Here is a 57,671-nt window from a genome sequence, read left to right as displayed (position 1 = left end):
AAGAGTGTTGAAGCAAACGGCGATAAATTCACCACCGCCGGCAAAATGGTCACCAATGGTGCCTTTATGCTGGAAAGCTTCCAGCCGAACGACAAAATCGTCATGAAAAAGAATCCGAATTATTATGGTGCGGATGAGGTGAAGATTGATGTCGTTAACTGGATTCCTTTTGAAGACCGCGCATCTTGCATGCGTCGTTTCGAGGCCAAAGAAGTGCAGATCTGCTCGGACGTTCCGGCAGAACAGATTGACTATGTAAAGAAAAATCTGGCTAACGAATTCCGTATCGCACCTTATCTCGGCTCCTATTACCTGCCGATCAAGGGCAAAACCGCTGATAGCAAGCTGAAAGATCCGCGTGTGCGTGAGGCCATTTCCATGGCAATCGACCGTGAGTTCTTGTCTGAACAAGTCTGGCAAAACACCATGCTGCCGGGTTACTCGGTCGTACCTCCTGGCATCAACAACTATGTTGAAGGCGGTGTGCAGCTTGAATTTGCCAAGGAAGACATGCTTGAGCGAGAAGACAAGGCAAAAGAACTGCTGAAAGAAGCAGGCATTGAGCCGGGCTCACTTTCCATCGAGCTTCTCTACAACACCTCAGAAAATAACAAAAACACCATGGCTGCCATTGCCGACATGCTCAGCAATATCGGCATCAAAGCTTCGCTCAACGAAACTGAAGGTGCTACCTATTTTAACTTCCTGCGTGAAGATGGTCCATTTGACATCGCCCGTGCAGGCTGGATTGGTGACTATAACGACCCGCAGAACTTCCTGTTCCTGTCCGGTACCGGCATCAGCTTCAACTATTCGAAATGGTCGAACAAAGACTATGATGCGCTGATTGCCAAGGCAGCAGCCACCACGGATATGAAAGCACGTGCAGAAGTGCTGGCAGATGCCGAGCGTCTGATGCTCAAAGAAACCGCGGTTATTCCGATCCTTTATTACTCATCCCGCGCGCTCGTTGCAGACCGCGTTGAAGGCTATGAGGATAATCTGATGGATGCGCACAACTCACGTTGGCTGTCCCTGAAGAATTAATCACGCTTCACGGCTGCGAAGAGACCATCTTCGCAGCCGTGAGTTCTTATTTTCAAACAGAAATTATTAGCCAGCGCCTGAATATTTTAAAACAAGCGCAGCATAATGGCCGTTGATCACAGGCTTCAAGGCAATAACCGCCTTTATTATCATCGCCTGACCAGCTCTACGCATCCCATCTCCGGTGTTTGTAATGCTGATAAAAGAGGCGTTGATGGCTGGCATGATAATTTCAACGAGCACAAGACGAATAATCGTTGCCGTTCGGTGACGAACAAAAAATGAAGGGTGCGTTCATGCAAGGAATAAATCGATGTTAAGCTACACACTCCGACGACTTGCTGGCGCAATACCCACCGTCTTAATTATTGTCACCATCACATTTTTCATGATCCGGCTGGCGCCGGGCGGGCCATTTGATCTTGAGCGGCCAATTGATCCGCTGATCATGGCCAATTTGCGCAAAGCCTATAATATGGATGCGCCTTTATGGCAGCAATATCTGATTTATCTCGGCAATCTCTTGCAAGGCGATCTGGGGCCAAGCTTCGCCCGTCGTGACTTTAGCGTCAACGACTTGTTTGCGGCCGGCCTGCCTGTTTCTATCATGCTTGGTGCGCTCGGCCTGTCATTGGCCGCCGTTCTCGGCACCATTCTCGGCTGTATTGCAGCGTTGAAACAAAATTCAAAATTCGATTATGCCATAGTTGCAATCGCAACCTTTGGCATCACCACGCCAAACTTTGTTGTCGCCCCTATTCTCAGTTTGTTTTTCGGTGTGATTTTAGGCTGGGTTCCGGCAGGTGGTTGGTCATCGGCAGATGTTTCCTATTGGATCTTGCCGGTTCTGACCCTCGCTCTGCCGCAAATCGGTGTCATTGCGCGTCTGGTGCGCGGTGCAACCATTGAAGCACTGCGCGCCAACCATGTGCGCACAGCCCGAGCCTATGGCCTGCCAACCCGCATTGTGGTGGGTGTGCATGCCTTGCGTGCCGCCATGCTGCCGGCGGTCTCCTATCTGGGGCCAACCGCTGCTTCGCTCCTCACCGGCTCTGTAGTGATTGAAACCATCTACGGTATTCCAGGCATCGGCCGCTATTTCGTGCAAGGTGCATTGGGACGCGATTACACATTGGTGATGGGTACCGTTGTGGTGATTGCGGTTTTCGTGGTGCTTTTCAACCTCATTGTCGACCTCATTTATGCATGGCTTGACCCACGGGTGCGTTATGACTGATTTATCTGTAAACTCCGCTCAAGCACCAGTAATTGCCGGACGCTCCCTCTGGCAGGATGCCTGGATTCGCCTGCGTAAAAACAAAGCAGCTGTCACCAGTGCGATTGTGCTCGCCGTACTTACTTTGGCGAGCATCTTCGGGCCCATGCTGAGCCCGCACCCTTATGATAAAATCTATCCTCAATTCGTGAGGGTGGCACCAAGCCTTGAAGCCTATCCGCGTGCCGACACCGTTTTGCCCGGTCTTGAAAAAGAACTGGCGCGTGCACGTCTGAAAGCATCCTCTGAACCGGAATTATCCGGCAGCAATATTACCGTGCCTTTCACAGCACAGCGTGAAACTGATGAACGTGTACTTCGTTATTTTGAGCGCTCCGATCTCTTCAGCAAGCCGAAGATCGAACTGGCGCCTGATGGTTTAAGCGGGACGCTCACTCTCAATGTAGCGCGTAATTACTTTCTGCTCGGCACCGACAATCTGGGACGTGACATGCTATCACGCACGATGATCGGTGTGCGTATTTCGCTGGCAATCGGCCTTCTTGCCTCCATCATGTCTTTGGTGCTGGGCGTTGGCTACGGTGCGATTTCCGGATATTTAGGCGGGCGCATCGACAATGTGATGATGCGTGTTGTCGATATTCTTTATTCGCTTCCCTTCATCTTCTTCGTCATTTTGATGCTGGTGTTTTTCGGAAGGTCGATTTTCATCATCTTCATTGCCATTGGTGCCACCGAATGGCTTGATATGGCACGTATTGTACGCGGCCAGACCTTGAGCCTCAAACGACAGGAATTTGTGCAAGCCGCAGAAGCGCTTGGTGCTACACGTCGCGGTATCATCACCCGTCATATCATTCCTAATGCTTTGGGGCCGGTGATTGTGTTTGTGACCCTCTTGGTACCAAAAGCCATTTTGCTTGAAAGCCTGCTTTCCTTCCTCGGGCTTGGTGTTCAAGACCCGATGACCTCGCTTGGGCTACTAATTTCAGAAGGCGCGCAAAACATGCGCGGTGCTTCATGGCAGCTGATCTGGCCAGCATTGACACTCACAACCATTCTCTTCGCCCTGAACTTCCTTGGCGACGGATTGCGCGACAGCCTGGACCCGAAGGATCGTTGATATGACACAAGAAAGCATTCTGACTGTCCGCGACCTTCGCGTTACATTTTCCACCAATGACGGGCCGGTGCAAGCGGTGCGCGGCATTGATCTGGATGTGAAGGCCGGAGAAACTATTGCCATTGTCGGTGAGTCCGGCTCCGGTAAAAGCCAAACCACCATGGCCATCATGGGACTGCTCTCCCAAAATGGCGAAGCCAGCGGCCAAGCCCTTTATCGTGGCAAAGATATGATCGGTATGAGCGATCAGGAATTAAACAAAATCCGTGGTGCGAAAATCACCATGATTTTTCAAGAACCAATGACCTCGCTTGATCCGCTCTACCGCATTGGCGAACAGTTGGCCGAGCCTTTGCGTTTCCATGGCGGTTACACCAAAAGAACCGCCCGCCCGCGCATTATCGAATTGTTGAAACTGGTCGGCATTCCCGAACCCGAACGCCGCATCGACAGTTACCCTTATGAGCTTTCCGGCGGACAGCGCCAGCGCGTCATGATCGCAATGGCACTTGCCAATAATCCGGATATCCTCATTGCCGATGAACCAACAACGGCGCTGGATGTGACCATTCAGGCGCAGATCATGGAACTGCTGGCAGATTTACAAAAACGCCTCGGTATGGCGATTGTGTTCATCACCCATGATTTAGGCATCGTCAAACGCTTTGCCGACAAGGTCTATGTGATGCGCTACGGCGAAGTGGTTGAAGCTGCCGAAACGCAGAAAATCTTCCACCATCCTGAGCACGACTATACCAAAATGCTGCTCAATGCTGAACCGGAAGGCACCAAAAACCCGCCACCGGCAGATGCACCGGTTTTGATGCAAGCCGATAATGTCACGGTGAGCTTTGACCTCAAAAAAGGCTGGTTCTCGGAAAACACCGTCCTGAAAGCCGTCAATGATATTTCGCTGACTTTGAGAGAAGGTCAGACGATTGGTATTGTTGGTGAATCAGGTTCCGGTAAATCCACCCTTGGCCGTGCCGTTTTACGTCTTCTCAAAGCGGACGGTAAAATTGCATATTTGGGCAAAGAACTGCCGCTTGATCCGCAAGAGATGCGTGCCTATCGCCGCGAATTGCAATTGGTGTTCCAAGATCCGTTCGGCTCGCTTTCACCACGCATGACCATCGGGCGCATCATCACTGAAGGGTTGCTGATCCATGAACCAACACTGAGTGCCAAACAACGCGACCAGCGCGCCAGTGAGGCACTGCTGGAAGTGGGGCTCGACCCGTCGATGCGCAACCGTTACCCGCATGAATTTTCCGGCGGTCAGCGTCAGCGTATTGCGATTGCCCGTACGATGATCTTGAAACCACGTGTTATTGTGCTGGACGAGCCAACCAGTGCGCTTGACCGTTCGGTGCAAAAACAAGTGGTAACATTGCTGCGCGATTTGCAGGCACAACATGGCTTGTCTTATCTGTTCATCAGTCATGATATGGCTGTGGTACGAGCTGTTTCTGATTACGTGATCGTGATGCAGAACGGCAAAATCGTCGAACAGGGCGACACAGTGCAAGTGTTTGACCATCCGCGTGAGGCATATACCAAAACACTGATGCAGGCAGCACTGAGTGAAAAGCGCTTCGGCACTTAAAATTTACGACACTATTACCATCAAAAAGGGCGGTTTCACCTGAAACTGCCCTTTTTGATTATGGCAGAATGTCAAAGACTTTTTCCAGCGGACGACAGAGCACCGCGCCTTTATCACTGACCACTATGGGGCGATTAATCAACAGCGGATGCGCCATCATCGCATCCAGCAATGCATCATCGGAAAGGCTTGCATCACCAAGGCCAAGTGCCTCATAGGGTGTGCCGCGCTCACGCAGAAAATGGCGCACAGGCTCGCCCGATTTGGCAATCACGGCTTTCAATTCATCGCGGCTTGGCGGTATTTTCAAATATTCAATAATCTGTGGCTCAATGCCTTTTTCGCGGATAGCAGCCAAGGCATTACGTGATGTACTGCAAGCCGGATTATGATAAATGGTAACAGACATTTTATTCTCCGTTTCACAAAGGCGCTTTATGATTGCGGTTGACGTGAACCGCGATAGTCCCCATGTCTGTAAAGACTATATTTGACCTTTGATTATCACAAACAAATCCAGAACGGTACAGGAGCCAAAATCCATGCAAAATTCCAAGAAATTCTACATTGATGGTGCATGGGTTGATCCGGTCGTCCCTGCCACGATTGATGTGGTTGATCCTTCAACAGAGCAGGTTTTTGCAACTATTTCTGCCGGTACCAAAGCTGATGCAGACAAAGCTGTTGCAGCCGCAAAAGCTGCTTTTAAAAGCTTTTCCCAGACGACCAAACAAGAACGGCTTGATATCCTGAAGCGCATCCTCACCGCCTATAATGCCCTCATTGAAGAATTTGGCAAAATCATCTCAAAAGAAATGGGTGCACCGCTGGATATGTCAATCAGCGATCAAGCAGGCACCGGTACCGGCCATTTGGCACAAATGATCAAAACACTCGAAGAGTTTGATTTCGATTATATGCAAGGGCAAACCAAGATCACCCATGAGCCGGTTGGCGTTGTGGCGATGATTACCCCTTGGAACTGGCCGATCAACCAGATCGCTTCTAAAGTGGCACCTGCCATTGCAGCCGGTTGCACCATGGTGCTGAAACCGTCTGAAATTGCACCGCTTAACGCCATTCTGTTTGCCGAAATCATGCATGAAGCAGGCGTGCCGAAAGGCGTATTTAATCTCGTCAATGGTGATGGCCCAAGCGTTGGTCAGGTGCTGGCAGAGCACAAAGATGTCGATATGGTTTCTTTCACCGGTTCTACCCGTGCTGGTGTAATTGTGGCGCAAAGTGCGGCACCAACCGTCAAGCGCGTACATCAGGAACTGGGCGGAAAATCGCCAAATATCGTGCTGCGCAGTGCTGATCTTAAGGCTGCTATTCCGGCGGGTGTTTTCCATTGCTTCAACAATAGCGGCCAGTCCTGCAATGCACCGACCCGCATGTATGTGCCTGCCGAGAAAATGGATGAAGTGATCGCACTTGCCAAAGTGGCAGCGGAAAAAGTGCGCGTTGGTGCACCTTCCGATGCAAACACCACCATGGGACCTGTGGTCAGCGAAGTTCAGTACAACAAAATTCAAGAGCTGATCCAATCCGGCATTGATGAAGGTGCGGAACTGGTAACAGGCGGCACCGGCAGACCGGCAGAGCTAAACAGCGGCTATTATGTGCGCCCGACCGTCTTTGCCCGCGTGCAACAAGACATGCGCATTGCACGTGAAGAAATCTTCGGCCCTGTACTTTCTATTCTCGAATATGACACGGTTGAAAATGCCATCGAACTGGCCAATGACACCGATTATGGCCTTGCGTCTTATATTCAGGGTGATCTGGAAGAAGCCCGTGCTATTGCACCAAAGCTTCGCACCGGCACCGTGCGCATCAACCGCCCGGATTGGGATAGTGCGGCACCATTTGGTGGCTATAAGCAATCCGGCAATGGCCGCGAATATGGCTTGTTCGGCCTGATGGAGTTTTTGGAAATCAAAGGCATTCTCGGCTACGAGGAAGCTTGAATAACAACCAGCGCTCATGACATTTGATTTATTTGCAGATCAGACACCACCCCTTCCGCCTGTGGAACACATGGCGGAAGGAGCCGTTTTGTTGCGCCAATTTGCAAACCCTCATCAAGAGGCACTGCTACTTGCTTTGCGGCAAGTGGTGGATATATCGCCTTTTCGCCATTTGGTGACACCGGGCGGCTATCAAATGTCAGTTGCGATGACCAATTGCGGCAAAGCAGGCTGGGTATCGGATAAACAGGGCTATCGTTATGATGCGATTGATCCGATGACGCAAAAACCATGGCCTGCCATGCCACAAGCCTTTTTAGCGCTGGCACAACAAGCAGCAGCACAAGCTGGTTACGCTGATTTTACGCCCGATGTCTGCCTGATGAACCGTTATCTGCCCACCACCAAACTATCACTGCATCAGGATAAAGACGAAAAAGATTTGCATCACCCGATTGTGTCGGTCTCGCTGGGACTGCCTGCTATTTTTCAGTTTGGTGGATTAAGCCGTCAGGATAAAATTACCAAATATCCGCTTCACCACGGCGATGTGGTGGTATGGGGTGGCGCATCACGGCTTTATTATCACGGTATTTTACCGCTTAAAGAAGGTGAGCACCCGATTTTCAGGCGCTCGCGCATCAATTTGACATTTCGTAAAGCGCTCTGACTTTAGAGCGTGTCACACTTAATCATATCCACTGCGCTCGCTCTAATGTTTTTTTACACATGTCTCCCCAAACCGGTGACCACTTTGGGGAGACATGTTCTAAGTCAGCGCTTGCTGCTTTGTTTCCACATCAATGAAGAAGGCTATAATGGCTGCCAGCAACAAAAGCGCTGCAAACATCCCAACCGCCATGATGAAACTCTGGCTGATCACCCATGCCAGCACCGAGGGCGCCAGCAAACCGCCAAGACGCGCCATCGCACCTGCTGCTCCCATACCACTTCCACGCAATGCAGTCGGATATAGTTCCGGCGTGAAGGCATAAAGCGCGCCCCATGTGCCAAGAAGCGCAAAGCTCATCACCAGAATGGACATGCCTACAAGGAACGAACTGCCGGCAATAGTGAAGAGGAAACAAGCTGCCGCACTGATAAACAAGAAAGTAATCAGCGTATTGCGGCGCCCCCATGTTTCAACGCCGTATGCGGCTAAAGCATAACCCGGTAATTGTGCCAATGCTACAATAACCAAGAAACCATAACCGCGCACGAAACCGAAACCATCACTGGCAAGCTTGGCCGGTATCCATGTGAAAATGCCATAATAAGAAACCGACACCAAAAACCAGATTGCCAGAGTGGTAAGCGTACGTTGACGTAAAGCCGGTGAAAACAGGCTCTCATTGCTCACCAATTGCGGTGCAATCAGCTGGGTGTTTGCATCAAGCTCCGGCTTGCCATTGGTGCGCAGAACGCGATTCATCACGCTCTTGGCTTGTTCATGTTCGCCATTTTTCATCAGGTGCATTGGTGATTCCGGCACCCAGATGCGCAGCCAGATGCCAATAACGGCAGGTGCGGCAGTCACGATGAAAATATAACGCCATGCGTCTTCAACACCGGCAAGACTTGCGCCCCATGCAGCCAGTGCAATTACCACCGTACCAACAGCCCAAAAACCTTCCAGCATCACCAGCCAGCGACCACGGGTTTTGCTTGGCAGAAACTCGGCCATCATCGCATAATCAACCGGCAATGTGCCGCCAACCGCCATACCCGTGAGAAAACGAAGCCCTAAAAGAATGCCGAAACTTGGCGAAAAGGCCGACAACAAACCAAACACCGCATCACAAGCAACCGTGATGAGCAGCACACGGCGGCGGCCATATTTATCCGCCAGACGGCCAAAGACGGCCGCACCAATCAGCATACCCAAGAAGAACAAAGTGCCTGTTTGTAATGCCTGCGGCAATGTTAGACCGAAGGTCAGTGCGATGGAAGCGCTGGTAAAACCAACCGCCAGCACCTGCATAGCATCTGCCGCCCAGACTAGGCCGAATACGCCGAGCAAATGGCGCTGAAAACGCCCCGTGCCCGCCTGATCCAATGTTTGTTCGATTGTTTGTTTAACTTGGGTCACGATTGATGGCTCCTCGCCTGCCTTGTGCACCGATAATCATTTTCGATAATTCACTTGATAAGATTTTGCCAGAGGGTTTCTGCCCGTGCCGACAATGTTTTCAAATGGCGATAGATGCGGATTTCCGAAATGATCTGCCATTGTTCATCATTGCTTGCCAGCACCAGTTGCCCACTCGCCTGTTCCGCTGTGATCAGGCTTTCCGGCAGCCATGCCACCCCCCAGCCAGCCAATGCCATTGCTTTCAAACCGACCGAAATCGTATTTTCATGCACAACGCGGCGCTTGAAATCCGGCACTTGCGTAAACTGCTTTTCCAAAGCTGTGCCAAAAAACGATGTGTCGCCATAACTTAAAAACGGCAGTTCCGTACCTTCTGCCAAAGCTTTATCAAGCAAACATCCATCCGGATGGGGTGCCGAAACCGGCAGCAAACGTTCCTCACCCAGAACATGATAAGCATAATGATTAGTATCGAGATGAAACGGTACATTTTCATGCGCGTAGGTAAGAAGAAAATCGGCTTCACCATCGGATAGTGTTTCGACATTTTCTTCAATACCGCCGCGATCAGGACAAAGACGCGACTGGATCGGCCCCATCTGCTCTTGCAGCTTTTTCAGCCATAGCGGAAAAAAAGTAACGGTTAAGGTTTGCAGACCGGAAAAGCTGACAATTTTCAGCTCATCACCATTGGGTTGCAAAGCAGCACGGGTGCGATAAAAATTGCGCAATGTTTCCTGCGCCACCGGCAAAAAGGCTTTGCCCTCTTTTGTCAGCTCGGCCGGAAAGGTTGCACGGTTGACCAATGTCACACCAAGCCAGATTTCCAATTGTTTAATGCGCCGGCTAAATGCCGATTGCGTTACATGGCGCAACTCTGAAGCGCGCGTAAAACTGGAAGTCGAAGCAAGAACGGTGAAGTCCTCCAGCCATTTCAATTCCATATTAAAAGCCCGCCCCTCAATTTATAAAATTTGATCCCGATATTCTTATGCATTTCTTGCATAAGAATTGCAAAACAAAGCAATAGCCGCCACTGCAATAATTGCTTAAGTTGCCTCATTGCTATTTTATACCCCACCGGAGTGTTCCTTGTGACAAGAACTATTTATATCAACGACCAGTTCGTGAGCGAACAGGACGCCAAAATTTCTATCTTTGACCGCGGCTTTCTTTTTGCCGATGCGATTTATGAAGTCAGCGCCGTTGTAGAAGGCCGCTTGGTTGATAATGATCTGCATTTGACCCGTCTGGAACGCTCTCTTGGCGAAATCGGTATTCCGATGCCGATGCCTAAAGAAGACATCATCAATTTACAGGCTGAATTGATCCGCCGCAATAACCTGCATGAAGGTGTCGTTTATATTCAAATCACCCGCGGTACCGCCGAACGCGATTTTGGTTATGCCGCCGATTTGAAGCCTAACTTCATCATGCTGACACAGGTGAAAAACATCACCAATAGCGCTGGTGCAAAAAACGGTGTCGCTATTGATTTGGCACCGGACAACCGCTGGACACGCCGCGATATCAAAACAACCATGCTGTTGGCACAGGTTTTGGCCAAAAAGGCAGCGCATGATGCCGGTTATCAGGATGTCTGGCTGGTTGAAGACAACTACATCACCGAAGGTGGCTCCTCCAGCGCGTTCATCATCACCAAAGATAATGTGCTGATCACCCGTCCAAACTCCAACAAGATCCTGCCGGGCTGCACCCGCAAGGCTGTGTTGAAGATTGCGGAAGAGCAAAACCTGACTGTTGAAGAGCGTCTTTTCAGCACTGAAGAAGCCTTCAATGCCAAGGAAGCTTTCCTCACCAGCGCATCAAGCTTTGTTACACCTGTCATCCGTATTCAGGAACATGTGATTGCTGACGGCAAGCCGGGGCCTTTGACCCTGCGCTTACAGGAAATCTACATGGAACTGGCCCGCACCGGTTCAGAACCGATCATCTGATAAAAGGATTAAAGACGATGAATGCACGCATCCGTGATTTTAATATTCACTGTGGCGCCATGCCGACAGGGACAATAAATGCAATCACGGATGTGCCGGGCGTTCTCGTTGGACATCACACGATACAAGACGGTGACATCAATACCGGTGTCACCGCCATTTTGCCCCATAGCGGCAATCTTTATCGCCGCAAGGTGTTGGCTGCCAGCGAAGTCATCAATGGCTTTGGCAAAAGCACCGGCCTTGTTCAGATCAATGAACTGGGATCGTTGGAAACCCCCATTCTGCTCACCAATACATTCGGGGTTGGCACCTGCGCCAATGCGCTGATCCGCGATGCCATTGCCAAAAACCCTGATATCGGCCGCACCACGGCGACGGTTAATCCGGTTGTCTGTGAATGCAATGACGGCCCGCTCAATGATATTCAAGCCCTTGCTGTGACTGAAAACCATGCGCGCCTTGCACTCGATAATGCAGGCACTCATGTTGCAGAGGGCAATGTGGGCGCTGGCACCGGCATGAGCTGTTTTGGCTTTAAAGGCGGTATTGGCACCGCTTCACGCCAGATTAAACTGGATGGCAAAACCTATCATCTTGGCGTACTGGCATTGACCAATTTTGGACGCGCCGGTGATCTGACCCTGCCAGATGGCCGTCGTCCTGATTCGCGCGTTAAAGCCGAAGCTGAAAAAGGCTCGGTCATTCTTGTTCTGGCCACCGACATTCCGCTTGAACATCGCCAGCTAAAGCGTGTCACCAAGCGATGCGGAGCCGGTCTTGCCCGTCTTGGTGCTTTCTGGGGGCATGGCAGCGGCGACATTGCCGTTGGCTTCAGCACAGCCGTGACCTTTGATCATGATGAAAAAAACGACCTGATTTCCATTCAGACTTTGAACGAGAATCGCATCGATCAGCTTTTCCGCGCCGCCACCGAAGCGACTCAAGAATCAGTGTTAAATTCGATGTGCGCCGCCAATGCAATGGTTGGGCGCGCCGGAAACAGCCGTCTTTCTTTGCGCAACTGGCTGGAAGCTTAACACTTCATTTATCTTCGGCGCTCAGCAGAATCGTAAAGGCTGCATTTATTTTTCGTCTTATATGAGAGAGATGCGCCGTTAAAATAATTTTTTACCACGTCAAAGCCCGCATTTGCGGGCTTTATGCTTGATTGAGGGTTAAATACTTATCAGCTTGGAAGGAGGTTGTTAACCTTCATTTTCTATTACTAAGCCACGTTCTAAGGCTTAAGTACGAGTTGGTTCAGGTGTCATGCGTAATCTCAGAAGTAATTTTTCCCCAATGACCACAGACAGCGCGGACAGCGCATCTGCGTCACATCAGTCGCGCGATAACACGCAGCAGGATATCCGCGGCACCAGCGGTCCGGCAACGGCAAATGCCCATATTGATCCGGCGTGGAAAGCTCATTTTTCACTCGGCCAGAATGTGCGCTTTACCCGCACACCCGAAGCAGAACTTGCGCGCCGCCGTGGCGAAACATTGCCGGATATCAATTCCCGTTATTCAACATCGGCTGTACAGGCTGTTGACACCAGTGTCAGCTCTGAAAAAACGGTCGACCAGCCGATGGTTGTCGCAAGCTTGCAGGAAAGTGTTTCACAAGGATTGGCCGCGACACCGGCTGCACCTGTAACAACACCAACCATTGCAACGACCCAGCCAGCACCATCCACCCATGTGCAGACACCACATCTGGATGCCGCTGTAAAAAGCCACGAAACTGCTCATGATGAACAGATTATGGCTGCCGAGCCGGTGCAGGTAACGGCACCTGTTGCAGAAGAGCCTGTCATTGCGCCTGTCACCGCCACTGTGATTGCGGCTCCGGCCGCTATCACCAGTGAGCCTGAAGAAGCACCGGTTCGCAAAGATGTAACGCAGCTTCTATCCGATTTTGCTTTTTTTGAAGGTTTCGACTTCTCAAGCCTCATTGATGCGCCATCAGCACCTGCTGCGGTCGAAGCTGCACCGGTTGCAATTGTTGCCGAGCCAATTGCAGAGGTGAAAACTGAAGAAGTTGCAGAAGAACCAGTTGTTGATATTCTGGCACAGTTCCGTGTGGTTGAATGGAACAAGCCACGTAACACACAGGCAGAAGTGACATCCACACCGGCAGCAGAAGAAACTGCCGCGGAAACTGTTGCCGAGGCAGTCGCAGAAGCATCGGTTGCAGAAGCGCCTGTGATGGAAGCAGTACCGGTTATTGACGAAGTTGCCCCTGCGATTGAAGAAGCGAAAGAAACCGAACAGCCGCAGATGGCTGCGGTCGAAGCAATTGCTGACAGTGAAGCAGTTGACGCCATTGACGATCTGGAAATGGTTGAAGATGCAGAGATGGAAGAGGTTGATGCCCCCTCCCCTGCAGCGCATTCTCAAACCGCACCGGCATTCGCACGGATTGCAACACCAGCCGCTCCTTATCAGCCAGCTCCGCTGCCGCAAACTGCGGTTGAATATGTCGCTGGTGAATATGAATTCCCGCCGCGCTCGCTCTTGCAGGAACCACCTGCAATGGACGGCACGGTCATTACGCAGGAAATGCTGGAACGCAGCGCCGGTTTGCTTGAAAGCGTGCTGGAAGATTTCGGTGTACGCGGTGAAATCATCCATGTTCGTCCAGGCCCTGTGGTTACACTTTATGAATTTGAACCGGCACCGGGTGTTAAGTCCTCCCGCGTGATCGGTCTGGCGGATGATATTGCCCGTTCAATGTCTGCGCTTTCTGCCCGCGTTGCCGTGGTACCAGGCCGCAATGTCATCGGCATTGAATTGCCGAATACCAATCGTGAAACGGTTTATTTCCGTGAAATGATTGAATCCAAGGCATTTCAGGATTCCGAATATCACCTGCCATTGGGCTTGGGCAAAGCAATAGGCGGCGAGCCGATCATCGCTGAACTGGCAAAAATGCCTCACCTTCTCGTTGCCGGTACCACCGGTTCGGGTAAATCGGTTGCCATCAACACAATGATCCTGTCGCTGCTCTACCGCTTCAAACCGGAAGAATGCCGCCTGATCATGGTGGATCCGAAAATGCTGGAACTGTCGATCTATGACGGCATTCCGCATCTGCTCACCCCTGTAGTGACCGACCCTAAAAAGGCTGTTGTGGCGCTGAAATGGGCTGTGCGCGAAATGGAAGAGCGCTATCGCAAGATGGCACGTCTGGGTGTGCGCAACATTGAAGGCTTCAATGCCCGTGCAGCAAGTGCCAAAGGCAAGGGTGAGACCGTCATGTGCACAGTTCAGTCCGGCTTTGACAAAGAAACCGGTGAACCTGTTTATGTACAGGAAGAGCTGGATCTGACCCCGATGCCTTATATCGTCGTTATCATCGACGAAATGGCCGACCTGATGATGGTAGCGGGTAAGGAAATTGAAGGTGCGGTGCAGCGTCTGGCACAAATGGCGCGTGCGGCCGGTATCCATCTGATCATGGCCACCCAGCGCCCGAGCGTTGATGTGATCACAGGTACAATCAAGGCCAACTTCCCGACCCGTATTTCGTTCCAGGTCACTTCAAAAATCGACAGCCGTACGATTTTGGGTGAAATGGGCGCAGAACAACTGCTTGGTCAGGGCGATATGCTGCATATGGCCGGTGGCGGACGCATCGTGCGTGTTCATGGCCCATTTGTCTCCGATGAAGAAGTCGAAAAAGTCGTCACCCATCTGAAAGAACAGGGCCGTCCGGATTATCTGGCGACCGTCACCGCAGAAGATGATGATGAAGAAACGGTAGAAGAAGACAGCGCAGTTTTTGACCAGTCAAATGCTGGCGCAGAAGATGGCGACGAATACTACCAGCAGGCAGTCAAAGTTGTGATGCGTGATAAAAAATGCTCCACCTCTTACATCCAGCGTCGTCTCGGCATCGGCTATAACCGTGCGGCCTCCCTTGTGGAGCGTATGGAAAAAGAAGGGCTCGTGGGTGCTGCCAATCATGTCGGCAAACGCGAAATCCTTGTCGGCAATCGCGACAACGTTTAAAACCGAAGCTGAAAACAGCTATATTTATAAACGACATCAAGCGGCTCTGATCATCAGAGCCGCTTTTTGCATTTTAAACCCACCTAAAATACTCTATCACTCCAGCTTGATTGTTCATTTCATCGATCAATGTCTGATTTATAGACAAAGGATATTGCGATGCCCGCACATATGCCCACAACACCACAAGCACCCATTAAGAAACGTAAGCTTGCGCTGGTTTTCATCAGCCTCATTGGATGTTGTCTGTTCTTGTTGTTTTTGAGCCTCGGCATTTGGCAGGTGGAACGTCTAAGCTGGAAAAATGACCTTATTGCCCGGGTGGACGCACGCATTAGTGCAGAAGCTGTGCCGGTACCTGCCCCACAGGAATGGCCGATAATCACCGCTGAAAAAGACGAATACCGCCATGTTTCGGTTGAGGGTAGCTTTTTACAAGGCAAAGAAATAGCGGTCAAAGCACTTACCGTTTTAGGCTCCGGCTATTGGCAAATGGTACCACTCAACACAAAAGACGGAGAAGTGATTTATATCAATCGCGGCTTTGTCAGCGATGAGGATTATAAAGCGGGCATGTTGAACAAAAATATTCCTGCCGGTGATATCACTGTTTCAGGGTTATTGCGAATGAGTGAGCCGAACGGCTTTTTCCTGCGCCCGAATGAGCCGGAAAAAAACCTCTGGAACTCACGTGATGTTGAAGCTTTCGCACGAAAACAAAGCCTCAACCAGGTCGCACCTTATTTTATCGACGCTGATAAAAGCGATAATTCTGCTGCATTATCCAGCAAACAACCCATTGGCGGTCTGACGGTGGTGAATTTTCCCAACAACCATTTATCCTATGCAGTCACTTGGTTTGCACTCGCATTAATGGTGTTAGGAGGCACACTATTTACATGGTTGTACAAAGATAAACCCAAAACATGACTTTTTAGCTTTGCTCATCTGCCAAACATGACTATACAATACAACATTCCTGAATTTGAAGATTGACCCTGATTGACAGTGAGAAAGCATATGACCATCGGTACCCGCCTCTCCACCCTCTTTGGTGCAGCAATTGTTGCCATGTCGCTTGGTGCAGCAGCTCAGGCTGAAGAGATCACCATCAAGCATGTGCAAGGTGAAACCTCAGTTCCGGTAAAGCCTGCCAAGACCATCACTTTTGATCTTGCCACTCTGGACAATCTTGATCGTTTGGGCGTTGACATTGTCGGTCTGCCGACCGCCAATCTGCCAAAATATCTCTCCAAATATTCCGCTGATAGTTACGCAAAAGTCGGAACTTTGTTTGAGCCGGATTATGAGGCGGTCAATGCCGCTGCACCAGATTTGATCATTGTTTCTGGTCGCTCTGCACCGAAACAGCCGGAACTGGCAAAAATCGCACCGACCATTGATCTTACCGTTAATGCGACCAATTTCATTGCCGACGTCAAAAACAATGTTGAAACATTGGGTCGCATCTACGGCAAAGAAGATGCAGCAAAAGACGAAATCGCCAAGCTTGATGCTTCTATCGCAGTTTTAAAAGAAAAAGTTGCCGGTAAAGGTAAAGGCCTGCTGGTTATGACCTCCGGCGGTAAGATGAGCGCTTATGGCCCAGGTTCACGCTTCGGCATGCTGCATAGCGAATTTGGTGTAGAACCGGCAGATCCTGAATTGAGTGTCGGCAGCCACGGCCAGCCGATTTCCGCAGAATATATTCTGGAAAAAAACCCTGACTGGCTGCTCGTCATCGACCGTGATGCGGCTGTTGGCGCCAAAGAAGGCAATGCCGCCAGCAAAGTTCTGGACAATGATCTTGTCAACCAGACCACCGCTTGGAAAAACGATCAGGTGATCTATCTTGATCCGATGAACTGGTATCTGGTCGGTGGCGGTCTTTCCGGCCTGCATGAAACCATCGACCAGCTTTCAGCAGCTTTTGACAAAGCAAAGTAAGCGTCAGCAATCGATAAAACCCAACAAGTCGGGCCTTCCGTTCATCACGGCAGGCCCTCACTTTTAAAACACAAAGGTTGCCGCGTGAAAGGTCTTTTTGCAGCAGTTTTCGTCGTCTTTATTCTGGCTGTCATCAGCCTGTTTATTGGCGTGAGCGATGTTTCGTTGCAAACCTTGTTCGGCGACAGCCAGACTGATCGTGCCACACAAGTCTTGCTGGTCAGCCGCATTCCCCGCACGATCGCCATCATTCTTTCGGGTATGTCAATGGCGGTTGCGGGTCTCATCATGCAAATGATGGCGCGCAACCGTTTTGTTGAACCTTCCACCGCGGGAACGGTCGAATCTGCCAGTCTCGGCATTTTGATGGTTACGCTTTTAGCACCTGATACGCCTGTTTTCGGTAAAATGATGGTGGCCGCTGTTTTTGCCATGGCCGGAACAACGCTGTTTCTACGGATCCTGCGCGCCATTCCGCTGCGCTCTGTGCTGGTGGTGCCTCTTGTCGGCATTATGCTCGGCGGTGTGATCAGTGCGGTCACCACCTTCATTGCCTATCGCTTCGAGCTTTTACAATCGCTTTCTGCCTGGACAACCGGTGATTTCTCCAGCGTTCTGCGTGGCCGTTATGAGCTTTTATGGATTTCATTTTTCCTGACAGTAATTGCCTTTATTGCCGCTGACCGGTTTACTGTTGCCGGTATGGGTGAAGATTTTACCACCAATCTTGGCCTTAAATACCGCCGCGTCATGACCCTTGGTCTTTCGATTGTGTCGATGATTTCCGCCGTTGTTGTAGTAACCGTCGGTATGATCCCTTTCTTAGGTCTGATCGTACCTAATGTGGTCAGCATGACAATCGGCGATAATATGCGCCGCTCCGTGCCTTGGGTGGCAGTGCTTGGTGCCGGACTGGTCTTGGCTTGCGATATCGTCGGTCGCCTGATCCGTTATCCTTATGAAATTCCGATCGGCACCATGATGGGCGTGGTGGGAAGTGTCGCCTTCCTCTATCTTCTGTTGCGCAGAGGATCCCGCTTTGCTTAAGAAAAACCCGAAATTCGTTCTTATCAGCTTAAGCATGCTCGCACTTGTGGCGATGATTGCCTTCATGACGCTCGGCATCAAAGGCAGTTGGTCTTTTGCGCTGCCGTTTCGCGGGGTCAAACTCGCAGCCATCGTGCTGGTCGGCTATGCGATTGCTGTTTCCACCGTATTGTTTCAAACAGTTACCAATAACCGTATCCTCACCCCTTCGATTATGGGTTTTGATGCGCTTTATATTCTGATCCAGACCTTCGTTGTTTTTTTCTTCGGCACCACGCATCTAAGCTGGCTTGGACCAAACGTGATGTTTGGCGTTGAAGTTTTGGTGATGGTGATTTTTGCCGGTGTGCTTTATCACTGGCTTTTTTCCGGCGGCATGCGCAGTCTGCATCTGGTAATGCTGGTCGGTATCGTTTTCGGTGTTTTATTCCGCAGTTTTTCCAATTTGATGCAGCGCATGATCGACCCGAACGAATTTGCCGTTCTGCAAGATCGTTTCTTTGCCAGCTTCAACACTATCAATAGTGACGTTCTGGCGATCTCAGCTATCGCCGTAGCACTTGTGTCACTTTACGGTTTGCGGATGCTGCATGTTTTTGATGTGCTTTCACTGGGGCGTGATCCTGCCATCAATCTGGGCGTGGATTATCGTAAGGTGGTCAATAAAATCTTGTTAATGATCACCATTCTCGTCTCCGTTTCCACCGCACTGGTGGGGCCGGTGACATTTTTCGGCCTACTGGTTGCCAATCTGGCCTATCAGATTGCCGGCTCTGCACGTCATATCATTGTCTTGCCGGTCGCAATTTTGATCGCAATCTTATGTCTTGTCGGTGGACAGGTGATACTTGAGCGCGTATTTGCGTTTAATACAGCTTTGAGTGTCATCATCGAGTTTCTGGGCGGTCTCGTGTTCATCGTCCTTTTGATCAGAGGAAATAAACGATGATCGAAATCAGTAATGTCAGCAAAAAATACAATGATGCCATTGTTGTTGACGATGTGACACTCAAATTGCCCTCTTGCGGTATCACCTCCATCATCGGGCCTAATGGTGCCGGTAAATCCACCCTGCTTTCCATGGTCAGCCGTTTGCTGCCGATGGATAAAGGCAAAGTGACGATTGATAGTCTGGATGTGAATAAAACTGCTGGTGATGTGCTGGCAAAACGCTTGTCCATTTTGCGCCAGGACAACAGTCTTTCATCGCGTCTGACAGTGCGTGATCTGGTTACCTTTGGCCGTTATCCGCACACCAAAGGCCGCCCCAATAGTGACGACCGCCGCCATGTCGAGCAATCGATTGAATATTTGGGGTTGGAAAAATTAAGCGAGCGTTTTCTCGATGAACTCTCAGGCGGCCAGCGTCAACGCGCCTTCGTAGCAATGGTGCTGTGTCAGGATACTGATTATGTGCTGCTTGATGAACCATTGAACAATCTCGATATGAAACATTCAGCTGCAATGATGAAATTGCTGCGAAAAGCTGCTGACGAGCTTGGCAAAACCATCGTGCTTGTTCTGCATGATATCAATTTTGCTTCTTGGTATTCCGATCATATCGTAGCTATGCGCGACGGCAAAGTTGTGCATCAAGGGACACCTGACGACCTGATCCAATCCGATGTTTTACGCGACATTTATGATATGGATATTGATGTAGCGATGATTGGCGGCAAGCGGATTGGCGTCTATTATCTTTAATTCAAGATAATCAAACCGTTACTCAAAGGGTTTTGGCGCCATGTCACAATTTTTCATCGGCATTGACGGCGGCGGTACCGGATCACGAGCCGTGGTCGCAGATAAAAGCGGTACAATTTTAGGCCGCGGTACCAGCGGTGCGGCCAATATTGTTACCGACCCTGAACAATCCACAAAACATATTCTGGAAGCCGTCCACAAAGCGTTTGATATGGCTGCACTCGACACCAGCCTCTATGCACAAAGCGCGGCCATTCTTGGCCTTGCAGGCGCCAATATTGCCAATGCGCGTGATGCTATTCTCAGCCAAATGCCTTTTGCCCATTCAGAGATCGTTTCAGACGGTCTGATTGCGCTTCAGGGCGCGCTTGGTGACGAAGACGGCACTGTGATCATCCTTGGAACAGGAAGCGCCTATGTCACGCGCATAGGTGAGAATATCAGCTGGCGCGGTGGCTGGGGCTTTCAGCTTTCTGATCTGGGCAGTGGCGCAAGACTAGGCCGCAGCCTGTTGCAAGAGGTTCTCCTCAGCTATGACTGCATTATTCCTGCCAGCCCGCTGACAGAGCATGTTATGGCGCAATTTGGCCATGAACCGGCACAATTGGTGGAGTTTGCTAAAACTGCACGACCAAGCGCCTATGCCGCTTTTGCACCGGATATTTTTATCCATGCCGATCAGGGCGATCAGGTAGCGCTGAAAGTGATTGAACAAGCAGCCGCTGATATTGCACAAACTTTGCGGGTGTTGATCGCGGAAGGCACCACTCAAATCAGCATGCTGGGTGGACTTGCACCCCTTTATAAAAAATATCTGCCTGTCGAACAGCAGGCTTTGATTGTAACACCTCAAGCCGAAGCTCTTGATGGTGCCTTGCAATTAGCGCTTAAAAAATCCCTTTAAAGAAAAAAGGTAGCAGAACAATCTGCCACCTCATTCCAGTTTAATGCTGCGGCTTGTTGCCTTGGCGCGCCAGCTCAAGGGTCGGATCTTCCTTGATGCGTTTGCGCTCTTTATCATCCATCAATTCATACCACATTGCATTGAGCACAGCGAAAGCTGCGGCAAGAGGTAATCCTAAAAACCATGAAAAATACCACATTTTCATTTCTCCTGATCGGCAGAACAGCCATGCCGTTCTGCCTGCAATCTTAATATGCGTGGCTGTTATCGTCTTCGATCATCTTCTTGTCGACCTTGCCCCACAGCACCTTGTAAACCCAAGATGTGTAGAAAAGGATCAAAGGTAAGAAAATTGCCGTCACAACCAGCATGTTAAACAAGGTCATCTGGCTGGAAGATGAATCCCAAACCGTAAGGCTGGCATTCGGATCAAGAGAAGACGGCAGAATGAACGGGAACATCGCCACACCCACGGATGAGATAATGCCGAAGATCGACAATTTACCCATCAAAAGCGGCATCAGTTCACGACCAGCACGCAAAGCTACCAGTACAGACAACGCACCCAAAATACCCAAAGCCGGTGCAATCAGCAAAATCGGATAATTGCTGAAATTGGTAAACCATGCACCATGTTCCACCACTGCCGTTTTAAACAGCGGATTGGACGGGCCATCTGTGACAATATCACTGGTGATGCGATAACCGGCAATGCCGTACCACATCCAGATACCGGCCAGCACATAGAAGACAATTGTCAACAAGGCTGCAATACTGCCAAAGCTTTTGGCGCGTTTTGCAATATCACCGGTGGTTTTCAGCACCAGCCATGCAGCACCATGCATGGTGAGCATCGCAACCGACAATAATCCGCACAGAAGTGCAAACGGATTGAGCAGACCAAACAGATTACCTTCGTAGAAAATCTGCAAATGATCGCTAAAGCGGAACGGCACGCCCTGAAGCACATTGCCAACCGCCACACCGAAAATCAGTGCCGGTACAAAACCACCAATGAACAATGCCCAGTCCCAGCCATTGCGCCATTGCGGGCTTTGTTTTTTGCTGCGAAATTTAAAACCGACAGGACGTAAAATAAGCGCAAACAAGATGATGAACATCGCCAGATAAAAGCCGGAGAAGGACACAGCATAAAGCGGCGGCCAGGCAGCAAAAATAGCACCACCACCAAGGATGAGCCAAACCTGGTTGCCTTCCCAAACAGGGCCTATCGTGTTGATAACAACGCGGCGTTCAACATCGCTTTTGGCGACAAACGGCAGCAAAGTGCCAACGCCGAGATCAAAGCCGTCCATAGCGGCAAAGCCGATCAGCAAGACACCCAGCAGAACCCACCAGATCAGCCGTAAGGTTTCATAATCAATCATTTGACTTAAGATCATATCGATACACAGCCTCCTTATTCGGCTGGCACAATACTGGCGGGCGCCAGCAAGGCTTCAGGATTACTGTCGGGAGCAGGGCCATCTTTGATCGCACGCAGCATCAGACCCATTTCGATAATGAACAGAACTGTATAGATCGCCACAAAGCCTGCGATTGTAATCAACAGACTGGCAGCGCCCAGATGCGAAACTGCCAGCGCTGTCGGCAATACACCTTCAATGATCCATGGCTGGCGACCGAATTCTGCAACAATCCAGCCCATTTCCGCAGCAATCCACGGTAATGGAATGGAGAAAACTGCCACTTTCAACAACCAGCGATGTTGATCAAGTGCACGTCTGCTGGAAAGATAGAAGAATGTACCGGTCAGCAGAATAAAGAAGAAGCCCAAGCCAACCATGATGCGGAATGACCAGAACAGTGGCAATACGCGCGGCACAGTATCATTAGCGGCTTTGAGGATCTGCTCATCGGTTGCCTGACGCGGATCATCCAGATACCGCTTCAAAAGCAATGCATAACCAAGCCATTGGCCGTTATCTTCAAACTGCGCCTGCATTTCTTCCGACACCTGCCCCTTTGGGCCGGCTTCTCGTATTTGCTCGAGCGCATCATAGGCTTTAATGCCATTGCGGATATAAGTGGCATTGTTTTCCACAAGCTCACTGATACCCGGAATTGGCGTATCCAGCGAACGGGTACCAATCAGCCCCATCACCCATGGAATATGCACGGCATAATGGGTTTCACGGGCTTCCTGATCGGGAAAACCAAAAGCGGTAAAGGATGCCGGAGGCGGTTCTGTGTCCCATGCAGCTTCAATCGCTGCAAGCTTCATTTTTTGATGTTCGGAAGAAAGATAACCACTCTCGTCACCCAATACCACAACCGAAAGCGAAGCTGCCAAACCAAAAGAGGCAGCAATGGTCATAGAACGCTTGGCAAGCTCGGTGGAGCGGCCTTTTAAGAGATACCACGCCGAAACACCCAGCACGAAGATGGAAGCCGTCACATAGCCTGCCGAAACAGTGTGGACAAATTTCGCCTGCGCCACCGGATTAAACAGCACTGCGAAGAAGTCGGTAACCTCCATACGCATGGTCTGAGGATTGAAGGCAGAACCAACCGGATTTTGCATCCAGCCGTTGGCGATCAATATCCACAATGCCGACATGTTGGAACCGGCGGCCACCAAATAAGTGACCATCAAATGGCCGACTTTGGAAAGCTTGTCCCAACCAAAAAAGAACAGGCCGACAAATGTCGCTTCCAGAAAGAAAGCCATCAGACCTTCAATGGCGAGCGGTGCCCCAAAAATATCGCCGACATAATGACTGTAATAGCTCCAGTTCATCCCGAACTGAAACTCCATCACAATCCCTGTTGCCACACCCATGACAAAGTTGATGCCGAATAATGTACCCCAGAACTTTGTCATCTGACGCCAGACAAGGCGACCGGTCATCACATAAACGGTCTCCATAATTGCCAGAATGACAGAAAGCCCCAAAGTGAGGGGTACAAATAAGAAATGATATAAAGCCGTGATTGCAAACTGCAATCTTGACAGGGAGACGATATCAAATTCCATCTATTTACACCGGAAAACCGGCCCTCTTTAAAGCGGGGTGAAACACACCCCCTGGAACAGTTTTTACCCTTTTAGAACCCAATATTTTTACGCACGAAGTCCATCCATCAGCGTTTCAAAACGCTGATCCTGACGTGTCACATTTTCAACGATGCGCCCATGCTTCATAACAAGCAGTCTGTCAGCGAGCATGGCCTCCCGCTTCACATGTGTCACAATAATAAAACTACGTGCTGCCCCCATGGCTGCCAGACTTTGCAGAACATCCTGACCGGTTTGTTCATCCAGCCCTTCTCTCGGCTCATCCAACAACCAAACAGGTGTATCATGCAGGAAAAGACGTGCCAAAGCCAGCCGTCTCTGCTGCCCACCTGAAAGCCCCATGCCCCCCTCGCCTAAAGGTGAGGAAAGCCCCTCTTCCATTTCTGCCAAAACTTCGCCCAAACCTGCATCTTGCAAAGCTTTGATTAAGGTTTCATCACTGGCTTCGCGGTTTGCCAAAAGCAGATTATCGCGCAAGCTATCCTGAAAAAGCTCTGTTTTCTGTGTAAGCAATGTTGCAGGCAGCGCTGAAACCTGCCCGCTTCGCGGCTGCAATTCGCCCGCAATCAAGGCGAGCAAACTAGATTTACCCGCACCACTTGCACCAATAACGGCCACTTTTTCTTGTCGAGCCAATGAAAAATTCACATCATACAGCGCATCTGTTGTTGCGCCGTCATAACGCGCGCACACATGCTCAAAAATAACTGCCTGACCATGTTGAGGCGGCTGCGGCTTTTGAAAATCCGGCATATTATTGACCAGATTAGGATTTACCCGCTGTGCGGCCAAAATCGTACGTGTCAATTCCATCGCGCCACGGCGCAATGCGGCAAAAGGTTCAAAAGCAGACAATACCACCAACAGCACAAAAACAGCCAAGGGCGCACTGATATTTCCGTTTTGCGCAATCGCGGAAACAGCCACCAAAGACCCTGCCAGCATCGCAGCCGAAGCAATGCCAAAACCTGCACCCGCCATCACATCAAGACGGTTGATCTTGTCATCCGCTTTGGCCAGATGCTCATCGGCATATTGCACAGCTTTGGCTTGCGCCTCCATGCGGCCTGCCATGATCAATTCCACTTGACCTGCCACCATATCAATGGTGCGCGCCCGCAAAGCCTCCGTGGCTTTGGCACGTTTACGCATTGACTTGCGTGCCTGCAAAGCAATGATCAGCGGTAAACCAAGCCCGATGATGAGCAATGCACTGCCAACCACCAAACCGAGCCAAAGATTGACAAGCCCGAGAGCGACAATGCACACAAGAGCCGTGGCAATGGCGGCACCGGCGGGCACCAGCACACGCAGGTATAGTGAATCCAGCGCATCAATATCGGCCGTCAACCGAAACAAAAGCTTGGCGGGACGGCGCAATAAATCATGCGCGGCCTGCGGCTTTGCCCATGAACGAAATAGTTTTTCGCGCAAAGATGCCAGCACGGCCAGCATTGCATCATGCGTCACCAACCGTTCAAGATAACGCGAGCCGGTGCGCAAAATCGCTAAAAAACGAATACCGGCGGCTGGCGCAAAAACATCAAACACAACAGCAGTGGCAACTGATAAACCGGCGATGGCCGTCGCCGTAATAAACCAGCCGGAAAGCCCCAGCAGTAAAATACCTGCCAGCACTGTAACGCCGGCCAGAACCATACCAGCAAAGAGCAGCCATTTTTTCTCACGGAAATAAAGCGTCAAAACCGGACGCAACGCGCGAAGGCCGTTCATTCTGCCGCCCTCCTGACTTCTGTATATAGTGATTGATCATCATCAAGCCGGATAACGTAATCCATATGACAAGCCAAAGCTTCATCATGGGTAGCCACCAAGAGCGTTTTACCCTTGGCTAAGGCAAGCAAGCTTTGAGTGATCTGTATTGCCGTTTCACGGTCGAGATGCGCCGTCGGCTCATCGGCCAGAATGATCGCCGCATCCGGATCAACTGCAGCACGCGCCAAAGCCAGACGCAAAGCCTCACCACCCGACAAACCGATGCCGCCTTCACCAAGCATGTGATTGTTCATCACATTGGCAACGTCCGACAAAGCCATTGTTTGCAAGGCACCATCCATATGGGTTTGATCAATATGATCGCGATGCAGACTGATATTAGAACGGACAGAACCTGCAAAAATATGTGGCTTTTGCCCGACCCATACCATTTGCCGACGTAGTGCGGCAGCATTTTCATCAGTTAAAACCTGCCCGCCGATTTCTACACAGCCTGCTTGCGGGCGAATTAAACCGGCAATCAGTGCCAGGATCGTGGATTTCCCCATTCCGCTTGGTGCAAGAATAGCCACTTTTTCACCAGCCTGTACGGCAAGATTAAAATCTTCCAGAACTTTGCGCTCTGCCTGATAGCTATAGGTAATGGCATTGAGCGTAATGGATGTGCCTTGCGGTTTGAATTGATGGTTACACTTCTGCCCTGCCCCGACGATGGGAGCCTGATGAACACTTAAATTTTCCAATGCGTCAATGGCAGCTTCACCACTGGCCCGATCATGCCACGCATTTGATAATTCACGCAGCGGCTCAAAAAAAGCTGGCGCCAGCAGCAGCACAAACAAAGCTTCGCTTAAAACAAGCTTACCACCCCATGCGCCGAAATTAAGCGGCCCCAGCAGGTGAAAGCCGATATAAACTGCGACCATTGCTACGCCAAGCGCAGAAAATAGTTCCAAAACAGCTGAGGATAAAAAAGCGATGCGCAAAACCACCATGGTTTTTTTACGCAGTGTTTCGGCATTGTCACGCAAACGCAAAGCCGTTTGATCGACCGCACCAAAACTGCGGATTGTTGCCAGACCGCGCAAACGATCCAGCAGAAAACCGTTCATGCTGCCCATTTCCACCAGCTGTTCTTCACTGGCTTTTTGTGCACGCATACCAATCAAGGCCATAAAAAGCGGGATAAGCGGTGCGGCAATCAACAAGATCAATGCCGATGTCCATGAATACCACAGCACAACGCCAAGGATCACAAAAGGCACAATCATCACTTTTTGACGGATCGGCACAAAGCGCGAGAGATATGGTACCATCATTTCGGCCTGTTCTGCCAAAATGCTTGCAGACTCACCCGAAGCAGGACGACTGGCATCAAGCGGAGAACGGGCGCTTAAAGACTGCAAGGCGTGACCACGCATTTGCGTTAAAGCTTCACGAGCCGCCCGATACGCCATGCGTCCACCCGCAGCATCCAGTAAAGCGCGCAATGTACCAAGCAGTAAAATACCAGCTGCCAGCCAATAAATGCGGTTGTCAAACTGGTTATTGGCAATCAGCCCCACCGCATAGGCCAGCAGTGCAGCCTGAGGTATCCAGAACAAAGATGCGAAAACCTGAAGCCAACCACCCTTTTTGAGCAAAGGTGGCTGGGCGCGACGCGGACGGCGCGCTTTGCGCGGTTTTTTTGCCGCTTCCAACACGACTAAATCCGCCTCACTGTCAGGCCTGTTGTCTTTGTCCTTATGGATCACTCTTATTAACATCTTTCTTTGCTGCCGAGCGGCCGCGTCCAAGCGAAACAATTTTGTCTTTTGTTTCCAGGAAACGGGTCACTTTTGCACCAAGAGCCAACAGGGTCATCAAACGCTCTGTTTCGAGCTTTTTGACATCATCATACCAATTGGTCAGTTGCTCGATCAGACCGTACATATCTTGCATACGGCTTTGGGCAAAACGGTCGTTTTCTTCAGACGGCTGCTCCATCAAAATTTCACGCAACACGCTCAGTGTCGGATCAATTTCACGTTTCTTACGCTCCTCGGCGAGGGTGCGTAAAATTTGCCAAACATCATCAGGGGTGGTGAAAAAGTCTCTTCTGTCACCCGGGATATGGCGCAAGAGCACCAAATTCCAGCCCTGCAATTCGCGAATTCCCATAGAAACATTCGAGCGTGAAACACCCAATGCTTCCACAATTTCATCTGCACACAAAGGCTTGGCAGATACATAGAGCAATGCATAAATCTGCCCGACGGTGCGGTTGATACCCCACCGGCTACCCATCTCGCCAAAATGCAGCACGAAGGATTGTATAATAGGCGTTAATTCCAAAATATTTCTCCCGTAAATTCTGAATTTTCAGAAATTACTGAAATTCAGATAACGCAATCTGAACGGTTCAACAACCGTTACAGACAACAACATTGAACAACCGGACAATAGGTCGCAGCAACTTCGGCCCCCTCAGGCGTCAGTTTCCCCCCTTTTCTTCCGATTATTCTATTTCAAGTGGCTTATTCTTTATCGGAAGGATCAGGTAATTGCCGGCTATCGTCGGTTCTGTCACGATGAATGACCGCCCGCGATAATAATAACAATGTCACAGGTGTGGTCACAATTACAAATGCTGTTATCAAAATTTCATGAATGATCAGCCGGCTTTCCAGAATGGAAAAAAAGAGCACAGAAGCGATTAAAATCCCCCCTGCTCCACAGGTTGTGCCCAATGTAGGCGCATGAATGCGCTCATAAAAACTCTTAAAACGCACCATGCCTATAGTACCGATCAGTGTCAGAGCGGAACCAAGCAATAAAAGCAATGAAACTAAAATGGCTGCCCATAGCGGCAGATCGGCTGCGTTTGTCATTCGATGACCTCACCGCGCATCAGGAACTTCGCCATAGCCACTGTGGAAACAAATCCGAGTAAGGCAATGGTCAAGGCGGCTTCAAAATAAATATTGGTGCCGGTACGAATACCGAAGGTCACAAGGAGGAGCATGGCACAGACATAAAGCGCATCCATCGCCAATACACGGTCTTGCGCTCTGGGGCCTGTCACCAAGCGATAAAGCGCGCAAAGCATTGCTGCCACCAGCATGAACTGCGAGGCCATCAATGACCAGAACAAGAGGGCTGCACTCATGCAAAAATCTCCAGTAACAGTTCTTCATAGCGCTGCTTGATGGAATCTCTCCATTCCTGCGCATCTTTAAGATCCAGCACATGGATCAGTAATTCGCCGTTGGCTGCGTGATAATCCACCCATGCAGTTCCCGGTGTCGCGGTAATGATACAAGCCAGAATAGCTAAGCCCATCCGGTCGGTTAATTGCAAGGGAATTGCCACAAACCCCGCACGACGACCACGATCATGGCGCGACAGGATAATTTTTGTCACAGCAATATTGGATTGCAAAATATCCAGCGACACACGCCAGACAAGCACCAGAATGAGCCGGTATGAACGAATTTTAGGCTTTTGCGGTACCAGCGCCGTCATGGCATGACACGCAACAAATGCAACGATTGAGCCAAAGATCAGTGCGCCAAGTGTGAAGTCATTCAACAACAACCAAAAGAGCAAAAGCGCTGCAAACAAAATCGGATAAGGGAAAATCCACCTCATTGTGCACCACCCTCTTGTTTCAGGGGCAGAACTGATAATGCTCCCTCTTTAACCACCCGCGGTGTCTGTAAAACGCTGTTGATATATTGCGAAGGGTCATGCAATCCGGCAGCCGTTTTATTCATGTAATTCATGGCAGGACCTGCCAGAATCGTCAGCGCCAGACAAATAAACAACAGACCGGCAATCGGCACAACTTCAATCACAAGCACCCGCGGTACACGTCCCTCCATTGATGCCCAGAAGGTACGGATACCACTACGGGTCATGGCAATAAGTGCAGAAAGACCCGATAATACAATCAGCGCCATCAACACCCAGCTATGCCATGGCAAACCATCCGTAATCGCCGGATCGGAGGTTTCAGGGTTAAGTACAGCAGTCAGCAACACAAATTTGGCGATAAAGCCTGAAAATGGCGGTAAGCCGATCAGCAAAATAGCGATCACAGCAAAACAGCCGCCTAAAATCGCCAAAGTGCCCGGCAGAACGATGCCAACCTCATCTTCCTCTTCTTCTTCCTCTTCGTCACCATAGGCTTCAATAGTGACCGCCAACACATTGGCCGCCGCATCCTGTCCGCGCTCGATCAGTTCAATCAGCAGGAAGAAAGCCGCAATCGTTAAAGTGGAAGAAACCATATAAAACAGTGCGCCGCCGGTCATGGCAGTATTGCCGCTGCCGATTGCCGCCAAAAGCGTGCCAGAGGACACCAGAATACTATAACCAGCCAAGCGTCCAAAAGCCTGCGAGGCAACCACACCGATAAGCCCGAAAGCAATAGTCAGCATACCGCCATAATAAATGCCGTCATCTCCAAAGCCCGACGACATGCCGGCACTCACTCCAAAGAACAATGGTGACAGACGCAACAACACATAAATGCCGACCTTACTTAAAATCGCAAAGATCGCCCCGACAGGCGCCGCAGCGGCAGTATATGTGGCAGGCAGCCAGAAATTGAGCGGCCACATACCGGCTTTGATCAGGAAAGCAATGCCGAGCACCGCGCCACCTGCCTCTAAAAGCATGCGATCTTCTGCCGGAACATCGGGAATCAGCACCGCCAGATCAGCCATATTAAGCGATCCGGTCACACTATAAATCAGACTGACACCAATCAAAAACAGGGATGATGCCACCAGATTGACTGCAATATAATGAAGACCGGCCTTAACGCGCATAACGCCGGTACCATGCAGCACCAAACCATAGGAAGCTGCCAGCATCACCTCAAAAAAAACAAAGAGATTAAAGAGGTCACCGGTCAGAAATGCGCCATTGATACCCATCAATAACAGCTGGAACAAAGTGTGGAAATGCGGGCCCGCTTTATGCCAGCGCGCCACTGAATAAATAAGTGCTGCAATACCAAGTACTGCTCCAAGCACCATCATCAGTGCTGATAGCCTATCCAGTACCAGCACAATGCCAAAGGGTGCAGCCCAGTTGCCAAGTAAATAAACTTCAGCCACAGGTGCGATATTTTCAGCCCTGACCATCAAAGTGATTGTCAGCACTAATAATAAGACCGTTGCAGCCAGACTGATAGCAGATTTCAACTTCCGGCGACGCTCATCAAACATCAGCAACAAGGCCGCTGTCGTCAAAGGCAGCAAAATAGGAAGAATGATCAGGTGATGGGTCCAATCCATCATCAATTCTCCCGTCCGTCTACATGGTCAGTGCCGGTCAGACCACGTGAGGCCAGAAGAACGACAAGAAAGAGCGCCGTCATCGCAAAGCCGATCACAATAGCGGTCAGAACCAATGCTTGCGGTACCGGATCGGCGTAAAGACCGGAGACAACATTATGACCATCCTCCAACACCGGTGCTGCATTGCTGCGCAACCGCCCCATACTGAAGATAAACAAATTAACCGCATAAGAAATCAGCGACAGCCCGATAATCACCTGAAATGTACGCGGACGTAAAATCAGCCAGATACCGGATGCTGTCAGAATGCCAATGGCTAACGAGAGTACAATCTCCATCAGTTTGCCTCCTTAGCCGCCGGGTTCGCACCCGTATTTTTTTCAACGCGATGACGACGGATCGATTGGTGCGCCAATGCAATCAGCACCAATACCGTTGCACCAACAACCAATGAGAACACCCCAAGGTCAAAGCCAAGCGCACTGGCAAGCGGCATTTTGCCGATATATGGCAGATCCACATATTGGAAATAAGAGGTGAGGAACGGATAACCGAAAACCCAGGCCCCTGCCCCTGTCGCAACCGCTATCAACAAACCAAGACCGATCCATTTAAGCGGCAGAATACGTAAGTGGTCTTCCACCCAGCGCGTGCCAGCTGCCAGATATTGCAAGATAAACGCAATCGCCAGTGCAATACCGGCCGCAAATCCACCGCCCGGTGCATCATGTCCGCGCATGAACAAATGAACCGCAAAAACGATAATGACCGGAAATAACCACTGCATGATAACCGACGGCACCGCCAGATAATCCTGCAAAGTATCACCGCTGTTACGATCCGGTGCCGCCTCGTCATAAGCATCCTGAATTTTCTGCTGTGGCGTGGAACCTGCACTGTCAGCTGCCGGACGGAAACGGCGCAACAGCGCAAAGACCGTCAAACCGACAATGCCCAGCACCGCAATCTCACCCAGCGTATCAAAGCCGCGGAAATCAACCAAAATAACGTTGACGACGTTTTTACCGCCGCCACCTGTATAGGCGTTTTCCAAGAAATAATCGCCGATGCCTCTTTGTGCCGGACGTGTCATTACTGCATAAGCGATGATGGTCATGCCAACACCACCGATGGCAGCAATAATCACGTCACGATAGCGGCGCATACGTGCACCGAACGGCACGGGAAACGGATCCGGATCTTCCCAGCGTTTCGGCAGCCAACGCAGCCCCAACAGAATAAGCACTGTGGTGACAATTTCCACCACCAGCTGCGTCACCGCCAGATCAGGCGCCGAGAACCACACAAAAGTGATACAGGTGACAAGCCCTGCCCCGCCGAGCAAAATAAGCGCGGCTAAGCGATGGAATTTTGCCAGATAAGCCGAACCGATGGCACAAATGCCGCCAATGACCCATAAAAGCGCAAAGATCAAATCAACCGGCTGCGTGCCCATTTGGCCAACACCAATGCCGACCTTGTAAATCGGCCACGCTGCCGCCAGCATGGCAATCAGCACCACAATGCGCAATTGTGTTTGCAAGTGACGCGAGATGAAACGACTTTCAATGCTACGCGCCCATTTCCATGAAACAGTGACCAGCACCCGCTCGAAAATACGTTGCGCTTTGACATTGCGCAGCAATGGCGGCCCGCCTTCACTGGTCTCGAAATAGTTTTTCAACAATGCATAAAGCAGGAAGCCACCAATCATAGCGATGAAGCTCATCAAGAGCGGCACGTTGAAACCATGCCATACCGAGAGGCTATAATAAGGTGTATCACTGCCGAGCACCGACAGCACAGCCGAATGCAGGAACGGGCCGATAGAAAGACTTGGAATAATGCCGATTAACAGGCAGAGCACCACCAAAAATTCGATCGGGAAACGCATCCAATGTGGCGGCTCATGTGGTTCGTGCGGCAAATCGTGCGGCGAAGGGCCAAAGAAGACAGAATGGATAAAACGCACCGAATAGGCTACCGTGAAGATACCGGCAAGGGTCGCCAGATATGGCGTTGAACGGTCAAACCATGAGTCCATATGGGTTTCAACCGCTTCGGCAAAGAACATCTCCTTGGAGATGAAACCATTGAGCAACGGCACACCTGCCATCGCGGCACTCGCCACCATAGCAAGTGTCGCCGTATAAGGCATTGCTCTGAACAAACCGCTGAGCTTACGCATATCGCGCGTACCGGTTTCATGGTCGATAATACCCGCCGCCATAAACAGCGACGCTTTGAAAATCGCATGATTGACCATGTGGAAAATCGCAGCCACTGCTGCAAGCGGACTGCCAAGACTTAAAAGTGCCGTGATAAGTCCGAGATTGCTGATGGTCGAATAAGCCAGCAAACCTTTGAGATCCTGCTGAAACATCGCAAAGAAACTGCCGATCACCAAAGTCGTCATACCGGCAAGGCCGACAATCCAGAACCATTCTTCAGTGCCTGCCAGCACCGGCCAAAAACGTGCAAGTAAGAATACGCCCGCCTTTACCATGGTGGCCGAATGCAGATATGCGGAAACCGGCGTTGGCGCAGCCATTGCATTCGGAAGCCAGAAGTGAAACGGAAATTGCGCGCTTTTGGTGAAAGCGCCGAGCAGGATCAACACCAGAGCCGGCACATAAAGCGGATGGGTGCGCACCACATTGCCGGCCGCCAGCACAACATCCAGATCATAACTGCCAACCATATGACCAAGCAGCAGCACACCAACAAGCAGCGCAAATCCGCCAATACCGGTCACCGTCAAAGCCATACGCGCGCCATCACGGGCGCTGACATTATGGTACCAATAGCCGATCAGCAGGAACGAGAAGATACTGGTGAGTTCCCAGAACACAGCAAGCAAAATGAGGTTTCCGGATAGAACCACGCCCAGCATCGCGCCCATGAAGGCCAAAAAGAACGAGAAAAAACGCGGAACCGGGTCTTCTTGCGCCATATAATAGCGCGCATAAACCACGACAAGGAAGCCGATTCCGGTGATGAGAACCGCAAAGAGCCAAGCAAAACCATCCATGCGAAAAGAAAGGTTCAGCCCGTAATCAGGCAACCATTCAACGCTGGCACGTAAAACTTGTCCATTAAATACAAAAGGATAAAGAGCCAGCGTTAATAAAAATGCGCCAAGCGCAACGCCACCCGTAATCCATGTTGCCGACGTGCGATCAACCGAGCGGAAAAGTCCAATGATTAAACTGCCGGTAAATGGAAGCAGGACAAGCAGGAATAACAGGCTGCCGTCCATCATCATGCGCTCTACGCCTCCATATTATCCGATCAGTTTATGCGTTAGGCAAAATCGGGGGGAATCAAAAAAACCGGTGTGTATATTATGAAGTGCGTAAGTGCTTTATGGCAAGCGCTTTCAATAGTTTAACGAAAATTCTTTATCCGAAATGCATATAGCGGGATCAATATTGGCCTAAAAATTTTGATTTTGGTATGCATGGCGATTGCATGAGATTAAAATTTCAGCCACGCTTGGCAGCAATTGTTATAATAACATCAAAGCACTGCGCTTAATCCCAGCTCGGTCAAGGAATAATTATGGGCCCCGTTATTGATAAAATCGTCACCTCACAGACTTTACCACAAAAAACCGATGTAGCCATTATCGGCGGCGGTATTATCGGGGTCAGTACGGCACTTTTTCTGGCAGAACGCGGTATTCATGTCACACTTTTCGAAAAAGGTACGCTCGCATGTGAGCAATCAAGCCGTAACTGGGGCTGGTGCCGGCAAAACGGACGCGACAGCCGCGAGATACCGCTCATTCGTGAAAGCATGAAAATCTGGAACGACCTGAATGAAAAAACCGGACACGAAACCGGCTTCCGCGCATCCGGAATTGTTTATACAACACAAAGCCAAGCGCAGATTGAAACCTATGAAAAATGGGTCGAAATTGCCCGTGAGCATGGGCTTGATTCAAAAATCCTGTCGGCGCGTGAAGCAATGGATGCAGCACCCGGCCTGACACAAAACCTTGTTGGTGGCATGAAAACCATAGGAGATGGCCGTGCCGAGCCGCAAAAGGCTGTGCCCGCCATGGCCGTCAAGGCCATGCAAGATGGTGCAACCATATTGGAAAATTGCGCGGTCAGAGGGATTGAAACCACTAATGGCAAAGTCAGTGCTGTGGTGACAGAGCGCGGGGTCGTCGCCTGTCAGGCAGTGGTGATTGCCGGTGGTGCATGGTCACGGTTGATTTGTAAAGGTTTAGGTCTGCGCCTGCCGCAGCTCAAATTGCGCGGCTCGGTCTTTCGCACCCAACCACTTGATGCGGGCATTGATCATGCCATTTATTACAATGATTTCGGCATTCGTAAACGACTTGATGGTGGCTACACAATTGCAGCCGAGGGCGGTGGGGTTGCCGATATTATTCCCGATAGTTTTGCGTTTTTCCGTGAATATCTGCCAACCCTGTTGATGGAATGGCGCACATTGCACTTGCGTTTTGGCGAGCGCTTTTTTGAAGAGCTCATCCAGTGGCGCAACAAACCCTTTGATCAGGTTTCTGTGTTTGAGAAAATCCGCACTCTTGATCCCAGCCCTCACCGCCGAGCCAATCTTCAAGCACTTGAGAAAGTCAAACAAGCTTTCCCACAGTTCAAAGTTGCACGCATTGAACAGGAATGGGCAGGGCTCATCGACACCATGCCGGATGTTATTCCAGTGATCTCGGAAGCGGCAAATGTGGAAGGCGTGACGATTGCAACCGGTTTTTCCGGTCATGGTTTCGGCATCGGGCCAGGAGCAGGGCATCTGATTGCCGATATGGTGACGGGCGCAACACCGATTGTTGATCCGACGCCATTCCGCTTTTCCAGATTTACCGACGGCAGCAAGCTCACCATTGAAAAATGGGGCTAAGTCCAGACAGCTGCAATGCCCCGTATGTGCTTTTCATGCGAGGCTTTTTTGTGCCTTTAAGACAGCAACACTATATCGGGTAAAAATGCGCAAAAAATAACACCCGTCGCAGGGGAGGACTGCAACGGGTGTCTGATAGAAAGACCGGCTAATTGGGAGGAGGGAGACCGGTCTTAAACCACAGAAGACTTTAAGGGGAGGAGGAGGGGTCTTCTGTGATATGAGTTTGAGCTGGTTCGTATATTACGCCGTATTGCTTTACTATACTACTTCACTGCCCGAATTTTAGTCCACATGAACAGAACAACATGAAGATACTTGTGATCTTCAGCAGTAATTCTGTTGTTAGCGGGTTGCAGCCTTACGTGCTACATAAGGAATGTCTGAAGGCAGGATGCCAAGATCATTCAATTCGCGGGATGAAAGGCGGCTCAGTTCGTTTACAGTGTTACGGTAACGGCGCCAGTTGTTGTATGAGCGGATAAGGTTCATTTCTTTTCACCTAAGTAATAAGTTGTTGTTCTCTCTTGCCCTCTACATATAGGCGAAAGCGTCTTAGATGTGCAGAGACAAATTTGCATAGCTACCCTGCGCCAAAGAGCATGAAAAGCATCACAAAGGCGCAGTTCTGCCTTCATAAGTTCACAATCATATGTAGAATGGATCAGATGTTCGCGAGAGATTTTCAAAGATTAACGAGAGCTTAATCTTCCGGATCATCTAAAAGTAATAAAAGTGAATTATACTTATAAATCGCGCAACAAAATCATCCAAAAAAAGATTTTTATTTATAAAAGTTATTGAATCGCTATTTTCTGGATTCTAACAGGCTTTCATAGGCCAAACAGCATCTTCGTATCAACGAAGCCACATTTACCCAAACAATAAATCGATGTATTTTCAGCGTGGCCGCACCGCTAGAGCATGTCTCCCAAAAGTGGGCACCGGTTTTGGGAGACATGCGTAAAAACAAAACGCTAGAGCGAGCACAGTTGATACGATTAAGTGCGACACGCTCTAGATAAGTTTTGCCTGTTGCCGAGCCAAGCTTCACCCTAGACGTCATGGCTTCATTCGCTGAAATGCTCCGCCACAGTTTTCCATAGATTCCAAATTCAATGCATAGCCTGCAATTTATTGCATATTGTAGGTAATATAGCCTTTGCTATATTAATGGCATTAAGTTGGAGAAACTTGATGTCCGACACTGTGCGAATGACAAAGCTTTCAGAAAGAACAAATGTACAAATCAGCGAAGTGCTTGCCGGACAACGATCCAGCTTACGCTCTATGTTGCTGTTTGCCGGTCCTGCTATCATTGCTTCAATTGCTTATATGGATCCCGGCAACTTCGCCACAAACATTCAAGCAGGGGCAGGCTACGGTTATTCTCTGCTTTGGGTCGTGTTCATGGCCAATCTGATTGCGATGCTGTTCCAAGCACTCTCGGCCAAACTCGGTATCGTAACAAACCGCAATCTTGCCGAACTATGTCAGGCTGAATTCTCGTCACCCGTGCGCATCATAATGTGGATCATCAGTGAAATCGCAGCAATGGCGACAGATCTGGCCGAGTTTTTGGGTGGTGCTATCGGCCTGTCCTTACTTTTTCATATGCCGCTGCTGGGCGGCATGGCCGTAACGGCGGTCGTAACTTACGGCTTGCTCCTCTTCGATGGACGTGGATTTCGCCCGATGGAGCTGATCATAGGTGCTCTCGTAATTATCATCGGCCTTTGCTACATCATCGAGATGTTCATTGCGCCCGTTAATTGGGCACAGGCGGGCATGGGCATGATCAATCCGACGATGCCCGACACAACAGCATTAACAATCTCCGTCGGCATTATTGGTGCAACCGTGATGCCGCACGCGATCTATCTTCATTCAGGTCTGACCCAACATCGTGCACAGCGACGCAGCGATGCCGACAGACGGAAGATTTTGCGGTTTTCCAACTGGGAATGTGTGATAGCACTGTCCATTGCCGGGGCGGTTAATATGGCAATGGTCATTATGGCCTCGGCCGCTTTTCACGTAGGTAATCCGGAAGTTGCAGAAATCGAAACTGCCTATCATACTTTGACGCCTTTACTGGGTGGTGCCGCAGCTGCTGTCTTTCTTATATCCTTGATGGCGTCCGGCATTTCTTCTTCGGTTGTCGGCACAATGGCTGGTCAAATGATCATGCAAGGCTTTGTCGGCTTTCATATTCCGATCTGGATACGCCGTCTGGTTACAATGCTTCCAGCCTTTGTGGTTGTGCTTATGGGAGCAAATACCACCGATGCACTGGTTTATAGCCAGATCGTTTTGTCTTTTGCGCTGCCTATACCGATGATCGCGCTCGTCATGTTTACACGTAACCCTGTGATTATGGGTCGTTTTGTCAATAGCCGTCTTACGGATTTTGCCGCAATTGCCGGAACAATTATCATCCTTTTTCTCAATATCGTTCTGCTTATGCAAACCTTCGGCCTAAAAGTACCGGGACTTGGATAAAGCGGTTTTTATAAATGCGATATATGTTATGAATGGAGTGAACCAATTATAGCGATAACCAATCTGAGACAGACATCAGCGAAGGTGATTGCGTTGACCAAAAAACTTGCCTCGGATGAAACCCGACTATCCGCAACGGAGGCCAAAACGCATGCTGAGGCGTTTCAAAAAAGCCGTGATGCGCGACGTACGGAATTGATGGAAGATTATGTGGAGCTTATTGCCGACCTGAGCGAACAATCGGGTGAGGTGCGTCAAACCAATATTGCAAAACGTCTTGGAGTCAAACAACCTACCGTTGCCAAAATGCTGAAACGTCTTGCGGAAGATGGCCTGATTATCCAGCGACCTTACCGCGGCATTTTTCTTACGGAAGAAGGTCATCGCCTGGCTGTTGCAAGTAAACACCGCCATGAAGTCGTCGAAGCCTTCCTGTGTCGTCTTGGCGTTGATCCCGTCACGGCGCGTTGCGATGCCGAGGGAATGGAACATCACGTCAGCGAGAAAACTTTAAAAGCCTTTGAACGGTTTTTAAACGATACTTAAAACAGATGTTCGAGGGGGAGCGATAAGTTGTGTAAGAACGTTTTTCACAACCGAGCCATCAACACCGATCTCCTCAGAGGTTTCAGGCTTTATCCCCGCAAAACACCAAATCATGCCTTGCAGGGATAAACGGTTAAAATCTCATTAGCCGATCGCCATTAAGCTCGCATTCCCGCCTGCCGCAGTGGTGTTGATGGATGTGGATACTTCCTCCATCAGCCAATTGAGGCAATAGCTATCGGCATGCACGGCCAGTTCTTCACTGCTTGCAGCTTGTGTCAACACCAGCGGGCCGCAGAGGGTGGCAATAGCCTGATTGGCGGCTCTTACTTGTTCAGCATCACCTTCCACCAGCGCACCTGCATAAGACCCGCTTTGTTTCCAGTCGGACACCCAGCGAATGCGTGCATTCAATGAGGCTGGCAGATCTTTTAAAGTGCCACGCAATGGTGAAGCACCATCAAACACCGCATCATTGCCTGTTGCAAGCACTGCCGTCAGCTGACGATAAAGACCAGTTTCTGTTTGCGGCAACAATAAAATAGTGCCACGCGGATGAAGTGCATAAAGATTGCGCTCACCCACGGGGCCCGGCAATTCAATTTGAAGCCCCAATGCTGCGGCACCTACGGTTTCGCGGGCAGCAACCGCAAGGCTGTTCATACCCTTGGAGCCAAGCCAACGCGCGAACTCGGTTGCACCTGCATCACGATAAACTGACGCATATTGCGGCGGAACCGGTGCTTTTTGCAGCAAACGACCGAGATAAAGTGGCCCGCCTGCTTTTGGCCCTGTGCCGGACAATCCGCGCCCGCCAAAAGGCTGCACGCCCACAACCGCACCAATCACGTTGCGGTTGATATAGATATTGCCGACCCGAATACGCTCAGTCACATGTGCGATGGTTTCATCCAGACGCGTATGCAAACCAAATGTCAGCCCATAACCGGTGGCATTTATATCATCGATCAACCGGTCGAGATCATCGCGCTTATAGCGGATGACATGCAGCACAGGCCCGAAGACTTCGCGCTTCAGCTCACTCAACTCACGCAATTCAATTATGGTTGGTGCAACATATGTGCCTTTGGCAGTTTCTTCCGGCAGCGGCAGTTGTTCGACAAAACGACCTTGGCCGCGCATCGCTTCAATATGGGCGTTGATGATCGTCTTGGCCTCATCGGTAATAACGGGGCCGATGTCAGTTGCAAGACGATCTGTGCGACCGATCTGCAATTCCTGCAATGCGCCTTTCAGCATAATGAGGATGCGATCTGCCACATCTTCCTGCAAGCAAAGAACGCGCAAAGCCGAACAACGCTGACCGGCGCTATCAAAAGCCGAAGCAATCACATCGGCCACCACCTGTTCAGCGAGTGCAGAAGAATCCACGATCATCGCGTTCTGGCCGCCGGTTTCTGCAATCAGCGGAATAGGGCGGCCGTTTGGCAGCAAGCGTGTTGCCAGTTGCGCCTGAATGAGGCGGGCAACTTCCGTTGAACCGGTAAACATCACGCCAGACACATCTTCAGCCCCCACAAGGCTTGCACCAATGCGGCCATCACCCGGCACAAAGTGCAAGACATCCGCCGGTACACCTGCCTCATGCAGCAGGCGAATAGCTTCGGCTGCGATCAGTGGCGTTTCTTCGGCAGGCTTTGCCAGTACGGCATTACCTGCAACAAGGGCTGCAACAACCTGTCCGGTGAAAATCGCCAGCGGGAAGTTCCACGGGCTGATGCAAACAACGGCACCCAAAGATTGATGCGCTGCACCAATGGTGCGGCGTGCCTGATCGGCATAGTAACGCAAGAAATCAATTGCTTCGCGCACTTCCGCAATCGCATTCGGCAATGATTTACCAGCTTCACGCACAATCAGGCCAAGAAGTATCGGCATTTCTTCCTGCATTTTATCGGCTGCACGCTCCAGACAAGCAGCACGTTCCGCGGCAGGTGTTGCAGACCAGTCTTTTACAGATTTTGCCGCCAATTGCACAGCTTTGGCTGCATCTTTTTCACTGACTTCAAAAACAGTACCGATTTTGTCGCTGTGATCGCCCGGATTAAGTACATCACGCGGTGTGCCCTGAACGCTCAATGAGCCTAAGACCGGCTTGGCCTGCCAATCTTTGGCTGCCGACTTCAACAGGTCTGCATGCAGTGCAACAAGTGTGTTCTCATTGGAAAGATCAAGACCGGCAGAGTTTTTACGTGGCGCCAAAATATCTTTCGGCAATGCAATCTGATCGTGCAGAGCACCAATTTCGCGCATCGAGCGCACAATCGTTGCCGGATCTTCGGTCAGTTCATCAATCGAAACAGCTTTATCGGCAATGCGGTTGACGAATGAGGAGTTGGCGCCATTTTCCAGCAAACGACGCACCAAGTAGGCAAGCAATGTTTCATGCGTACCGACAGGCGCATAAATGCGGGCAGGGCGGTTCAAATTCTGTGCGCCAACCACTTCATCATAAAGCGGCTCGCCCATGCCATGCAGGCATTGGAACTCATAATCGCCGATTTTAAAATCCTGCCCCGCTAAATGATAGATAGTGGCCAAAGTCTGCGCATTATGAGTGGCAAATTGCGGGAAGATCACATCGCGTGCATTGAGCAGTTTTTGTGCACAGGCAATATAAGAGACGTCGGTGTGGATTTTACGGGTGAAGACTGGAAAATCTTCCAAGCCGTCCACTTGTGCACGTTTGATTTCGGCATCCCAATAAGCACCCTTAACCAGACGCACCATGATACGGTGATTGGAGCGGCGAGCCAGATCAATGATGAAATCCAACACATAAGGGCAGCGCTTGCCATAGGCCTGCACGACAAAGCCGATCCCTTCCCAGCCTTTCAGCTCTTCATCAAGGCAAAGGCTTTCGAGCAAATCAAGCGAGATTTCCAAACGATCTGCTTCTTCGGCATCAATATTGAGGCCGATATTGTAGGATTTTGCAATTGCCGCCAGCGCTTTCACCTTCGGCAGCAATTCGTCCATCACGCGTGTTGTTTGCGCGCGCGAATAGCGCGGATGCAAAGCCGACAGCTTGATGGAAATGCCGGGGCCTGCATAAATGCCGCGTCCGGCAGAGGCTTTACCAATCGCATGAATGGCATTTTCATAGTCTTTATAATAGCGCTCGGCATCTTGGGCGGTGGTCGCAGCCTCGCCCAGCATATCATAAGAATAGCCAAAGCCTTTTTGCTCCAGCACGCGGGCGCGTTTGACCGCTTCATCAATGGTTTGACCGGTGACGAATTGTTCGCCCATCATCCGCATGGCCATATCAACGCCGCGGCGCACGACAGGTTCGCCGCAACGCGCAATCACACGGGTGAGTGCGGCCGACAAACCACGGTCATTGACGGTGCCCGTGAGTTTACCGGTGACCACCAAACCCCAAGTCGCAGCATTCACAAACAAAGAACGTCCGCCACCGATATGGGATTTCCAATCACCGGTGGCGATCTTGTCACGAATAAGCGCATCGCGCGTTGCCGTATCGGGAATACGCAGCAATGCTTCTGCCAGACACATCAGCGCCACACCTTCCTGACTGGAAAGCGAATATTCATGAACCAGACCTTCAACACCAGTGCCTTTATGCTTGGCACGCAAAGCGGTGATAAGCTTGGTGGCGGTCTCGCGGATGGCTGTGCGCTCAGCTTCCGGCAAAGTGGCTTTTTCAAGCAAAATGCTCACGCATTCAGCCTCAGGACGTCGCGTTGCATCAGTAATAGCTTGGCGCAGCGGTGATTGCGTTTTCAGCGCCGGATCAAAGCGAAAGAAAATATCGTTAGACATAAGAGAAGAACCCTTGAGACTGTTATGATATCAGACGCTGTCCGTTTTTAAAACGTGAACCCGCTTGTCTGTTTGTCTTAAGAATATCATTCCCATAAGTTCCTTTCTCACCTATTATCAGCTATAATTAGGCAAATTGAACTTATTATCGAACGGAATCCGAGCCAGAATGACTGAAAAAATCGCTAAAACAGGCAATTTGGATTTGTTCGATATGCGGATTTTGGAAATTTTAAGCCAAGATGGACGCATTGCCGTCACCGAACTTGCCAAACAAATCGGCCTTTCCAAAACACCGTGCCAGACACGATTGAAACGCTTGGTGGATGAGGGCTATATTCAAGGCTTCCGCGCCGCCATTGATCCGGAAAAGCTCGGCCTTGACCATATTGCCTTTACGACCGTGAAATTATCCGATACCCGCGAAAAAGCATTGCAGGAATTTAACATAGCCGTGCGCAAAATCCGCGAAGTGGAAGAATGCCACATGATCGCCAGTTCATTTGATTATCTTTTGAAAATTCGAACACCGGATATCCGCCGTTATCGCATTGTGCTGGGTGAAAAAATCTCCAGCCTGCCCAATGTCGCCAGCACATCCACTTTTGTGGTGATGGAATCAGTCAAGGATAATCGTCCGGTCAGGGTTTATCCAGACAGCCTGTAATAACTGGACAAAAATCAGGCTATATATAATGGGCGTGAAATCAGGCGTCTTCGCCGAATTTATTACCTATTAGCGCAGTCAATGCATCCAGTACTTGTTGTGCTTCTTCGCCGCAAGCGCTGACCTGAATAGAACAACCTGGTGAGGCTGCCAACATCATCAAGCCCATGATTGATGTACCGCCCACCGACATGCCGTCTTTTTCAACACGCACATGAGCATTGAAACTATCCACAGTCTGGACGAATTTGGCAGAGGCGCGCGCATGAAGCCCGCGCATATTGATAATCTCAAGAGAGCGCGTCAGAGCCTCATCGGGATTATAGTCGCCAGTTACCGGCACGCTCACATGCATAAAGTTATTTTCCTGTCAGAACCTGACTGGCTACATTGATATATTTACGTCCGGCATCCTGTGCCTCGTTCAATGCCAGTTTCATATCACCTGATATACGCATGCTGCTCAATTTGATCAACATAGGTAAATTCACACCGGCTATCACTTCCACCTTGCCAGCTTCCATCACAGAAATTGCCAGATTGGAAGGGGTACCGCCGAACATATCAGTCAAGATAATAACACCATGACCTGTATCAGCGCGTTTTACCGCATCAACAATATCCTGCCGACGCTGTTCCATATCATCATCAGGGCCGATGCAAACAGTTTCAAAATTATCCTGCTGGCCGACAACATGCACAACGGCATATAAAAACTCTTCGGCCAATCTGCCGTGCGTAACAAGCACGAGTCCGATCATTGTTTAACTGCTCCCGTTCTGGCCTGCCATTTACTGCCTAAACAGTAAAATTGCCCGCTAATAAGGCTTTAGCAATCCTGATGCACATCGTTTAGCAAATAGGACACATATCTTGGCAGGGCAATTATTGATATCAAGTGAAAATTATTCGCAAAAAGCCAATAAAAACAAAATGCCGCAGTCTTCAGCTTGAAAACCATTTATAAAAATAACGAAAATTACAAAATATCTTTTTAAACTGTTGTTTTTAAATAATTTTATAAACTATACTTTTATAGTCAATATTTTCCACATCACGCATATATAATATAGACTTATGCACGATATATTCAAGCCAAGCGTTTTACGGCCATGGCTCGTAAAACAAAGTTGCTTCAACTGCACGGGCAATCGTCAGCGAATCAGCGCCTGTACTCAGTGCACGCAAGTGCAAACAAGGAATGTCCACTCCTTCGAAATGCCATTGATGCCCTTCAGGAAAACGATCCGCCATTTCAGCTTGAACAAGTCTGACAACCAGTGCAAGTTTCGTATCATTTTTAAAGGGGTGCCTAAATAGACCCGCACCACGGATCTCAATGCCGCCGGCCAATTGCTCGGGAACACCAGCGATGATGGCGTCACCTTCACGTCTGATTAGCGTTCGGTCATCAGCCACCAGCAAGGCGTTCTCACCACGTGCAGCAGCACGCTCTATCAATGTCAGCACCAGCTCAGTTTTACCGGCACCCGAAGCGCCTAAAAACATGACGCCGCGGCCATTCACTTCAACTGTTGAGGCGTGGATACCACTTTTATCCATCAGCTTGCCAAGGGTAGATCAACGATAAAACGGGCACCAATGATTTCCGGCTCAGCCTGCATTGTCGCTTTGGCTGCTTTACCGCTTTTCTTCGGTTCTTTTTCATCGCTATAGATATTTTCAGCAATCAAAGTACCGCCATGTGCTTCAATGATCTGACGGCTGATCGAAAGACCCAAACCGGAATTTTGGCCAAAGGCTTCATTGGATGGGCGGTCCGTATAGAAACGCTCGAAAATACGTTCGATATTTTCAATCGGGATACCTGGCCCGTTATCCTCAACGATTATCTGTACTCGCTGACCAAGGCTTGTCAGATGCACGATGATTTTACCGGTCTCTTCCGGCACAAAAGAACGCGCATTTTCAATCAGGTTGGAAATCACCTGCCCAAGTCGCAGATCATGGCCGGCAACGCCAAAGCCTTTTTTACCGGCTGGTTTCTTGCCGACATGAAATTCAATTGCCGTGCCACGTTTATTACGGCGCACGCCTTGCGCGGCCTGCACAATATTCTCCAGCAGCACTTTCACATCGACAATATCGGTATGTTCACGCGCCAGTTCTGCATCCAGACGCGATGCATCGGAAATATCGGTAATCAGACGGTCAAGACGGCGCACATCATGCTCGATCACATCCAGCAGACGTTTGCGCGATTCATCTGTTTTGGCGAGCGGCAGTGTTTCCACAGCACTACGCAGAGAGGTCAGCGGGTTTTTCAACTCGTGACTGACATCAGCTGCAAAACTTTCGATCGCTTCAATACGGGTATAAAGCGCATCCATCATATCGCGGATGGATGTGGACAAGTGGCCGATCTCATCCTGACGTTCGGAATAATCGGGAATTTCCACACGGGTTTTCACCCCATGACGTACACGGTCGGCGGCCGCCGCAAGTTTACGCAAAGGATTGGCAATCGCATATGCCAGAAACAGCGACAAGATAACCATCACCGCAGAAACGACACCGAAAACGCGAAAAATCGCGTTACGCTCGCCTTGCACGATCTTGTCGATATCCCCACCCTCTGTGGATAATAACAAAACGCCCAACACCGCGCGGAAACGCTGGATCGGAATTGCTACCGACACCACCAGTTCGCCTTTCTCATTACGGCGCTGTGCGGATTGCGGAACCCCTTCCATGGCGGCTTTAATTTCAGGATAGATCGAGCCATTACCACCGGGTTGCTCATGATCCAACGGTAAACCACCACCATAAAACAAACGCCAAATCCAGCCGCGTGCACGCTCAGTCCATGTTTTTTCTTCTTCATCAAGCGGGGGCAGATCATAACGGAAAACCTGACCACGGAAATAAAGATGGCGTGAATCAAGCAATAGGTTCGAACCGCGATCATAAATACGCGCACGCGTATTAACCGGTGAGATCAGACGGCGCAGCAAAGGTGCCACACGCTCCGGATTGATCGGAAATTCCCAGTTTTCAATGGAATCAGACGCCGGATTGGTACTTTGTCCGGCCTGCAATTCCAGCAGCACTTCCGGATCAATCATGATGGAATTGGTTTCAACCGTAGCGGAAGCTGCAATCGCACCGGCGATAATCTCGCCCTGCGTTTTCAAACTTTCCACTTTGGCATCAACCAAACCGTCACGAAACTGGTTCATATAAAGAATCCCTGAAACCAGTACGGCCAAGGCAGCCAGATTGAGGAACAGGATACGACGTGTCAAACTGGAAAAGAGATAATTGCCAAGCAATTTACGCACAGGCGCAAGCAGACGACGCAGAAACAACGAGCGTTGGCGCCGTGCCATACGCTCTCTGCGCGTGTCTGGTTTTTTGTCCACTTCATTAGACGCATCTGGGGACGCGTTTGGCGCCTGAACGACCATAAGCTGCTTTATCGCCTTTCGGATTTTGGCTCACAAATGAAAATTCTGCGATAATTTAAGCTTCGCGGAAGCGATAGCCAACCCCATAAAGCGTTTCAATCATCTCGAAACTGTCGTCAACCTGCTTAAATTTCTTACGCAGACGCTTGATATGGCTGTCGATGGTACGATCATCCACATAGACCTGTTCGTCATAAGCGGCATCCATCAAGGCATCACGGCTTTTAACCACGCCCGGACGCTGCGCCAAAGAATGCAGAATGAGGAATTCGGTCACAGTCAATATAACCGGTTCCCCTTTCCATGTGCATGTATGGCGCTCCTGATCCATCACCAACTGGCCGCGCTCAAGGGAACGAGCCTGCTGGCCGCTTGACTTGGCCGTACCGTCACGCGCTGCCACACGGCGCAGCACCGCTTTTACGCGTTCCACCAGCAAACGTTGCGAAAACGGCTTGGTAATAAAATCATCCGCACCCATTTTAAGGCCGAACAGCTCATCAATCTCATCATCTTTGGAAGTGAGAAAGATAACCGGCAGATCGGATTTCTGACGCAAACGGCGCAGTAATTCCATTCCATCCATACGCGGCATTTTAATATCGAAGATAGCAAGATTTGGCGGCCGCGCCGTCAGACCATCAAGTGCCGAGGCACCATCCGTATAAGTCTCAACACGATAGCCCTCTGACTCCAAAGCAATTGAAACGGAGGTCAGAATATTACGATCATCATCGACCAGAGCAATCGTTTGTGTTGCGGATACTTCCTTCATACGGTCGCCTTTCCTTGATTTAAGCAAATCAGCAGATGTCAAAACTACTATAATTCTTTGCGCTTGTGCAGTACAAATTAGGTACAAAATGTGGCAAAGGCATTTTCTGTCCGTAAATAAGTCTTCCACAGCTGAAAACAATCTTTGGTTGTGATTTTTTCCAAAAAACAACCCTGATAGTCCGTTCTAACCGATTTAAAAATTTTTAAATTTTTTTAAATCGATTAAACATTTGAATTATTTTATTTAAAATGTTTTGGACTCGCATCGCGCCGGTGAAAGCAAGATGACAAACACCGGCAGTGTTCAATAATTTTTAAACAGATCGCGGAGATACTATGAGCGAGATCGGCATCCACAATACCGCCGCTTCCATTGCCACTTCAGGACTGAAGGAGCTCTCTGCAGTCTATTATAATTTTGGACCGGCGAAGCTTTATGAAGAATCAATCCGTCGTGGTGAAGCAGAATTGACTGCGCAGGGCGCAATCGTTGCCCGCACCGGCCAGCACACCGGCCGCTCACCTAAAGACAAATTTGTTGTCCGTGATGCCAATACCGAAGATCAGGTTTGGTGGGACAACAACAAGCCGATGACACCGGAAGCCTTTGACCTGCTTCATGCCGATTTCATCGAACACGCCAAAGGCAAAGAACTGTTTGTACAGGATCTGATCGGCGGCGCAGACAAAGACAATTCCATCAATGCACGTGTGATTACAGAATTTGCATGGCATTCTTTGTTCATCCGCAATCTGCTCATCCGTCCTGAGGAAAGTGATCTTAGCACTTACGTTCCGCAGATGACCATCATTGATCTGCCGTCCTTCAAGGCTGACCCTGCGCGCTATGGCTGCCGCACGGAAACCGTGATTGCAGTGGATCTGACCCGCAAAATCGTTCTCATCGGCGGCACATCTTATGCCGGCGAAATGAAGAAATCTGTTTTCACCGCTCTTAACTATCTTTTGCCTGCCAAGGGCGTTATGCCAATGCATTGCTCGGCCAATGAAGGCAAAGACGGCGACACTGCCATTTTCTTTGGTCTTTCCGGCACCGGTAAAACGACTTTGTCGGCTGATCATAGCCGCACATTGATTGGTGATGACGAACATGGCTGGGGCAAAGACGGCATCTTCAACTTTGAAGGCGGCTGCTATGCCAAAACCATCCGTCTGTCGGCAGAAGCAGAACCGGAAATTTACGCGACCACCCAGCGTTTCGGCACAGTGCTTGAAAATGTTGTGCTGGATGATAACCGTCAGCCTGATTTCGACGATGGAACACTGACCGAAAACACCCGTTGCGCCTATCCGCTGAACTTCATCCCAAATGCAAGCAAGACAGGCAAGGGCGGTCAGCCTAAGAACATCATCATGCTTACTGCTGATGCTTTTGGTGTTATGCCTCCAATTGCCAAGCTGACACCGGCACAGGCGATGTATCACTTCCTGTCCGGCTACACCGCTAAAGTTGCAGGCACCGAAAAAGGCGTGACCGAACCGGAAGCAACGTTTTCAACCTGCTTTGGTGCGCCTTTCATGCCGCGCCATCCATCGGAATACGGCAATCTGCTGCGCGCATTGATTGCTGAACACAATGTGGATTGCTGGCTGGTTAATACCGGTTGGACAGGCGGTGCTTACGGCACCGGAAACCGTATGCCGATTAAAGCTACCCGTGCATTGCTGAGCTCGGCACTTGATGGTTCGCTAAACTCGGTTGAATTCCGCACCGACGAAAACTTCGGCTTTGAAGTTCCTGTTGCTGTGCCAGGTGTGGATAGTGCAATTCTCAACCCGCGTTCCACATGGGCAGATAAAGCCTCCTATGACAAACAGGCAGCCAAACTCGTTGATATGTTCATCAAGGCTTTTGAAAAGTTTGAAGCCCATGTGGACAGCGATGTGCGCTCTGCTGCACCTGCAACCCGGACGGCCGCTGAATAAGCGCTTTAAATATCTGAATTTGAAAAACCCGGCTTGAAAAAGTCGGGTTTTTTCATGCTGATTTTAACCTGTTTTTCGTGTAATATCGTGCCCATGGAAGAGAATAAAAACCGCATCCGCATCAATCACCGCATCCATATTCATGAAAATGATCTGGAAGAAAGCTTTATCCGGTCGTCAGGACCGGGCGGACAGAACGTCAATAAAGTTTCCACCGCTGTGCAGTTGCGGTTTTTGGCCGCACAAGCGGGACTGGAGCAAGATGTGCTGGAGCGCCTCATCAAGCTTGCCGGACAGCGCGCCACCAAAGACGGGGATATTCTGATTGAAGCAAGCCGCTTTCGTTTACAGGAACGCAACCGTCTTGATGCGCGTGAAAAAATGATCGCGCTGATTGCCGAGGCCGCCGTACCACCGCCACCGCCAAGGCGAAAAACCAAGCCCACCAAAGGCTCGGTTGAGCGCCGCCTGAAACAAAAAGCGGGGCGTTCTGATGTCAAGAAAATGCGCGGCAAAGTTAATTTTGACTAATCGAATATTTCTGACAAAAACCTGTGTCACAATTCGCCATCATCGTCTTTTAGAATAAGTTTCCTGCCAATTTGACTTATTTTCTTGGACAGCTGCAATTTCCGCACTACACTTCCGGCACAACTGTAACGAGGAGCTACTTTGATGGGTATTTTCGATTTTGTTAAGTCTGTGGGCACCAAGCTTGGCTTTGGCGAAGATGAGCCAAAAGCAGATGATCTGAAAAAGGAATTGGACTCTCACAAGCTCGGCACCGAAGATGTGCAGGTTGTGGTTGATGGTGATAAAGCCGTGCTGAAGGGTACTGTCAAAGACCAATCCGCTTTTGAAAAAGCTATTATCGCTGTGGGTAACTCGCTCGGTGTTTCGAAAGTGGAAGCCTCGGAGCTCACCGTCGATGGTGCAGCCGGCGATAAAGAGCCTGTTTTCTATACCGTGAAAAAAGGAGACAATCTTTGGAAAATCGCCGAAGCACAATATGGTAAAGGCAAAGGCGCTAAAAACAATATTATCTTTGAAGCTAACAAACCGATGCTGACCTCGCCCGACAAAATCTATCCGGGTCAGGTGCTTCGTATTCCTGAGCTCGACTAGAATTTATTATATATTTTAAATGAAAGGCTCCACCGAAAGACTTATAGTCTGAAATTTCGGTGGGGCTTTTTTATGCCACCTTAGGTTAAGAATATAAAACCGGAGACATATTATGATCATTACCTTTGGTTCGATCAATGTGGACTTCATGTTTCAGCTAACCGAAATGCCGCGTGCGGGCCAAACATTACTGGCCAATGATTTCCACACAGAGGCAGGTGGCAAGGGCGGCAACCAAGCTTTGGCTGCGGCGCGTGATGGCGCTGAGGTTTTAATGTATGGGGCAGTGGGCACAGATGCGCTCGCGCAGATAGGCCTCAGTAATCTGGAAAAATTCGCCAATATCAGCCGTGTTGAGCGTCTTGCAGCGCCAACCGGTTGTGCTTCCGTTTATACCGACAGCCACGGCAATAATATGATTGCGGTGGCATCAGGTGCAAATTTACACGCTTCCTCGGCTGTGATTGAAGACGCATATCTGAAAAACGCCAATATCGTTTTGATGCAGATGGAAAACAAACCGGAAGAGGTCGAGAAGCTCATCCGTCGCACCAATGCAACTAAAGCGCTGGCGATACTCAATCTGGCACCAGCCTATCGCTTGCCAGAAGATGTGTTGTCGCTATGCGGTCTAATTGTCGTCAATGAAGATGAAGCGGAAGCACTTGGCCAATGGCTTGATTGTCCGCCTGACGCTAAAAGCCTTTCAACCCATCTCAACACCGGCATTTTACGCACACTGGGCGGCGAGGGAGCCGAAGCGTTTATGGACGGTCAACTCATTCAAATGAAAACCGTGGCCGTGGATGTCAAAGACACCACCGGAGCTGGTGATTGTTTTGTTGGTGTGCTGGCCTCAGCCCTCGACAAAGGTTTGAAACTTGGCGCAGCCATGGAACGTGCATCTGTTGCTGCGGCCATTGCCTGTACGCGCAGAGGCAGCCAGCAAACGATCCCGCGCGCCCAAGAGACAGACCAGTTTATCGCCAATCACATGGCTTAAAACTAAAAAGTCCGGCTCAACAGGCCGGACTTTTTTATTTTCAAATCTTTCTTAAAGCGACTTCTTCAATCAGGTGATCATTGCCTTTACGCAAGATCAGATCTGCACGAGGCCGTGTCGGCAGAATATTTTCCCGCAAATTGATCAGGTTGATATTTTCCCACAGCCCTTCACCGATAGAACGCGCTGTGGTTTCCGACAGCTGTGAATAACGGTGAAAGAAAGACTTCGGATTTTGGAAAGCTGTCTCACGCAAGCTCATAAACCGATCAATATACCATTTATGAATCTGGTCGGTTTCCGCATCAATATAAATGGAAAAATCAAAGAAGTCGGATACGAACGGCACCATCTTGCCGTCTTCCGGCAGGTCACGAACCTGCAACACATTGATGCCTTCGAAAATCAGAATATCCGGTTTATCAATGGTGATATATTCATCCGCCAATACATCATAAGTCAGGTGCGAATAAAGTGGTGCGCGTACCTGCCCGATGCCTGCTTTGATAGCCGACAAAAAGCGTAAAACTGCGCCCACATCATAACTTTCCGGAAAGCCTTTGCGATCCATCATATTATGCTCACGCAGCACTTCATTGGGATATAGAAAGCCGTCAGTGGTGACGAGATCAACTTTCGGACTCGAAGGCCAGCGTGCCAACAATTCCTTCAGGATACGCGCTGTGGTCGATTTACCCACCGCCACAGAACCGGCAATACCGATGATGAACGGTGTTTTAAACGTATCATCCATATTGAGGAATTGCTTGCGCTGTTGAAACAGCAGCTGGCTTGCTTCCACATGCGCCGACAACAAACGCGACAGCGACAGATAAATATGGCGCACTTCATCCAGATCAATCGGATCACCTAAAGAGCGCAGCCGTTTAACCTCATCAGCCGTCAGGGTGAGGGGCGTATCCGCACGAAATTCCGACCACTCATTGGCGGAAAACAGGCGATAAGGCGAATATTGTCCGGGTGCAAGCTGATCCACTTTTTCCCACATGAGAGCGCGTCCTTATGCGTTGCCGCGTGCAGCTTTTTCCTCAAGACCCGTTTGCGATGTGCGGCGCTGAAGCTCGGCCAAAACATCATCCAAAGAAACACCGGCAATTTTCCACACCACCAAAAGGTGATAGAGAAGATCCGCACTTTCAGACACGACTTCCGACTTATCACCAGCAAGCGCTGCAATGATCGTTTCCACCGCTTCTTCGCCAAGCTTTTGGCTGGCTTTCGGTTGGCCTTTACGCATTAAAGAAGCTGTATAGGACGAACCATCCGTGCTGGCGGCGCGCTCGGCAATAATGGTTTCCAGCGCTTCAAGGGTAAATCTGCTCATCGTTTTTCTCCGGAGCTGTTCCCGCTCATCAGTTTTTTATTATTGCAAAGGATCAAGGCGCACAGGAATTCCGGCATCTGCCAGGGTGCGTTTTGCTTCTTCAATCGTATAAGTGCCAAAATGGAAAATGGAGGCCGCCAGCACCGCCGCAGCATGACCGTCACGAATACCTTCCACCATATGATCAAGCGTACCAACGCCACCCGATGCAATCACCGGCACCCTTACGCTGTCAGCCACCGCACGGGTCAGCGCAATGTCATAACCAGCTTTGGTACCGTCACGATCCATCGAGGTGAGAAGAATTTCACCTGCACCCAAATCAGCCATTTTCTGCGCAAATTCGATCGCATCAATGCCGGTACGTTCACGCCCGCCATGCGTGAAAATTTCCCATCGATCTGTTTCATTGGCGCTCGACACTTTTTTCGCATCAATCGCCACGACAATACATTGGTTGCCGAATTTGTCGGCAGCTTCTGCGACAAAGTCCGGATTTTTTACCGCCGCTGTATTGATGGAAACTTTGTCGGCACCCGCCAGCAATAATTTGCGAATATCGCCAACAGCCCGCACGCCACCACCAACAGTGAGCGGCATGAAGCATTGTTCAGCGGTGCGCGAAACCACATCAAAAATCGTATCACGATTGTCGGAGGTTGCCGTAATATCGAGAAAGCACAATTCGTCGGCTCCGGCCGCATCATAAGCTTTAGCCGCTTCCACCGGATCACCGGCATCAATCAGATCAACAAAATTGACGCCTTTGACAACGCGTCCGTCTTTCACGTCCAGACAAGGAATAACACGTGCTTTCAGCATTCTAAGCCCCCATTCGGCGAGATTATTTTATTTTTAGCCACGACTTGCCACTTCAAGGCGGGCTGCTTTCAACAAAGCAAGTGCCTGTGCCGGATCAATGCGGCCATCATAAAGCGCACGTCCTGAAATGGCACCTTCAAGCTTGCGCGCATCGGGCATAGTCATGCGTTCAATATCCTGCATCGAAGCCAAGCCTCCGGATGCAATTACCGGAATGGAAACCTCATCTGCAAGGCTGAGAGTTGACTCCCAATTAATACCAGCCAGAATACCGTCACGGTCAATATCAGTGTAAATGATTGCCGCCACACCGGCGCCTTCAAACTTCTGCGCCAGTTCAATCACGCCAAGTTCGGAGGCTTCCGCCCAACCTTCAACCGCGACTTTGCCGCCTTTGGCGTCAATGCCGACAGCCACTTTGCCCGGAAACTCTTTACAGGCTTCGATGACAAGAGCCGGATCACGCACCGCAACCGTGCCTAAAATGACGCGTGATAGCCCGCGCAAAAGCCAGTTTTCGATATGCTGCAATGAGCGGATACCACCACCGAGCTGCACCGGATTTTTGGTGGCTTTCAAAATCGCATCAACCGCCGCACCATTAACACTTTCACCGGCGAAGGCGCCGTTGAGATCAACCACATGCAGCCATTCAAAACCCTGATCTTCAAATGCTTTGGCCTGTGCGGCAGGGTCCTGATTATAGACCGTCGCCTGATCCATATCGCCCAGTTTCAAACGGACGCATTCGCCTTCTTTAAGATCAATCGCAGGAAATAAAATCATGGCTTCCACTTCAAGAAATTAGCAATCAAAGCCAGTCCGAGTGCCTGACTTTTTTCCGGATGGAACTGCGTTCCAGCCATATTATCGCGCGCTACCGCAGCGGTGATTGTTTCGCCATACTCACTTGTGGCCAAAACATCCTCAGGATTTTTAGCATCCAGCATGTAAGAATGGACGTAATAGGCGTGCAATCCATCATCGCCGGTTGCGATATTCGCAAAGAGGGGATGGGAATGTTTCACGTGAATCTTATTCCAGCCGATCTGGGGAATTTTTAAACTCGGGTCTGAAACTTTGATTTCACGCACATCACCGGCAATCCAGCCAAGGCCTTCAGTCACTTGCTTTTCAAGGCCACGCTCTGCCATCAATTGCATGCCGACACAAATGCCGAGGAAGGGGCGTGCCTGCTCAACTACCGTTTTCTGCAATGTTTCGATCATATCCGGCACGAGTGAAAGCCCATGTTTACAATCGGCATAAGCGCCAACACCCGGCAACACAATATAATCGGCATGCGCCACACGATGCGCGTCTGATGTCACGTCAATTTCAATAGAAGGATGCACATCATTGCCGGCACGTTCAAATGCTTTGGCAACGGAGCGCAGATTGCCTGATCCGTAATCAATAATGGCAACACGCATTAAGAATTATCTCCGCGGTGACTCACAAGACCAATCTGTGAACCGATATGAGGGAATTGGGGAGGGGACTTCAACTGTCTTTGCTGATTGGTTGTTTCTGTCACTGAACCGCCACTCTGCGGCTGTTGACACAAATTTGCATGATCGACGAAATAGCGGATTTCCGCTTCGCCTAAATCATTGGCATCAATCACAGCCTTTTCAACAAAGCCGCGACGGCGCAATTTGGCGATCCGCCAATTATTGCCTTCGAGTGCCACCAGCACAGAAACAAGAAAAATCAGAAATGGAACAGCGGGCGCAAATTGTGTTGTCGCCGCACTGCCAATGGCAAGTGTTGCCGCCAACACGACAAATGCTTCCAGCCAAAGCCGTTTGGACAAGAGCCAGAAAAAAGGCACAATCAGCGCGAAGAGCGCAAAGCCGTCACGTACTATGACAGTAGCGTCCACCTGTACCTTTTCGTTTAAGCCTTCTGGTTCCAGAACGACAAAGCTTGCCATGACTAACCTTTTAAAGTGCCCTTGGTTGAAGGTATCGCATTTTTTTGGCGCGGATCAGTTTCAATAGCAACCCGTAAAGCGCGCGCCACTGCTTTAAAAACAGTTTCGGCAATATGATGGTTATTGCTGCCGTAATGGTTTTTAACATGCAGCGTGATGCCTGCATTCATAGCGAAAGCCTGAAAAAACTCCTGCACCAGCTCGGTGTCGAAAGTGCCGATCTTCGGCGCATTGAACGGCACATCCCAAACGAGGAAAGGGCGTCCCGACACATCCAAAGCGGCGCGGGTCAAAGTTTCATCCATTGCCAGATCAAGCGAGGCATATCGCACAATACCGCGGCGCTCGCCCAAAGCTTCAGCCACGGCTTTGCCCAATGCAATGCCGGTATCTTCAACTGTATGGTGGTCATCAATATGCGTATCGCCTTTGGTGCGGATATGCATATCAATCAGGGAATGTCGTGACAGCTGATCAAGCATGTGGTCGAAGAAACCAACGCCGGTTTGAATATCAAATTGGCCGGTTCCGTCCAAATTCACCGAAACAGCAATTCCGGTTTCGTTGGTGGAACGTTCAATACTTGTTTTGCGTGCGCTGTCAGAAACCATATCTTTTCCCATATGTATATATTGGCCCCATAGGCATTTATTGCCAGCGTTCTAGAACAGGTTGCGCCTTTTTCCAAATGCTTTGATGGGGTGCGGCCATCAATTGGCTTAATTTATTGCGCCACACCGCCTTATTATTTGCATTTCTTTGTCAATTTCATACATAAAACCAAAATGAAGTGCGGGTGATTTCTTGTAAATCGTATCACCGCGTCACATATTCAGGATCAGCTAAGATCGGTCGGGGTCGCCATGATTGCCTGAGTAAACAGGAATCTGAGCGGTCGCCTAAGGAGTATCCATGATCAATCATAATCCCACAACCATTTATGGCACCACAATCGTAACCGTGCGCAAAGGCGACAAAGTCGTCATCGCCGGTGACGGGCAGGTCTCGCTTGGCAATACCGTTATGAAAGGCAATGCGCGTAAAGTGCGCCGCTTGAGCAAAGGCAATGTGATTGCCGGTTTTGCCGGTGCAACGGCTGATGCTTTTACCCTGCTGGAGCGACTGGAAGCCAAGCTTGAGCAATATCCTGACCAATTGATGCGTGCATGTGTGGAACTTGCAAAGGACTGGCGTACCGACCGCTATTTGCGGAAATTAGAAGCCATGATGCTGGTGGCCGATGCCAATGTGACTTTGGCACTCACCGGCACCGGTGACGTGCTGGAGCCGGAACATGGCGTAATGGCCATTGGCTCGGGTGGCAATTATGCGCTGGCTGCTGCCAGAGCACTTATTGATACCGATCTTGACGCAGAAGAAATTGCCCTCAAAGCTATGAATATTGCTGCAGATATCTGCATCTATACCAATCATAGCATTCTGGTGGAATCGCTCGACGCGAAATAAGCGCTCACATTTTAAGAGCAACCGAGAGGCGAAGATCGCCTCTCATCATCCAATCAGCTCACAGGAAAGCCGTTTTTGCCCTTTCAATTTATTCAGGTAACGGCCGATGGATTATAAAAATAATGTCAAATTTTTCACCGCGTGAAATTGTTTCTGAACTTGATCGCTACATTATTGGCCAGAACGACGCCAAGCGCGCCGTCGCCATTGCTTTACGCAATCGCTGGAGACGTCAGCAGCTTGACGGCCAGATGCGCGAAGAAGTGATGCCAAAAAACATCCTGATGATCGGACCAACCGGCGTTGGTAAAACCGAAATCTCCCGTCGTCTTGCCAAATTGGCCGGTGCGCCTTTCATCAAGGTCGAAGCCACCAAATTTACCGAAGTCGGCTATGTCGGGCGTGACGTCGAACAGATCATTCGTGATCTGGTTGAAGCCGCTATCGGTCTTGTGCGCGAGAAAAAGCGCGAAGAGGTCAAAGCCAAAGCCCACATCAATGCCGAAGAACGCGTACTCGATGCATTGGTTGGTAAAACTGCAAGCCCTGCCACCCGTGACAGCTTCCGCAAGAAATTGCGTGATGGCGAATTGGACGACAAAGAAATCGAAATTGAGGTGGCCGACAACGGCTCATCCAACAATTTTGAAATTCCGGGCATGCCGGGCGCCAATATCGGCGTGCTGAATTTGAGC

At 50.0% G+C, this 57,671-nt stretch carries 54 protein-coding genes (2 of these 54 cut by a window edge); 25 read left to right on the top strand and 29 right to left on the bottom strand.

Translation table 11 applies throughout. The features are described 5' to 3' along the window. The 4 genes from JNC77_RS01190 to JNC77_RS01175 all read left to right on the top strand — a co-directional run. Positions 1–1,047: the 3' portion of a peptide ABC transporter substrate-binding protein gene (locus JNC77_RS01190; protein WP_374828900.1), read on the top strand. Its footprint begins 534 nt before the window's first position; the window shows 1,047 of its 1,581 coding nt (coding positions 535–1,581); the start codon falls outside the window, past its left edge; it ends in the stop codon at positions 1,045–1,047. A gap of 313 nt (positions 1,048–1,360) precedes the next feature. Continuing rightward, positions 1,361–2,284: an ABC transporter permease subunit gene (locus JNC77_RS01185; RefSeq protein ID WP_374828899.1), complete on the top strand. Its 924-nt coding sequence runs from the start codon at positions 1,361–1,363 to the stop codon at positions 2,282–2,284. Then, complete coding sequence (locus tag JNC77_RS01180) at positions 2,277–3,407, top strand: ABC transporter permease (RefSeq protein WP_374828898.1); 1,131 nt, start codon at positions 2,277–2,279, stop codon at positions 3,405–3,407. Before JNC77_RS01185 ends, JNC77_RS01180 begins: the two co-directional genes overlap by 8 nt. 1 nt (position 3,408) lies before the next feature. Then, positions 3,409–5,013 carry an ABC transporter ATP-binding protein gene (locus tag JNC77_RS01175; protein ID WP_374828897.1) on the top strand — a complete coding sequence of 535 codons (1,605 nt, stop codon included), beginning with the start codon at positions 3,409–3,411 and terminating at the stop codon, positions 5,011–5,013. A gap of 58 nt (positions 5,014–5,071) precedes the next feature. On the opposite strand, the gene arsC is transcribed toward JNC77_RS01175, so the two are convergent. Then, positions 5,072–5,422 carry an arsenate reductase (glutaredoxin) gene (gene arsC / locus JNC77_RS01170; RefSeq protein ID WP_374828896.1) on the bottom strand — a complete coding sequence of 117 codons (351 nt, stop codon included), beginning with the start codon at positions 5,420–5,422 and terminating at the stop codon, positions 5,072–5,074. Positions 5,423–5,555: 133 nt separating this feature from the next. Between arsC and JNC77_RS01165 the strand changes: the two genes are divergently transcribed. Both JNC77_RS01165 and alkB read left to right on the top strand, forming a co-directional pair. Then, the gene (locus tag JNC77_RS01165; protein WP_374828895.1) at positions 5,556–6,983 is read left to right on the top strand and encodes an aldehyde dehydrogenase family protein; all 1,428 of its coding nucleotides are present in this window, start codon (positions 5,556–5,558) and stop codon (positions 6,981–6,983) included. Between the two features lie 16 nt (positions 6,984–6,999). Next, complete coding sequence (alkB, locus tag JNC77_RS01160) at positions 7,000–7,653, top strand: DNA oxidative demethylase AlkB (RefSeq protein WP_374828894.1); 654 nt, start codon at positions 7,000–7,002, stop codon at positions 7,651–7,653. 99 nt (positions 7,654–7,752) lie between these two features. Here the strand turns inward: alkB and JNC77_RS01155 are convergent, their stop codons facing one another. Continuing rightward, positions 7,753–9,072: an MFS transporter gene (locus JNC77_RS01155; RefSeq protein ID WP_374828893.1), complete on the bottom strand. Its 1,320-nt coding sequence runs from the start codon at positions 9,070–9,072 to the stop codon at positions 7,753–7,755. Between the two features lie 50 nt (positions 9,073–9,122). Further along, positions 9,123–10,019, bottom strand: coding sequence for a LysR substrate-binding domain-containing protein (locus tag JNC77_RS01150; protein ID WP_374828892.1), 897 nt, complete (start codon positions 10,017–10,019; stop codon positions 9,123–9,125). Between the two features lie 150 nt (positions 10,020–10,169). Between JNC77_RS01150 and JNC77_RS01145 the strand changes: the two genes are divergently transcribed. The 9 genes from JNC77_RS01145 to JNC77_RS01105 all read left to right on the top strand — a co-directional run bounded on the left by JNC77_RS01145 (position 10,170) and on the right by JNC77_RS01105 (position 20,649). Then, entirely contained in the window at positions 10,170–11,033 is an 864-nt protein-coding gene (locus JNC77_RS01145; protein ID WP_374828891.1) for a D-amino-acid transaminase, read from the top strand. A 17-nt stretch (positions 11,034–11,050) separates the two neighbouring features. Continuing rightward, on the top strand, positions 11,051–12,073 hold the full coding sequence (locus JNC77_RS01140) for a DmpA family aminopeptidase (RefSeq protein ID WP_374828890.1): 1,023 nt from the start codon (positions 11,051–11,053) through the stop codon (positions 12,071–12,073). 328 nt (positions 12,074–12,401) lie between these two features. Next, on the top strand, positions 12,402–15,047 hold the full coding sequence (locus JNC77_RS01135; protein WP_445482842.1) for a DNA translocase FtsK: 2,646 nt from the start codon (positions 12,402–12,404) through the stop codon (positions 15,045–15,047). A 159-nt stretch (positions 15,048–15,206) separates the two neighbouring features. Further along, on the top strand, positions 15,207–15,977 hold the full coding sequence (locus JNC77_RS01130) for an SURF1 family protein (RefSeq protein ID WP_374828889.1): 771 nt from the start codon (positions 15,207–15,209) through the stop codon (positions 15,975–15,977). A gap of 90 nt (positions 15,978–16,067) precedes the next feature. Beyond that, entirely contained in the window at positions 16,068–16,994 is a 927-nt protein-coding gene (locus JNC77_RS01125) for a siderophore ABC transporter substrate-binding protein (RefSeq protein ID WP_374828888.1), read from the top strand. An 84-nt stretch (positions 16,995–17,078) separates the two neighbouring features. Further along, positions 17,079–18,041: an ABC transporter permease gene (locus JNC77_RS01120; RefSeq protein ID WP_374828887.1), complete on the top strand. Its 963-nt coding sequence runs from the start codon at positions 17,079–17,081 to the stop codon at positions 18,039–18,041. Between the two features lie 34 nt (positions 18,042–18,075). Further along, positions 18,076–18,990, top strand: a complete 915-nt coding sequence (locus JNC77_RS01115) for an iron chelate uptake ABC transporter family permease subunit (protein WP_374830392.1) — start codon at positions 18,076–18,078, stop codon at positions 18,988–18,990. Next, entirely contained in the window at positions 18,987–19,745 is a 759-nt protein-coding gene (locus tag JNC77_RS01110) for an iron ABC transporter ATP-binding protein (protein ID WP_374828886.1), read from the top strand. The genes JNC77_RS01115 and JNC77_RS01110 overlap by 4 nt, the downstream gene beginning before the upstream one ends. Before the next feature lie 40 nt (positions 19,746–19,785). Next, positions 19,786–20,649 carry a glucosamine kinase nucleotide-binding domain-containing protein gene (locus JNC77_RS01105; RefSeq protein ID WP_374828885.1) on the top strand — a complete coding sequence of 288 codons (864 nt, stop codon included), beginning with the start codon at positions 19,786–19,788 and terminating at the stop codon, positions 20,647–20,649. Between the two features lie 40 nt (positions 20,650–20,689). Here the strand turns inward: JNC77_RS01105 and cydX are convergent, their stop codons facing one another. The 12 genes from cydX to JNC77_RS01045 all read right to left on the bottom strand — a co-directional run bounded on the left by cydX (position 20,690) and on the right by JNC77_RS01045 (position 33,979). Then, positions 20,690–20,848, bottom strand: coding sequence for a cytochrome bd-I oxidase subunit CydX (gene cydX / locus JNC77_RS01100; RefSeq protein WP_343802304.1), 159 nt, complete (start codon positions 20,846–20,848; stop codon positions 20,690–20,692). 49 nt (positions 20,849–20,897) lie between these two features. Further along, on the bottom strand, positions 20,898–22,052 hold the full coding sequence (gene cydB / locus JNC77_RS01095; RefSeq protein ID WP_374828884.1) for a cytochrome d ubiquinol oxidase subunit II: 1,155 nt from the start codon (positions 22,050–22,052) through the stop codon (positions 20,898–20,900). 17 nt (positions 22,053–22,069) lie between these two features. After that, positions 22,070–23,647, bottom strand: coding sequence for a cytochrome ubiquinol oxidase subunit I (locus JNC77_RS01090; RefSeq protein WP_374828883.1), 1,578 nt, complete (start codon positions 23,645–23,647; stop codon positions 22,070–22,072). Between the two features lie 87 nt (positions 23,648–23,734). After that, positions 23,735–25,423: a thiol reductant ABC exporter subunit CydC gene (gene cydC, locus JNC77_RS01085; protein WP_374828882.1), complete on the bottom strand. Its 1,689-nt coding sequence runs from the start codon at positions 25,421–25,423 to the stop codon at positions 23,735–23,737. Next, positions 25,420–27,192 carry a thiol reductant ABC exporter subunit CydD gene (gene cydD, locus JNC77_RS01080; protein ID WP_374828881.1) on the bottom strand — a complete coding sequence of 591 codons (1,773 nt, stop codon included), beginning with the start codon at positions 27,190–27,192 and terminating at the stop codon, positions 25,420–25,422. Before cydD ends, cydC begins: the two co-directional genes overlap by 4 nt. Beyond that, positions 27,170–27,760, bottom strand: a complete 591-nt coding sequence (locus tag JNC77_RS01075; RefSeq protein ID WP_374828880.1) for a GbsR/MarR family transcriptional regulator — start codon at positions 27,758–27,760, stop codon at positions 27,170–27,172. Before JNC77_RS01075 ends, cydD begins: the two co-directional genes overlap by 23 nt. Before the next feature lie 182 nt (positions 27,761–27,942). Next, entirely contained in the window at positions 27,943–28,296 is a 354-nt protein-coding gene (gene mnhG / locus JNC77_RS01070) for a monovalent cation/H(+) antiporter subunit G (protein WP_374828879.1), read from the bottom strand. Beyond that, on the bottom strand, positions 28,293–28,574 hold the full coding sequence (locus JNC77_RS01065; protein WP_374828878.1) for a K+/H+ antiporter subunit F: 282 nt from the start codon (positions 28,572–28,574) through the stop codon (positions 28,293–28,295). The genes mnhG and JNC77_RS01065 overlap by 4 nt, the downstream gene beginning before the upstream one ends. After that, positions 28,571–29,056: a Na+/H+ antiporter subunit E gene (locus tag JNC77_RS01060; RefSeq protein WP_374828877.1), complete on the bottom strand. Its 486-nt coding sequence runs from the start codon at positions 29,054–29,056 to the stop codon at positions 28,571–28,573. The genes JNC77_RS01065 and JNC77_RS01060 overlap by 4 nt, the downstream gene beginning before the upstream one ends. Continuing rightward, positions 29,053–30,711 carry a monovalent cation/H+ antiporter subunit D gene (locus JNC77_RS01055; protein ID WP_374830390.1) on the bottom strand — a complete coding sequence of 553 codons (1,659 nt, stop codon included), beginning with the start codon at positions 30,709–30,711 and terminating at the stop codon, positions 29,053–29,055. Before JNC77_RS01055 ends, JNC77_RS01060 begins: the two co-directional genes overlap by 4 nt. Positions 30,712–30,713: 2 nt before the next feature. Then, positions 30,714–31,052, bottom strand: coding sequence for a Na+/H+ antiporter subunit C (locus JNC77_RS01050; RefSeq protein ID WP_374828876.1), 339 nt, complete (start codon positions 31,050–31,052; stop codon positions 30,714–30,716). After that, a complete protein-coding gene (locus JNC77_RS01045) occupies positions 31,052–33,979 on the bottom strand; it encodes a monovalent cation/H+ antiporter subunit A (protein WP_374828875.1) in 2,928 nt (975 codons plus the stop codon). The genes JNC77_RS01050 and JNC77_RS01045 overlap by 1 nt, the downstream gene beginning before the upstream one ends. Before the next feature lie 296 nt (positions 33,980–34,275). On the opposite strand from JNC77_RS01045, the gene JNC77_RS01040 reads away from it, so the two are divergent. Continuing rightward, on the top strand, positions 34,276–35,604 hold the full coding sequence (locus JNC77_RS01040) for an NAD(P)/FAD-dependent oxidoreductase (protein ID WP_374828874.1): 1,329 nt from the start codon (positions 34,276–34,278) through the stop codon (positions 35,602–35,604). 345 nt (positions 35,605–35,949) lie between these two features. On the opposite strand, the gene JNC77_RS01035 is transcribed toward JNC77_RS01040, so the two are convergent. Further along, positions 35,950–36,096: a DUF1127 domain-containing protein gene (locus JNC77_RS01035; protein WP_184221475.1), complete on the bottom strand. Its 147-nt coding sequence runs from the start codon at positions 36,094–36,096 to the stop codon at positions 35,950–35,952. Positions 36,097–36,801: 705 nt separating this feature from the next. Between JNC77_RS01035 and JNC77_RS01030 the strand changes: the two genes are divergently transcribed. Beyond that, positions 36,802–38,106 carry an Nramp family divalent metal transporter gene (locus JNC77_RS01030; RefSeq protein ID WP_374828873.1) on the top strand — a complete coding sequence of 435 codons (1,305 nt, stop codon included), beginning with the start codon at positions 36,802–36,804 and terminating at the stop codon, positions 38,104–38,106. 93 nt (positions 38,107–38,199) lie between these two features. Next, positions 38,200–38,652: a manganese-binding transcriptional regulator MntR gene (gene mntR / locus JNC77_RS01025; protein WP_374828872.1), complete on the top strand. Its 453-nt coding sequence runs from the start codon at positions 38,200–38,202 to the stop codon at positions 38,650–38,652. A 144-nt stretch (positions 38,653–38,796) separates the two neighbouring features. Here mntR and putA read toward each other — a convergent pair whose 3' ends face one another. Beyond that, on the bottom strand, positions 38,797–42,459 hold the full coding sequence (putA, locus tag JNC77_RS01020; protein WP_374828871.1) for a trifunctional transcriptional regulator/proline dehydrogenase/L-glutamate gamma-semialdehyde dehydrogenase: 3,663 nt from the start codon (positions 42,457–42,459) through the stop codon (positions 38,797–38,799). Between the two features lie 169 nt (positions 42,460–42,628). On the opposite strand from putA, the gene JNC77_RS01015 reads away from it, so the two are divergent. Further along, positions 42,629–43,126, top strand: coding sequence for an Lrp/AsnC family transcriptional regulator (locus JNC77_RS01015; RefSeq protein WP_374828870.1), 498 nt, complete (start codon positions 42,629–42,631; stop codon positions 43,124–43,126). 40 nt (positions 43,127–43,166) lie between these two features. On the opposite strand, the gene JNC77_RS01010 is transcribed toward JNC77_RS01015, so the two are convergent. The 5 genes from JNC77_RS01010 to JNC77_RS00990 all read right to left on the bottom strand — a co-directional run bounded on the left by JNC77_RS01010 (position 43,167) and on the right by JNC77_RS00990 (position 47,329). Further along, positions 43,167–43,481, bottom strand: a complete 315-nt coding sequence (locus tag JNC77_RS01010) for an HPr family phosphocarrier protein (RefSeq protein WP_374828869.1) — start codon at positions 43,479–43,481, stop codon at positions 43,167–43,169. 4 nt (positions 43,482–43,485) lie between these two features. Further along, a complete protein-coding gene (locus tag JNC77_RS01005) occupies positions 43,486–43,887 on the bottom strand; it encodes a PTS sugar transporter subunit IIA (RefSeq protein WP_374828868.1) in 402 nt (133 codons plus the stop codon). Between the two features lie 343 nt (positions 43,888–44,230). After that, the gene (locus JNC77_RS01000; protein WP_374828867.1) at positions 44,231–44,689 is read right to left on the bottom strand and encodes an HPr kinase/phosphorylase; all 459 of its coding nucleotides are present in this window, start codon (positions 44,687–44,689) and stop codon (positions 44,231–44,233) included. After that, entirely contained in the window at positions 44,689–46,476 is a 1,788-nt protein-coding gene (locus tag JNC77_RS00995; protein ID WP_374828866.1) for a sensor histidine kinase, read from the bottom strand. Before JNC77_RS00995 ends, JNC77_RS01000 begins: the two co-directional genes overlap by 1 nt. Before the next feature lie 133 nt (positions 46,477–46,609). Beyond that, a complete protein-coding gene (locus tag JNC77_RS00990; protein ID WP_374828865.1) occupies positions 46,610–47,329 on the bottom strand; it encodes a response regulator transcription factor in 720 nt (239 codons plus the stop codon). Between the two features lie 338 nt (positions 47,330–47,667). On the opposite strand from JNC77_RS00990, the gene JNC77_RS00985 reads away from it, so the two are divergent. From JNC77_RS00985 to JNC77_RS00970, 4 genes are all read left to right on the top strand, one after another. Continuing rightward, positions 47,668–49,278, top strand: coding sequence for a phosphoenolpyruvate carboxykinase (locus JNC77_RS00985; RefSeq protein WP_374828864.1), 1,611 nt, complete (start codon positions 47,668–47,670; stop codon positions 49,276–49,278). Positions 49,279–49,371: 93 nt separating this feature from the next. Next, entirely contained in the window at positions 49,372–49,809 is a 438-nt protein-coding gene (gene arfB / locus JNC77_RS00980; protein WP_374830388.1) for an alternative ribosome rescue aminoacyl-tRNA hydrolase ArfB, read from the top strand. Between the two features lie 144 nt (positions 49,810–49,953). Beyond that, entirely contained in the window at positions 49,954–50,403 is a 450-nt protein-coding gene (lysM, locus tag JNC77_RS00975; RefSeq protein ID WP_374828863.1) for a peptidoglycan-binding protein LysM, read from the top strand. Positions 50,404–50,515: 112 nt separating this feature from the next. Further along, complete coding sequence (locus tag JNC77_RS00970; protein WP_374828862.1) at positions 50,516–51,406, top strand: ribokinase; 891 nt, start codon at positions 50,516–50,518, stop codon at positions 51,404–51,406. A 40-nt stretch (positions 51,407–51,446) separates the two neighbouring features. Here the strand turns inward: JNC77_RS00970 and coaA are convergent, their stop codons facing one another. Genes coaA through hisB form a run of 7 tightly spaced genes read right to left on the bottom strand, consistent with a single transcriptional unit; the run spans position 51,447 to position 56,120 of the window. After that, entirely contained in the window at positions 51,447–52,415 is a 969-nt protein-coding gene (gene coaA, locus JNC77_RS00965; RefSeq protein WP_374828861.1) for a type I pantothenate kinase, read from the bottom strand. Positions 52,416–52,427: 12 nt separating this feature from the next. Then, positions 52,428–52,751, bottom strand: a complete 324-nt coding sequence (locus JNC77_RS00960) for a phosphoribosyl-ATP diphosphatase (RefSeq protein ID WP_374828860.1) — start codon at positions 52,749–52,751, stop codon at positions 52,428–52,430. A 39-nt stretch (positions 52,752–52,790) separates the two neighbouring features. Next, positions 52,791–53,573, bottom strand: coding sequence for an imidazole glycerol phosphate synthase subunit HisF (hisF, locus tag JNC77_RS00955; RefSeq protein ID WP_374828859.1), 783 nt, complete (start codon positions 53,571–53,573; stop codon positions 52,791–52,793). Positions 53,574–53,606: 33 nt separating this feature from the next. Next, positions 53,607–54,359, bottom strand: coding sequence for a 1-(5-phosphoribosyl)-5-[(5-phosphoribosylamino)methylideneamino]imidazole-4-carboxamide isomerase (hisA, locus tag JNC77_RS00950; protein WP_374828858.1), 753 nt, complete (start codon positions 54,357–54,359; stop codon positions 53,607–53,609). Continuing rightward, on the bottom strand, positions 54,356–55,006 hold the full coding sequence (gene hisH, locus JNC77_RS00945) for an imidazole glycerol phosphate synthase subunit HisH (protein ID WP_374828857.1): 651 nt from the start codon (positions 55,004–55,006) through the stop codon (positions 54,356–54,358). Before hisH ends, hisA begins: the two co-directional genes overlap by 4 nt. After that, positions 55,006–55,509, bottom strand: coding sequence for a DUF2628 domain-containing protein (locus JNC77_RS00940; RefSeq protein WP_374828856.1), 504 nt, complete (start codon positions 55,507–55,509; stop codon positions 55,006–55,008). Before JNC77_RS00940 ends, hisH begins: the two co-directional genes overlap by 1 nt. A gap of 2 nt (positions 55,510–55,511) precedes the next feature. Then, complete coding sequence (gene hisB / locus JNC77_RS00935) at positions 55,512–56,120, bottom strand: imidazoleglycerol-phosphate dehydratase HisB (RefSeq protein WP_374828855.1); 609 nt, start codon at positions 56,118–56,120, stop codon at positions 55,512–55,514. Positions 56,121–56,421: 301 nt separating this feature from the next. Here hisB and hslV point away from each other — a divergent pair, with 301 nt between their 5' ends. Then, positions 56,422–56,976, top strand: a complete 555-nt coding sequence (hslV, locus tag JNC77_RS00930) for an ATP-dependent protease subunit HslV (protein ID WP_374828854.1) — start codon at positions 56,422–56,424, stop codon at positions 56,974–56,976. 122 nt (positions 56,977–57,098) lie between these two features. After that, positions 57,099–57,671: the 5' end (the start) of an ATP-dependent protease ATPase subunit HslU gene (gene hslU / locus JNC77_RS00925; protein WP_374828853.1), read on the top strand. The gene runs 729 nt beyond the window's last position; 573 of the gene's 1,302 nt are visible here — the first part of the coding sequence; it begins with the start codon at positions 57,099–57,101; its stop codon lies off the right edge, out of view.

The organism is Paenochrobactrum pullorum, from assembly GCF_041929845.1.
In the GTDB taxonomy this organism is placed as follows: Bacteria; Pseudomonadota; Alphaproteobacteria; order Rhizobiales; family Rhizobiaceae; genus Paenochrobactrum; species Paenochrobactrum pullorum.
This window is presented reverse-complemented; position numbering and strand designations above follow the sequence as displayed.

Bases quoted from the DNA above. Each gene is read 5' to 3' on its own strand.
- JNC77_RS01140 (WP_374828890.1), top strand. From the start codon at position 11,051: ATGAATGCACGCATCCGTGATTTTAATATTCACTGTGGCGCCATGCCG.
- JNC77_RS01180 (WP_374828898.1), top strand. From the start codon at position 2,277: ATGACTGATTTATCTGTAAACTCCGCTCAAGCACCAGTAATTGCCGGA.
- JNC77_RS00970 (WP_374828862.1), top strand. From the start codon at position 50,516: ATGATCATTACCTTTGGTTCGATCAATGTGGACTTCATGTTTCAGCTA.
- hisH (WP_374828857.1), bottom strand. From the start codon at position 55,006: ATGCGTGTTGCCATTATTGATTACGGATCAGGCAATCTGCGCTCCGTT.
- JNC77_RS01110 (WP_374828886.1), top strand. From the start codon at position 18,987: ATGATCGAAATCAGTAATGTCAGCAAAAAATACAATGATGCCATTGTT.
- lysM (WP_374828863.1), top strand. From the start codon at position 49,954: ATGGGTATTTTCGATTTTGTTAAGTCTGTGGGCACCAAGCTTGGCTTT.
- mnhG (WP_374828879.1), bottom strand. From the start codon at position 28,296: ATGACAAACGCAGCCGATCTGCCGCTATGGGCAGCCATTTTAGTTTCA.
- JNC77_RS01130 (WP_374828889.1), top strand. From the start codon at position 15,207: ATGCCCGCACATATGCCCACAACACCACAAGCACCCATTAAGAAACGT.
- JNC77_RS01050 (WP_374828876.1), bottom strand. From the start codon at position 31,052: ATGGAGATTGTACTCTCGTTAGCCATTGGCATTCTGACAGCATCCGGT.
- JNC77_RS01030 (WP_374828873.1), top strand. From the start codon at position 36,802: ATGTCCGACACTGTGCGAATGACAAAGCTTTCAGAAAGAACAAATGTA.
- cydD (WP_374828881.1), bottom strand. From the start codon at position 27,192: ATGTTAATAAGAGTGATCCATAAGGACAAAGACAACAGGCCTGACAGT.
- JNC77_RS01060 (WP_374828877.1), bottom strand. From the start codon at position 29,056: ATGAGGTGGATTTTCCCTTATCCGATTTTGTTTGCAGCGCTTTTGCTC.
- JNC77_RS01005 (WP_374828868.1), bottom strand. From the start codon at position 43,887: ATGATCGGACTCGTGCTTGTTACGCACGGCAGATTGGCCGAAGAGTTT.
- JNC77_RS01035 (WP_184221475.1), bottom strand. From the start codon at position 36,096: ATGAACCTTATCCGCTCATACAACAACTGGCGCCGTTACCGTAACACT.
- cydC (WP_374828882.1), bottom strand. From the start codon at position 25,423: ATGAACGGCCTTCGCGCGTTGCGTCCGGTTTTGACGCTTTATTTCCGT.
- JNC77_RS00995 (WP_374828866.1), bottom strand. From the start codon at position 46,476: ATGGCACGGCGCCAACGCTCGTTGTTTCTGCGTCGTCTGCTTGCGCCT.
- hisA (WP_374828858.1), bottom strand. From the start codon at position 54,359: ATGATTTTATTTCCTGCGATTGATCTTAAAGAAGGCGAATGCGTCCGT.
- JNC77_RS01040 (WP_374828874.1), top strand. From the start codon at position 34,276: ATGGGCCCCGTTATTGATAAAATCGTCACCTCACAGACTTTACCACAA.
- JNC77_RS01150 (WP_374828892.1), bottom strand. From the start codon at position 10,019: ATGGAATTGAAATGGCTGGAGGACTTCACCGTTCTTGCTTCGACTTCC.
- JNC77_RS01125 (WP_374828888.1), top strand. From the start codon at position 16,068: ATGACCATCGGTACCCGCCTCTCCACCCTCTTTGGTGCAGCAATTGTT.
- JNC77_RS01090 (WP_374828883.1), bottom strand. From the start codon at position 23,647: ATGGAATTTGATATCGTCTCCCTGTCAAGATTGCAGTTTGCAATCACG.
- JNC77_RS01015 (WP_374828870.1), top strand. From the start codon at position 42,629: ATGACTGAAAAAATCGCTAAAACAGGCAATTTGGATTTGTTCGATATG.
- JNC77_RS01000 (WP_374828867.1), bottom strand. From the start codon at position 44,689: ATGGATAAAAGTGGTATCCACGCCTCAACAGTTGAAGTGAATGGCCGC.
- cydB (WP_374828884.1), bottom strand. From the start codon at position 22,052: ATGATCTTAAGTCAAATGATTGATTATGAAACCTTACGGCTGATCTGG.
- JNC77_RS01055 (WP_374830390.1), bottom strand. From the start codon at position 30,711: ATGGATTGGACCCATCACCTGATCATTCTTCCTATTTTGCTGCCTTTG.
- hisF (WP_374828859.1), bottom strand. From the start codon at position 53,573: ATGCTGAAAGCACGTGTTATTCCTTGTCTGGACGTGAAAGACGGACGC.
- JNC77_RS01115 (WP_374830392.1), top strand. From the start codon at position 18,076: ATGCTCGCACTTGTGGCGATGATTGCCTTCATGACGCTCGGCATCAAA.
- cydX (WP_343802304.1), bottom strand. From the start codon at position 20,848: ATGTGGTATTTTTCATGGTTTTTAGGATTACCTCTTGCCGCAGCTTTC.
- JNC77_RS00985 (WP_374828864.1), top strand. From the start codon at position 47,668: ATGAGCGAGATCGGCATCCACAATACCGCCGCTTCCATTGCCACTTCA.
- JNC77_RS01185 (WP_374828899.1), top strand. From the start codon at position 1,361: ATGTTAAGCTACACACTCCGACGACTTGCTGGCGCAATACCCACCGTC.
- hisB (WP_374828855.1), bottom strand. From the start codon at position 56,120: ATGGTTTCTGACAGCGCACGCAAAACAAGTATTGAACGTTCCACCAAC.
- hslV (WP_374828854.1), top strand. From the start codon at position 56,422: ATGATCAATCATAATCCCACAACCATTTATGGCACCACAATCGTAACC.
- JNC77_RS01165 (WP_374828895.1), top strand. From the start codon at position 5,556: ATGCAAAATTCCAAGAAATTCTACATTGATGGTGCATGGGTTGATCCG.
- JNC77_RS00940 (WP_374828856.1), bottom strand. From the start codon at position 55,509: ATGGCAAGCTTTGTCGTTCTGGAACCAGAAGGCTTAAACGAAAAGGTA.
- JNC77_RS01175 (WP_374828897.1), top strand. From the start codon at position 3,409: ATGACACAAGAAAGCATTCTGACTGTCCGCGACCTTCGCGTTACATTT.
- arsC (WP_374828896.1), bottom strand. From the start codon at position 5,422: ATGTCTGTTACCATTTATCATAATCCGGCTTGCAGTACATCACGTAAT.
- JNC77_RS01010 (WP_374828869.1), bottom strand. From the start codon at position 43,481: ATGCATGTGAGCGTGCCGGTAACTGGCGACTATAATCCCGATGAGGCT.
- arfB (WP_374830388.1), top strand. From the start codon at position 49,372: ATGGAAGAGAATAAAAACCGCATCCGCATCAATCACCGCATCCATATT.
- JNC77_RS00990 (WP_374828865.1), bottom strand. From the start codon at position 47,329: ATGAAGGAAGTATCCGCAACACAAACGATTGCTCTGGTCGATGATGAT.
- JNC77_RS01105 (WP_374828885.1), top strand. From the start codon at position 19,786: ATGTCACAATTTTTCATCGGCATTGACGGCGGCGGTACCGGATCACGA.
- JNC77_RS01065 (WP_374828878.1), bottom strand. From the start codon at position 28,574: ATGAGTGCAGCCCTCTTGTTCTGGTCATTGATGGCCTCGCAGTTCATG.
- putA (WP_374828871.1), bottom strand. From the start codon at position 42,459: ATGTCTAACGATATTTTCTTTCGCTTTGATCCGGCGCTGAAAACGCAA.
- alkB (WP_374828894.1), top strand. From the start codon at position 7,000: ATGACATTTGATTTATTTGCAGATCAGACACCACCCCTTCCGCCTGTG.
- JNC77_RS00960 (WP_374828860.1), bottom strand. From the start codon at position 52,751: ATGAGCAGATTTACCCTTGAAGCGCTGGAAACCATTATTGCCGAGCGC.
- coaA (WP_374828861.1), bottom strand. From the start codon at position 52,415: ATGTGGGAAAAAGTGGATCAGCTTGCACCCGGACAATATTCGCCTTAT.
- JNC77_RS01045 (WP_374828875.1), bottom strand. From the start codon at position 33,979: ATGATGATGGACGGCAGCCTGTTATTCCTGCTTGTCCTGCTTCCATTT.